The sequence below is a fragment of the Pandoraea sputorum genome (assembly GCF_000814845.2).
GTDB classification, from domain to species: domain Bacteria; phylum Pseudomonadota; class Gammaproteobacteria; order Burkholderiales; family Burkholderiaceae; genus Pandoraea; species Pandoraea sputorum.
Window position 1 is genome coordinate 1,092,947 of sequence record NZ_CP010431.2, and the last position, 57,671, is coordinate 1,150,617.

Annotated in this window: 37 protein-coding genes, 2 tRNA genes, 3 rRNA genes and 1 pseudogene (2 of these 43 running past the window's edge); 29 read left to right on the plus strand and 14 right to left on the minus strand. The window is 62.7% G+C overall.

What is annotated here, in order from left to right; all coding sequences use genetic code 11:
• Nucleotides 1–142: the 3' portion of an anti-sigma factor gene (locus NA29_RS05015; protein WP_052252534.1), read on the plus strand. It extends 554 nt beyond the left edge of the window; 142 of the gene's 696 nt are visible here — the last part of the coding sequence; the start codon falls outside the window, past its left edge; the stop codon is at nt 140–142.
• 621 nt (nt 143–763) lie between these two features.
• On the opposite strand, the gene NA29_RS05020 is transcribed toward NA29_RS05015, so the two are convergent.
• Nucleotides 764–1,063 (minus strand): DUF3955 domain-containing protein, encoded by a 300-nt coding sequence (locus tag NA29_RS05020; RefSeq protein ID WP_084103457.1) that lies wholly within the window; start codon nt 1,061–1,063, stop codon nt 764–766.
• A 223-nt stretch (nt 1,064–1,286) separates the two neighbouring features.
• Between NA29_RS05020 and uraH the strand changes: the two genes are divergently transcribed.
• Both uraH and NA29_RS05030 read left to right on the plus strand, forming a co-directional pair.
• On the plus strand, nt 1,287–1,697 hold the full coding sequence (gene uraH / locus NA29_RS05025; protein ID WP_039396381.1) for a hydroxyisourate hydrolase: 411 nt from the start codon (nt 1,287–1,289) through the stop codon (nt 1,695–1,697).
• A 356-nt stretch (nt 1,698–2,053) separates the two neighbouring features.
• Nucleotides 2,054–2,590 carry a hypothetical protein gene (locus NA29_RS05030; protein ID WP_197701869.1) on the plus strand — a complete coding sequence of 179 codons (537 nt, stop codon included), beginning with the start codon at nt 2,054–2,056 and terminating at the stop codon, nt 2,588–2,590.
• A gap of 33 nt (nt 2,591–2,623) precedes the next feature.
• On the opposite strand, the gene NA29_RS05035 is transcribed toward NA29_RS05030, so the two are convergent.
• From NA29_RS05035 to NA29_RS05050, 4 genes are all read right to left on the minus strand, one after another.
• On the minus strand, nt 2,624–4,264 hold the full coding sequence (locus NA29_RS05035) for a gamma-glutamyltransferase family protein (protein ID WP_039396384.1): 1,641 nt from the start codon (nt 4,262–4,264) through the stop codon (nt 2,624–2,626).
• On the minus strand, nt 4,261–6,894 hold the full coding sequence (locus NA29_RS05040; RefSeq protein WP_084103459.1) for a branched-chain amino acid ABC transporter ATP-binding protein/permease: 2,634 nt from the start codon (nt 6,892–6,894) through the stop codon (nt 4,261–4,263). Before NA29_RS05040 ends, NA29_RS05035 begins: the two co-directional genes overlap by 4 nt.
• Nucleotides 6,891–7,769: a branched-chain amino acid ABC transporter permease gene (locus NA29_RS05045; protein ID WP_039396387.1), complete on the minus strand. Its 879-nt coding sequence runs from the start codon at nt 7,767–7,769 to the stop codon at nt 6,891–6,893. The genes NA29_RS05040 and NA29_RS05045 overlap by 4 nt, the downstream gene beginning before the upstream one ends.
• An 83-nt stretch (nt 7,770–7,852) precedes the next feature.
• Nucleotides 7,853–9,004, minus strand: a complete 1,152-nt coding sequence (locus NA29_RS05050; RefSeq protein ID WP_052253196.1) for an ABC transporter substrate-binding protein — start codon at nt 9,002–9,004, stop codon at nt 7,853–7,855.
• A gap of 546 nt (nt 9,005–9,550) precedes the next feature.
• Here NA29_RS05050 and NA29_RS05055 point away from each other — a divergent pair.
• The 7 genes from NA29_RS05055 to NA29_RS05085 all read left to right on the plus strand — a co-directional run bounded on the left by NA29_RS05055 (nt 9,551) and on the right by NA29_RS05085 (nt 16,660).
• On the plus strand, nt 9,551–10,528 hold the full coding sequence (locus NA29_RS05055; protein WP_052252535.1) for a polysaccharide deacetylase family protein: 978 nt from the start codon (nt 9,551–9,553) through the stop codon (nt 10,526–10,528).
• Between the two features lie 85 nt (nt 10,529–10,613).
• Complete coding sequence (locus NA29_RS05060; RefSeq protein ID WP_174555898.1) at nt 10,614–11,525, plus strand: GntR family transcriptional regulator; 912 nt, start codon at nt 10,614–10,616, stop codon at nt 11,523–11,525.
• Nucleotides 11,526–11,534: 9 nt separating this feature from the next.
• Entirely contained in the window at nt 11,535–12,170 is a 636-nt protein-coding gene (locus NA29_RS05065; protein WP_039396391.1) for a flavin reductase family protein, read from the plus strand.
• A 204-nt stretch (nt 12,171–12,374) separates the two neighbouring features.
• Nucleotides 12,375–13,808, plus strand: coding sequence for an MFS transporter (locus tag NA29_RS05070; RefSeq protein ID WP_039396394.1), 1,434 nt, complete (start codon nt 12,375–12,377; stop codon nt 13,806–13,808).
• A 58-nt stretch (nt 13,809–13,866) separates the two neighbouring features.
• Nucleotides 13,867–15,066 carry a CaiB/BaiF CoA transferase family protein gene (locus NA29_RS05075; RefSeq protein ID WP_039396396.1) on the plus strand — a complete coding sequence of 400 codons (1,200 nt, stop codon included), beginning with the start codon at nt 13,867–13,869 and terminating at the stop codon, nt 15,064–15,066.
• A 2-nt stretch (nt 15,067–15,068) separates the two neighbouring features.
• Nucleotides 15,069–15,905 (plus strand): citryl-CoA lyase, encoded by an 837-nt coding sequence (locus NA29_RS05080; RefSeq protein WP_174555899.1) that lies wholly within the window; start codon nt 15,069–15,071, stop codon nt 15,903–15,905.
• A gap of 170 nt (nt 15,906–16,075) precedes the next feature.
• A complete protein-coding gene (locus tag NA29_RS05085; RefSeq protein ID WP_039396402.1) occupies nt 16,076–16,660 on the plus strand; it encodes a hypothetical protein in 585 nt (194 codons plus the stop codon).
• A gap of 36 nt (nt 16,661–16,696) precedes the next feature.
• Here the strand turns inward: NA29_RS05085 and NA29_RS26220 are convergent, their stop codons facing one another.
• Nucleotides 16,697–16,921, minus strand: a complete 225-nt coding sequence (locus NA29_RS26220) for an IclR family transcriptional regulator (RefSeq protein WP_257125716.1) — start codon at nt 16,919–16,921, stop codon at nt 16,697–16,699.
• Entirely contained in the window at nt 16,846–17,442 is a 597-nt protein-coding gene (locus NA29_RS05090; protein ID WP_257125717.1) for an IclR family transcriptional regulator, read from the minus strand. Before NA29_RS05090 ends, NA29_RS26220 begins: the two co-directional genes overlap by 76 nt.
• A gap of 233 nt (nt 17,443–17,675) precedes the next feature.
• Between NA29_RS05090 and NA29_RS05095 the strand changes: the two genes are divergently transcribed.
• The gene (locus NA29_RS05095) at nt 17,676–18,848 is read left to right on the plus strand and encodes an AAA family ATPase (RefSeq protein WP_039402406.1); all 1,173 of its coding nucleotides are present in this window, start codon (nt 17,676–17,678) and stop codon (nt 18,846–18,848) included.
• A 108-nt stretch (nt 18,849–18,956) separates the two neighbouring features.
• On the plus strand, nt 18,957–19,574 hold the full coding sequence (locus NA29_RS05100; protein ID WP_039396410.1) for a hypothetical protein: 618 nt from the start codon (nt 18,957–18,959) through the stop codon (nt 19,572–19,574).
• 37 nt (nt 19,575–19,611) lie between these two features.
• Here the strand turns inward: NA29_RS05100 and NA29_RS05105 are convergent, their stop codons facing one another.
• The 3 genes from NA29_RS05105 to NA29_RS05115 form a co-directional block, all read right to left on the minus strand.
• Nucleotides 19,612–19,896, minus strand: a complete 285-nt coding sequence (locus NA29_RS05105; protein WP_039396413.1) for a XapX domain-containing protein — start codon at nt 19,894–19,896, stop codon at nt 19,612–19,614.
• Nucleotides 19,893–20,306 (minus strand): DoxX family protein, encoded by a 414-nt coding sequence (locus NA29_RS05110; protein WP_052252536.1) that lies wholly within the window; start codon nt 20,304–20,306, stop codon nt 19,893–19,895. Before NA29_RS05110 ends, NA29_RS05105 begins: the two co-directional genes overlap by 4 nt.
• A 116-nt stretch (nt 20,307–20,422) precedes the next feature.
• Nucleotides 20,423–22,276, minus strand: a complete 1,854-nt coding sequence (locus tag NA29_RS05115) for an amidohydrolase (protein WP_039402408.1) — start codon at nt 22,274–22,276, stop codon at nt 20,423–20,425.
• 293 nt (nt 22,277–22,569) lie between these two features.
• Here NA29_RS05115 and NA29_RS05120 point away from each other — a divergent pair, with 293 nt between their 5' ends.
• Nucleotides 22,570–23,250 (plus strand): response regulator transcription factor, encoded by a 681-nt coding sequence (locus NA29_RS05120; protein WP_052252537.1) that lies wholly within the window; start codon nt 22,570–22,572, stop codon nt 23,248–23,250.
• A gap of 77 nt (nt 23,251–23,327) precedes the next feature.
• On the opposite strand, the gene NA29_RS05125 is transcribed toward NA29_RS05120, so the two are convergent.
• On the minus strand, nt 23,328–23,714 hold the full coding sequence (locus tag NA29_RS05125) for a hypothetical protein (protein ID WP_095178411.1): 387 nt from the start codon (nt 23,712–23,714) through the stop codon (nt 23,328–23,330).
• A gap of 335 nt (nt 23,715–24,049) precedes the next feature.
• Between NA29_RS05125 and NA29_RS05130 the strand changes: the two genes are divergently transcribed.
• The 16 genes from NA29_RS05130 (at nt 24,050) to rrf (ending at nt 54,510) form a co-directional block, all read left to right on the plus strand.
• The gene (locus NA29_RS05130; protein ID WP_039396419.1) at nt 24,050–25,735 is read left to right on the plus strand and encodes a ShlB/FhaC/HecB family hemolysin secretion/activation protein; all 1,686 of its coding nucleotides are present in this window, start codon (nt 24,050–24,052) and stop codon (nt 25,733–25,735) included.
• 88 nt (nt 25,736–25,823) lie between these two features.
• Nucleotides 25,824–27,596 (plus strand): DUF2341 domain-containing protein, encoded by a 1,773-nt coding sequence (locus NA29_RS05135; protein ID WP_039396421.1) that lies wholly within the window; start codon nt 25,824–25,826, stop codon nt 27,594–27,596.
• Between the two features lie 12 nt (nt 27,597–27,608).
• A complete protein-coding gene (locus NA29_RS05140) occupies nt 27,609–28,019 on the plus strand; it encodes an ExbD/TolR family protein (protein ID WP_039396424.1) in 411 nt (136 codons plus the stop codon).
• Between the two features lie 10 nt (nt 28,020–28,029).
• The gene (locus NA29_RS05145; RefSeq protein WP_072633205.1) at nt 28,030–28,770 is read left to right on the plus strand and encodes an energy transducer TonB family protein; all 741 of its coding nucleotides are present in this window, start codon (nt 28,030–28,032) and stop codon (nt 28,768–28,770) included.
• A gap of 80 nt (nt 28,771–28,850) precedes the next feature.
• Complete coding sequence (locus NA29_RS05150; RefSeq protein WP_084104163.1) at nt 28,851–30,659, plus strand: putative porin; 1,809 nt, start codon at nt 28,851–28,853, stop codon at nt 30,657–30,659.
• Nucleotides 30,660–30,668: 9 nt separating this feature from the next.
• The gene (locus NA29_RS05155; RefSeq protein WP_052252538.1) at nt 30,669–31,493 is read left to right on the plus strand and encodes a hypothetical protein; all 825 of its coding nucleotides are present in this window, start codon (nt 30,669–30,671) and stop codon (nt 31,491–31,493) included.
• Nucleotides 31,494–31,511: 18 nt separating this feature from the next.
• Nucleotides 31,512–32,111, plus strand: a complete 600-nt coding sequence (locus NA29_RS05160) for a YbjN domain-containing protein (protein WP_052252539.1) — start codon at nt 31,512–31,514, stop codon at nt 32,109–32,111.
• A gap of 233 nt (nt 32,112–32,344) precedes the next feature.
• A complete protein-coding gene (locus NA29_RS05165; protein ID WP_052252540.1) occupies nt 32,345–33,046 on the plus strand; it encodes an STN domain-containing protein in 702 nt (233 codons plus the stop codon).
• Nucleotides 33,047–33,562: an RNA polymerase sigma factor gene (locus tag NA29_RS05170; RefSeq protein WP_039396430.1), complete on the plus strand. Its 516-nt coding sequence runs from the start codon at nt 33,047–33,049 to the stop codon at nt 33,560–33,562.
• 76 nt (nt 33,563–33,638) lie between these two features.
• Nucleotides 33,639–34,694, plus strand: coding sequence for a FecR family protein (locus tag NA29_RS05175; RefSeq protein ID WP_052252541.1), 1,056 nt, complete (start codon nt 33,639–33,641; stop codon nt 34,692–34,694).
• A 268-nt stretch (nt 34,695–34,962) separates the two neighbouring features.
• A complete protein-coding gene (locus NA29_RS05180; RefSeq protein WP_167370885.1) occupies nt 34,963–48,651 on the plus strand; it encodes a filamentous hemagglutinin family protein in 13,689 nt (4,562 codons plus the stop codon).
• Between the two features lie 642 nt (nt 48,652–49,293).
• Nucleotides 49,294–50,825: ribosomal RNA gene (locus tag NA29_RS05185) — 16S ribosomal RNA — on the plus strand.
• 64 nt (nt 50,826–50,889) lie between these two features.
• Nucleotides 50,890–50,966 (plus strand) — tRNA-Ile (locus NA29_RS05190).
• Between the two features lie 51 nt (nt 50,967–51,017).
• Nucleotides 51,018–51,093, plus strand: a tRNA-Ala gene (locus NA29_RS05195).
• A gap of 298 nt (nt 51,094–51,391) precedes the next feature.
• Nucleotides 51,392–54,268, plus strand: a 23S ribosomal RNA gene (locus NA29_RS05200).
• A gap of 129 nt (nt 54,269–54,397) precedes the next feature.
• A 5S ribosomal RNA gene (gene rrf / locus NA29_RS05205) occupies nt 54,398–54,510 on the plus strand.
• Together the 16S, 23S and 5S rRNA genes with 2 tRNA genes alongside form the textbook arrangement of a ribosomal RNA operon.
• A gap of 476 nt (nt 54,511–54,986) precedes the next feature.
• Here rrf and NA29_RS26550 read toward each other — a convergent pair.
• The 3 genes and pseudogenes from NA29_RS26550 to NA29_RS05225 form a co-directional block, all read right to left on the minus strand.
• Nucleotides 54,987–55,277, minus strand: coding sequence for a GNAT family N-acetyltransferase (locus NA29_RS26550; RefSeq protein ID WP_167370916.1), 291 nt, complete (start codon nt 55,275–55,277; stop codon nt 54,987–54,989).
• A gap of 301 nt (nt 55,278–55,578) precedes the next feature.
• Nucleotides 55,579–56,178 carry a peroxidase-related enzyme gene (locus NA29_RS05215; protein ID WP_039396433.1) on the minus strand — a complete coding sequence of 200 codons (600 nt, stop codon included), beginning with the start codon at nt 56,176–56,178 and terminating at the stop codon, nt 55,579–55,581.
• Nucleotides 56,175–57,671 (minus strand): annotated as a pseudogene (locus NA29_RS05225) (acyl-CoA thioester hydrolase/BAAT C-terminal domain-containing protein) (it continues 371 nt past the right edge of the window). Before NA29_RS05225 ends, NA29_RS05215 begins: the two are co-directional and overlap by 4 nt.

The window sequence follows — 57,671 nt, forward strand, 5'->3', positions numbered from 1 at the left end:
GTCCGTTGAGGTCTCCGTCGAAAGTCTGCCACAGCTCCAACCGAATCAATTGTTTGAAATTACGCTGGAGCCACCACAAGGCTCACCCATCGGCCGACCCACCGGACCAATACTGTCGATCGGTCGTGCGGTGGCAACTTAATATAGTTCGCTCCCGAGGCATGACACATGCTAATGGGGAGTGTTCAACCCATTGTCCATCGCACTTTATGCTGCGGTGTTTTCCTCAGTGGTATTCACTCACGTTCTGACACAGACGTTCTTCGCTATGCGGCTAATGTGGATGCTTCAACGACGTGCCGATACTGAGCAGTCCCGCTCGTCATATCGCGCGCGGTTATTGCGACGGCCTATCGTCGCATTAACGCACGGATCGACTTCACGTGTGAAGGGCTCATGATTACGCTGGGGATCGAGCAGACATTTATTTAGAATTGCTCCCGGTTGAACTGTTTGAGCGGCCACTTTGCGTGTTGGTAATTGTCTACTGCGGGTCGGTTTGCACCGATCGCAACGGGCAGAAGTCAGCCAGATGTAGGGGTCATCAGATACCTCTTCATGGCGAGCATTTTCGCCTAAATTAATGCCCGGATCGATTAGATCACTACAGGTGGCGTTCCTCGACGCCAAACGGAGCCTGCATGATTCTGGTTGCTCCTGCGTCTACCACTAACGGAAACCGCTGACGACTACGACGCGCAGCTTCCCTGGAACAGACCAGTCGGCTTACGTCGAGCGATCTACTGATCGCAGAACAGCCCCTTCATTTGGTGCCCCGCAATTGGCGGCGATATAGCGTCATGGCTCCGCGTACCAAGCTACCGATTACGCCGATCACGACCATCAGCAATCCCACCGGTACCAATGCGAATGGCTCATGCAAAAAGCCTCCCGCATCGACTTCTGATCCGATGACAGCGAACGCGATCCAACATGCGAATCCGGCGAAGATGAAGCATGCACAGATCGTCCAATATCGACGGTGATCAACATCTCTTACCGCCGCGACGATCGCCGCAATGAGGGCAGTCGCTGAAACAAGAAGTAGTGCGAACTGAATCATAGGTTCACTGGCTTGGCCTCGACACGGCGCATTCTACATACGTTGCGGGACGTGATTCACGGATCACTTGTTCCGTAGTTCTGCTTTGGCAAATGCACCCAAACATTTGGGGAATTTCCTCTCTTTTGGCGAGTTGATAGGACGTACGATTAGTGACGCGCACATCAACCCGTCAGCTGGTCTACAGCTGTATACGTAGTTTTTGACCATGAAGAGATAACGTATGTTGAAAAAATGCATTTTCGTTGTTCTTGCTTTTTGTCTGCTGCCAGTCCGCGTAGCCATGGCGGACGTTAATCCGATTAGCGTGCATATCCTTGATCAGCAAACCGGAAAGCCGCCTGTTGGAGTGGTTGTTGAGCTTGAGCGGATGAATGGAGGCGCGTGGAAGAAAATTGCGTCGGGCGAAACGGATGCGCAGGGGCGAATCAGATCTCTTTTCCCGAAAGGCGAGCGTTTCACAAAAGGTGAATATCGCGTTATTTTCAAAACAGGGGAATACTTTGGGAAGCTGAAGCAGGACACGTTTTTCCCTGAAATTCCGGTGATGTTCCGTGTCGTAGATGCAACTCAGCACTACCACATTCCATTGCTTCTAAGTCAATTCGGTTATGCGACCTATCGAGGCAACTGAATTAGTATTGCGCTTCGGCGTGTGCGTAGCATTTAAGATCTTCCCGCCAGCTTAGGCGGGAGAGGGAGGGTACGATGCCCCGTGCAGGATAATGTGCGCCCTGCATGTCAGTTTTTTTTGAGCGTCTGGATCATGCTGGCTCTCGGACTATTCACGCGTGCCGTTGCGTCGCCCGTTGTCCGGCGGAGGGTGGGGTTAGCTACGAACTCGGACCGACCCGGCCTTGTAAGACGGCGCGAAACGAGCCGGTGAGCGAATGAAGTACATCCGCTAGGCTCGGACGCTCAGTGACTGGACGTCGACTAAACTGCACGACATCCGTAGCCGTCCAACCTGACGCACACGAAAGTCCCTGCATGCCCCTGACAACTTTGCCACGCGGCTCCCACGGCGGGCTACGCGTTAGCCCCCGATGGCCCGCGCGCTACGTTCGTGTGGATGCCGCTGTTCTGAAAGCCCTTCAGCATATTCAAACGCAATTGCCTGAAGACATCACGCTGATCCTGACGCGAGGCTACGAAGCGCGCGCGTCCCGACTCGGCTTCGCGAGGACGTGGTTCCGCAAGTTCGGCATCGGCGTGTTCCGTCGGCTTTACCCCAATCGGCAACACGAAATCCCCGATATTTTTGGCAGCAACGGTCACGATATCGACGGCACACACGTCGACGTCTCGTTCTGCGCAAGCGGACGTCGCATCCGTATGCTCCCGCTTGGCGTCTTTACTCCCTCAAGCTGGCAGCAGCGCCGGGTCGAACGTCACGCGTCGTCCCTGAACTGCATCCTCACGTTGCTAAAGCAATACGGATTTCAGATCCACCGCAATGCGACGGAGCGCTTGCAGATTCATTGCGACTTCCGACCCGACCAAAGAGTCCAGAGCACTAGTCCTTGATCACCCGGAAGTTCCCAACGAACCCGATGTCACCTAAACCGCCAACGCCGCGCCATCGCTGCGAGGGTCATGTGCGCCCGTCGCAACACCGTCCTGCGCAATCGCAATGACGCCTGCCTGTCCGGCCAGCGGGCTGTGGGCAGGTAAGGGCGCCACTGAATGTCCGCGCTCGCTGAGGCTGTCGAATACCGCTTGCCCGGCATCGCGCTCGAGTTTGAGATTGTCCCGACTGTCGGAGAACGTACGTCCGAGCAGAAAGCGCGGATGAGATAGCGCCTCTTGCGGGGACATCCCGAAGTCGATCAGTCGGGTCAGCAATGCGCTAAGCGTTTGCGGTTGTCCGTCGGCTCCCTGAGTGCCGTACAACAACCGTGCGCGTCCGTCTTTCAGATACATGCCCGGATTGAGCGTGTGAAACGGTCGCTTGCCCGGCATGAGCGCATTCGGATGCGCGCTCCCAATGGGACGAAACGCTGCGCCCCGGTTGTGCCAAAGCACGCCGGTATCGCCCGCCACGACACCGCTTCCCCAGTCGAAATAGATGGTTTGCAGAACGCTCACGGCCCGTCCTGCCGCGTCGGTCGCGGCGAAATACACCGTGTCGCCCTCGCGAAACCGATGCGGCCATTCGAGCGCCGTACGATCGTCGATTCTCGAGGCAGCGGACCGAAGATGGTCGTCCGACAGCATGGCCGCGACGGGAACGTCGACGAACGCCGGATCCGCGACGTAACGGTCGCGATCGAGGAACGCCTGTTTCACGGCTTCGACCAGCCGGTGGTAATACGTCGCGCTGCCATGCTCGCAGTCTTTCAGACCGACGCGTTCGAGAATGCCCATGATCTGGAGCGTCGTGACGCCCTGCGTGGGCGGTGGCATCGTCGCGAGCACGCCGTCTGCATACGGCATCGTCAGCGCAGGCGACACATGCACACGCGTGGCGGCAAGATCGTCGCGCGTGAGCGGTGCGCCTGCCGCCTGCAAACCGCGCGCCATGCGCTCCGCCAGCTCGCCCTCATAGAATTCGCGCGGGCCGCCGTCAGCCAGCCGACGCAATGTCGCTGCCAGCGCCGGTTGGCGAAATGTCTCGCCGACGGCCGGGGCGCGACCGCCGGGCAGAAACGCCTGTCCGAAGCCTCGCCACGTCGACGCGTCGTGCATCTCGTCGGCGCGATAGTTGTACCAGAAGTCCTGAGAGCGACTCGTCGGGAATCCCGCGTCGGCGGCCGCGATCGCCGGTGCGAGCAACGATGCCCACGACAATTGCCCGCCCCACGTGTCACGGCTGATGCGGAACGCCGCTTCCCATGCTGCAACCGTAGCCGCTGAGGTCAATGCGGCGCACGGCCCGCGCACGGGAATTGCCTCGCCACCGAGACATCGTGACGGCAGATGCTGTGCCGCTTGCCCAATGCCGGAGATGGCAAGCGGCGCAGTGCCGCCCTCGGACGCACCGTCGGCGACAAGCCAGAAACCGTCGCCGCCGAGGCCGGTGAAGTGAGGCATCGTCACGCACAGCATCGCGGCCATGGCGATGCCCGCTTCGATGGCGTTTCCGCCTTGTTGCAACACGTCGCGGCCTGCAGCACTCGCAAGCGTGTGCGGGCTGGTCACCAGTCCACGACGCCCACTCGCGGCACCGGGCGACGCGCAAACCGTCATGTCACGCATCATGCTGCCGCCCCTGCGCCATGCTCTCCCCCGAGATACGCTGCCGCGAGACGCGCGTCATCTGCCAGTTCACTCGCCGCTGCGCTGACCGTCACACGTCCCTCTTCGAGCACATAGCCACGGTCGGCAATCGACAGTGCCATGGCCGCCATCTGATCGACGAGCAACATCGAGAGCGATTCGCGGCGCAGCGCATCGAGCGACGCAAACAACGACGCAATCACCTTCGGGGCCAGACCGAGCGAAGGCTCGTCGAGCAACAAGACGCGCGGCGACGACATTAGCGCACGCGCAATCGCCAGCATTTGCTGCTCGCCACCGGAGAGCAGGCCCGCGCGTTGATGCTGGCGCTCTTGCAGTCGCGGGTAGCGAGCAAACATCTGTGCGATGCGTGCGTCGAGCGTGGCTTTCGGCAAACGTCCGCACGGGAAAGCGCCGAGACGCAGGTTGTCGAGGACCGACAACTCCGGGAACACCTGACGCCCCTCAGGCACGAGCACCACGCCCAGCGCCGCGATCTGCGCGGCATCCAGACGTGACAGATCACGTCCATTGAAGGTGATGCCGCCCTTGACCGGACGGTGCAGCCCCGCGAGTGCGCGCATCAGCGTCGACTTGCCTGCGCCGTTGGCACCGAGCAGGGCGACGAGTTCACCTTCGCGCACCTGAATCGACACGTCGTGCAACACCGGCGCCGCACCGTAATCCGCCGTTAACTTGCCGACCCCGAGGATTTCCGGTGTCACTGCCTTTTCGCGCGCTGCCTGGGCCGGGGCCGTGGCAGCGTCGGTTGTGTCGGTTGTGTCGGTTGTGTCCGGGACCGACGCCCCCAGATAGGCCTCACGCACCCGCTCGTCATGACGAATCGCGGCGGGTGAGCCCTGTGCAAGGAAGCGCCCCGCGTCAATCACGACAATGCCGTCCGATACGCCCATCACCAGCGACATATCGTGCTCCACGAGTCCAACGGTGACGCCGCTGTCGGCAATGCGACGCAACAGCTTGCCCAACTGCGCCTTGTCCTGCGTCGAGAGCCCGGCCGCAGGCTCATCGAGCAGCAGCACAGACGGATGTGTCGCCAAGGCCCGCGCGATTTCGACCAGACGCCGGTCGACGTGCGCGAGATCGGCGGCCATCAGATCGACATCCCCCAGATAGCCGCACGCACGCAGCAACGTCAGGGCCTCCCGGCGCGGTGTCTCGCCGCGCATCCGGGCGCTGCCGAGCAGTGCGCCGAGACGTCCGGCACTGCGTGCGAGCGTGACGTTATCGAGCACGCTCATGCCGCCGAACAGTTGCGACGTCTGATACGTGCGCGCCACCCCACGCCGCGCGCTGTCGCAAGCGCCGCGCGCCGCCAGTGCGTGACCACCCAGCGCACGCGTGCCGGACAGCGGCCGGTAAAAGCCGGAAAGCATATTGAGGACGGTCGACTTGCCCGCGCCGTTGGGCCCGATCAGGCTGGTCACCCGCCCCGCAGGCAATGTGAACGAAAGATCGGCGACGGCCTTGACGCCGCCAAAGGTCATCGTCAGCCCCTGCGCCATCAGTTCCTTTCGTTGCGATGCTTCAAGCACCGGCAGAGCCAGCGTCGATGTCGCCGCGAGGTCCGTGCTGTCCGACACGACACGTCTGCGCGACATCCACCATTGCCCGAGCACCCCAATGACGCCATTGGGTGCGCCCCAAAGCACGACCAGCAGCAATACGCCGAAGCACAACAGACGCATGTTCTCCAGACTCGCCAGAAACTCCGGCAGCAAGCCTACGATCACGGCCCCGACGAGCGGTCCTGCAATCGTGCCCGCCCCGCCGATCATCACGACGAGCACGAAGAGAATCGATTGCAGAAACGAAAACATGCCCGGTGTGACCATGCCTTGCAACGGTGCAAAGAGTCCGCCCGCAAGTCCGGCGAGCGCGGCAGAAAACGCAAACGCCACTGCCTTCACAACCAGTGGGTCGACACCGATCGATGCGGCCGCCGTCTCGCTGTCGCGCACCGCGCGCATGGCAGCGCCCCAGGTGCCACGTGAAATGCGAACGTAGACGACGAGTGCGACCGCCAGCACCGCCAGCGCGGCCACGGCCACCACCCGTTCGCTGCCCGCTATGCCGAATGCGCCCGGCGGCGTCACGCCCATCAGTCCGTTCTGGCCGCCGGTCAATGTGCGCCATTCCACTGCGCCATGCTCGACGATGAACCCGAACGCAATCGTCACCATCGCGAGTCCGGGCCCGCGCACGCGCAGCGCCGGTAACGCCAGCAAGGCGCCGGTGAGTGCCGCGATGACGCCACCCGCCAGCCACGCTGGCCAGAACGGCCAGCCCGCCTGTGTCGTCAGAATCGCCACGGCGTAGGCGCCAATCGCATAGAAGCCGACATGGCCGAACGACACCTGTCCGGTCAAACCCAGCAAAAGGTTCAGGCCCACGCCGCAGATGGCCAGCAGCGCCACGCCCGCGATCACCACCACGAAATAGCCGTTCACCACACACGCCGCACCGGCCATCGACAGGAGCGCGACGGCGATTACGCCGCCCAATGCCAGATCGTCGCGCGAACGCGGTGACTTTGTCGTTGCGCGGGCGCTGTCGGCATTCGATGCCATTTTCAACACGGAATCGCTCATACCTTACGTACCTCCGCTCGACCGAACATGCCGTCCGGACGCATTGCCAGCAACACGATGACCAGACCGAACGTGATGATTTGTGTATAGCCGGATCCGAGCGTCGCCGTGATCATCGCCTCGGCAACGCCGAACAGCAGACCGGCAATCATCACGCCCCACGCGCTGGACAATCCACCCAGAATCGCGACAGCGAAGGCCTTGAGACCGAAGACCGTGCCCATGTCCGCCTGAACGTTGAACAGCGGCGCAATGAGTACGCCTGCAATCCCGGCGAGCAGTGTCGACACAGCGAAGGCCCCGGCGATGGTGCGCCGGATCGGAATCCCCATGAGGCGCGCCGCATCCCGGTTCTGTACAACGGCCAGCATGGCGATACCCCAGCGCGAGCGTCGCAATACGTAATGCAGCACACCGGCGAGCGCGAGACCGACGACCGGGATCAACAGTTGCAACGGATACACGCCAAGCCCGGCGCCGCCGATCTGCAACGCGCTTTGCGCGAGCGGCGAGGGCAGGCTGCGCGGCTCCGTGCCGAACGTCAGCATGACGAGGTTATCGAGCACGATGCCGAGCGCCACCGTCGCCATGAGCCAAGCGCTCGAGCCGCGCCGCACGAACGGCTGCACCGCAAGCCGCTCGACCACCAGACCGTAGATGGCGCACAGCGCGAGCGCAGCAGCGACGGCGAGCGGCATCGGCCAGCCGAGCGTCTGCGAAAAGGTGTACGCCAGTACGGCGCCGAGCATCATTGAGCTGCCCTGCGCGAAGTTGACCGTCGCGCTCACCGCGAAAGTCAGATGAAAGCCTAGCGCCATGAGACCGTACATACTGCCGAGCCCCAGGCCGGCGACGAGCGCCGAGATCCATTGCATGAGATGTCCTCCGGGACGCTGCCGCGGCAGCGCCCGTTCGTTGACGCCGTCGTGTCTACGACGACGCAGGCATTACTTAAGAATTACTTCGCCGCGACCTTTGCTCCCGCTGCGGTCACCGGCACGATGCGGTTGTCGATGAATTGCGCCCACACGTAGTCTTGCGCAGAGAGCGCGTCGTGCTGCTGCTCGCTGAACGGCTTGACGTAGGTCTTGATGAGGCCCTCGTAACGGTCGATCTTGTAGAAGCCTGCGCGGATCGCATCGCCGTTGGTCGAGCCAGCGCGGTCGATGGCGAGCGCCGTGAGACGCATCGCGTCGTAGGCATTGGCAACGCCCACCGCCGGCGTGATGTCATCCGGCCCCTTGATGTCGGGGTACTTCGCCTTGAGCGCAGCCACCACCCGCGCACTCACCGGCGACGTCGCACCGAAGAAGCTGTACGTCTGCACGAAGTGCACGGTTTTGGCGTTGGGACCGGCGAGTTCGGTGAAGCGTCCGCCTGCCGGACCCCAGTGAGAGACGATGGGCACCTTCCAGCCCATACGGTCGAGCGACTTCACCACCTGCGCTGACGGCCCGACGTTGCCGACCATGAGCAGTGTGTCTGCACCGGCAGCCTTCAGGCGTCCCAATTGCGGTGTGACGTCCACGTCGTTGGCTTCGAATTTCTCGACCGCCGCAGGCTTCATGCCCTTTGCCGAGAGCGCTGCGACGATGCCTTTCTCGTTCGATTCACCCCACGGGTTGTTCACGAGAATGAGGCCGAGCTTCTTCGCACCGAAGGTCTGCTGCGCGTAGTTCACCATCGCGCCGTCGACGATCTCGTCGACCGCCGAGACGCGGAACACGTAGTTAGGATTCGCACCGTTGCGGGTAATCGGCGTGCCTGCCGCCCACGGTCCCATGAACGGCACCTTTTCCTGGTTGGCGATCGGGACGATGGCCATCGAGACCGGCGTATCCAGCCCACCGAAGAGCACCGCCACCTTGTCCTTGTAAATGAGTTCGCGCGCGGCGAGCACGCCCTTGGCCGGGTTGCCCTCGTCATCGCGACGCACCAGTTCGAGTTTGCGACCGCCGAGTACGCCGCCGCTCGCGTTGATCTCGTCGATGGCGATGGTCATGCCACGCGTCAACGCGTCACCCGCTCGCGCCGACTGGCCTGAGAGGGCGGTGACGAGACCGATCTTGATCGTTTCCGCTGCGTAACCCGAAACGCTGGCAAAGGTCATACCCGCGGCCGCCAGGGCGAGCGCGCCGGTGCGCAGCCAACGGCGGCGGGCGGGGGCGGCAAGCGATGCCGGGCACCCGGTGAGAGTGGTGAGGGCGGAGCAGGGGGTGTGGCGACGTGCAGAGGCAGACATGAGCAATCTCCGTAAGAACACATAAGACACATCTGAAGCGATTCGAAGACGAGGAGCGCTCTGGCATCGGGCACGCCTCACAATGTTTCCGCCGTACGCAAGAGGCGTGCCACCACGTCGACATTTCGTGGCAATCGCCTTGCACGATATGCGCGGCAATGTGTTGACGATCTGGCATTGAAATTGCGAACGATTCTGTGTGGTGTTCGTTGACGACGCGTTTTGCGCCAACTCGGAACGCGCGCGCACTGCAGCAGTGCGCGGATGTTTCAAGACGGCTCATGACGCGGGTGCATGTCCGGCCGTGTGGTTGCCCGATGCCGGACAAGCGATTCGAATAACGAACGATTCGACGATGAATGAACGGCTTTGGTCGCTGAGCCTGCGAAGCCGTACCGTAATGACGACATACCGATGACTTCTGCTCTGACGCTTCCGGAACGTGACGATCTGGCGAACGACGACACGCGCTTCGGCGCATTGCGTTCTCACGACCGCTTCGACTATCTGCCGATCACGGCGCGCGATACGTATCGATGGCCCAATGGCGCGCGCCTGGCCGTCTATCTGGGTTTCAATCTGGAGCACTTCGCCTTCGGGGAGGGAATGGGCGCAAATCTCGGCCCCGTCTCGCCGCAGCCGGACGTGCTCAATTTCAGCTGGCGCGAATACGGCAATCGGGTCGGCGCCTGGCGTTGCCTGGACTTGTTCGACGATCTGTCGATGCCCGCAGGTGTCGTGCTCAATACGTCGCTGCTCGATCATTGCCCTGCGCTCGTGCACGCCTGTGTCGCTCGCGGCGACGAGCTGATCGGACACGGCCACACGAACGCGCAACGTCAGAGCGACTTCGAGCCCGCGCACGAGCACGATCTACTCATGCACTGCCGGTCGCGTCTGACGCAGGCGACGGGATGTGCTCCCACGGGATGGCTCTCGCCGTGGATCTCGGAGACGCATCACACGCCGGATTTGCTCGCTCGTACCGGCTACCGCTATACCTTGAACTGGTGCCACGACGACCGTCCGGTGCGCATGCGAACCGCCCATGGAACGCTCTGGTCGGTGCCCTATCCTCAGGAGGTCAACGACATTCCGATGATCGTCGGTCGTCAGATGGACGGCGTGGCATTCGCCGACATGATTGCCGACAACTTCGACGAGATGTACGCGCAGGCGGAACACCCGACTCGCGCTCAGCCGCTGGTCATGGGGATCGCGTTGCATCCGTATCTCGTCGGGCAGCCCTACCGGTTGCGGCACCTGCGTCGCGTGCTCACACCGATCGTGCAAGCGGCACAGCGCGGTGAGATATGGCTCACGCGCCCGGGCGATATCGCCGCACACGTCGCCTCTGTTAGTCTGACGCGGCCCGATGCCGTGATGGGGTGAGGGCATCATGACGCTCAAGCCTTACTGTCCCGATTGCACGGATTGCACAGATTTTCCGACGTCGACCTTACTGCCTTCAACTGCTATGCCTGCCAACAAGCCTGCGCCGCGTGCGCGCCGCCATCCTGCCAGTGCTGCCACAGACACCGCAGCGACCGGGCTCGCCGGATCCCGGCCGCTCTCGCTCCACTCCCTGGACTCATCGCCGGACGACGATGCGCTCGAGCAGAGCGCCGAGACGCGCGTCGAGACGCACATCTACCGGACCATCGTCGATGGCGTGCTTGCGCACCGCCTGACGCCCGGCACCAAGCTCCCCGAGCCCGAGCTTTGTCAGCTCTTCGACGTGGGACGGGCGGTCGTGCGCAGAGTGCTGGAACGTCTGGCGCATGACGGCATCGTTACGCTGCGTCCCAACAAGGGGGCGGTGATCGCCGAGCCAACGCCGGAAGAGACGCGCGAGATCTTCGAAGCGCGACGCGCGCTGGAGCGCGCACTCGTCGAGTTGGCGGTGGCAAAGGTGACCGATGAGGATCTGGCCATGCTGCGTCGGCAACTCGATGCCGAGCATGCGGCCATGCACCGCTTCGATCAGCCGTCGTGGGCACGGCTGGCGAGTGACTTCCATCTGCGCGTGGCGGCGCTCGCAGGCAATGCAGTGCTCCTGCGCTATCTGGGTGAGTTGATCTCGCGCTGCTCGCTCATCGTGGGGTTGTACGAACCGCCGGGCTACGCGCCGTGCGAGCACGACGAACACACGGCCATCGTGGCGTGCATCGAGCGACGCGATGCCGCAGGTGCCATCGACCGTATGCAATCGCATCTGGAGGAACTGGAGCGACGCATCGAGACCACCCGAATGCGCGGACAGAAGAGTCTCGCCTCGCTGCTCGGCTTGCCGGAAACCGGCGCTGCGCCGCGCGACGCCGCCACACCGTCCGCCAAATCGACGAAATCAACCAAATCCACCAAATCCACCACTCGCCAGCGCGCCTGAGACCATCGCATGGAAATCGACTTCCGGGAAATTACGGCCTATCAACGCTACAAGTTGATGGCCAGCCTGATCGTGCCGCGGCCCATTGCGCTCGTCACGACGCTCAACGAAGGCGGCGTCGTCAATGCCGCGCCGTTTTCGATGTTCAACATGCTGGGAGAAGAGCCGCCGATCGTCATGCTCTCGATCAACCGGCGCGACGACGATTCTCTCAAGGACACCGCAACGAATATTCTGCGCACGCGCGAATATGTCGTGCACCTGACGGACGAAGCGATGGCCGCGCGCATGCACGCGTGCGGCGAGCGTTTGCCGCCGACACAAAGTGAACTCGTACATGCGGGGCTCACCCCCGTGGCGAGCAGCCTCGTCGCCCCACCGCGCATCGCCGAAGCCCCGGTCGCGTTCGAATGCACGCTATGGGAAACACTCGAGACACCGAGCCGCCACATCTTCATCGGACGCGTTGAACGCATGCACGCGCGCGACGAACTGATCGACACGCAGGCGTGGCGTGTGCGTCTGCAAAACTACTTCCCAGTCGGCCGCTTCGGCGCGAGCTTTTACGTCGATACGCGCAATCGATTCTCGCTCGAATGCCAGGACGGTCAGCCGACCGCCACCACAGCGGTGGACGAGATGTAAGGACGTGGCGGCCATCGGCCAGGTCCACAGGTCTGAACTTGCGGCGGGCTTAAGCGCTCGCCGCACCCGCTTTATCTCCGCGTAAACCCCGATACCCGCCCGCTATACCGAGGCATACCCTTCGACTTCTCATAAAACAGAACGTCATTCTGTCTGACAGAACTTCGCGGAATGACCTGCAATGCAATCCAAAGGAGGATTGAGATGTCGAGTTTGCCTGTCGGCGCGGTGCACGAGTCGCCCGCCGCCCACTCAGGGCCGTCCGACGCAAGTCGGCAGATCAACGCGCGCATCGATCGGTTGCCCGCCACACGCTCCGTCTGGATGCTGATCCTGCTGCTCGCGCTGGGCGGCTGGTTCGAGTTCTACGATCTCTTCTTCACCGCGTACGTGGGCCCCGGCCTCGTCAAGAGCGGGTTGTACTCCACGACGACGGCGTCGTTCTTTGGCGTGTCGGGCCTCGGCGCGTTTGTGGCGGCGTCCTTCGCGGGGCTGTTCATCGGCACGTTCTTTCTGACGGGGCTGGCCGACCGCTACGGCCGTCGCACGATCTTCACCGTCTCGCTGCTCTGGTACTCCATCGCCACGCTCATCATGGCGTTCCAGACCACCGCGCCGATGATCAACCTGTGGCGCTTGATTGCGGGGATCGGGGTCGGCGTCGAGCTGGTCACCATTGATACGTATGTGAGCGAACTCGCGCCGAAGCATCTGCGCGGCCGGGCCTTCGCCTTCATGCACCTGATTCAGTACCTTGCAGTGCCCGCGGTGGCATTGCTGTCGTGGTGGCTGGTGCCGCAACAAGTTTTCGGGATGGACGGCTGGCGCACGGTGGTCATCATCGGTTCGCTGGGCGCGCTGATCGTCTGGGCGATCCGTCGCCGTGTGCCGGAGAGCCCGCGCTGGCTCGCGCAGCAAGGCCGCACGGCCGAGGCCGAAGCGATTCTCTCGGCGCTCGAAGCGCGCGTGCAACGCGAGTCCGGCCGCCCATTGCCGCCGCCGGTGCTGAGCGTGGAGCCTGCGGCGACCAAGGCGAAGTTCCGCGAAATCTGGCAGAAGCCGTATCGCCGTCGCGCCATCACGTTGCTGGTCTTCAACCTGTTTCAGGCGATCGGTTTCTACGGCTTCGCGTCGTGGGTGCCCACGTTGCTCGTGTCCAAAGGCATCACGATCACGCACAGCCTGATGTACTCGTTCGTCATTGCGATCTCGAACCCGTTCGGTCCGCTCATCGGCATGGCGATTGCCGATCGCATCGAGCGAAAGACGCTGGTCGTGCTCTCGGCGCTGGGCATCGCAATCTTCGGTTCGCTGTTCGCGGTGCAGACGTCGCCCGCCATGTTGATGATTCTCGGCGTGGCGATCACGCTGTGCGGCACGCTGCTGTCGGTGGGCTATCACGCCTATCAGACCGAGCTGTTCCCCACGCGCATTCGTGCCCGGGCCGTCGGCTTCGTGTACTCGATGTCGCGTCTGTCGGCCATGTTCTCCGGTTTCATGATTGCCTTTGCCCTGCGTCATTTCGACGTGACCGGTGTGTTCGCGCTGATCACGTTTGCGATGGTCATGGTGATGGCGTCCATCGGCCTGTTCGGGCCGCGTACCAACCAGCGCACGCTGGACGAAATCTCGCATTGATGTGCACTGATCCGATGCATCTCGCTTCAACTGAAACACGCATTCCTGGGGGCCAACAATGGCATTGCCGCTAGCCGGGGTGAAAGTCCTCGATCTCTCCAACGTCCTCGCGGGACCATTCTGCGCATATCAACTGGCGCTCATGGGGGCGGACGTGACCAAGGTCGAAAACCCCGAAGGGGGCGATCTGGCTCGTCGACTCGGGGCAGACAAAGCGGCGGCTGCACGTCAGATGGGCGCGTCGTTCGTGGCGGTGAACGCGGGCAAGCGCTCGCTCACGCTGAACCTGAAAGATCCACGCGGCAAGGCCATCCTGAAAGCGCTGGTGGCGTCGAGCGACGTGCTCGTCGAGAACTTCCGTCCGGGCGTGATGACGCGTCTCGGTCTGGATTTCGACGTGCTGCGCGAAATCAATCCGCGTCTCGTCTACTGCGCAATCTCGGGCTTCGGCGCGGACGGCGAGTTGTCGTCGCGTCCTGCCTACGATCAGATCATTCAGGGGATTTCGGGCGTGATGAGCGTGACAGGCGACGCGCAGAGCGCGCCGTTGCGCGTCGGCTATCCGGTGTCCGACACCGTCGGCGGTCTGACGGCCGCGTTCGCCATCTGTGCGGCGCTGCTCGATGCGCGCACGACAGGTCAGGGCCGCATGCTCGACGTCTCGATGCTCGAAGCCACGCTCGCGACGATGGGCTGGGTCGTCTCGAACTACCTCAACGCGGGTGTCGCACCTGCGCCGATGGGCAACGAGAACTTCACCGCCGCGCCGTCCGGCACGTTCCGCACCGGCGACGGTCTGCTTAACATTGCGGCGAACGAGACGCGTCAGTTCGTGAGTCTGTGCGCGTTGATCGGCCGCCCGGACATCGCCGTTGATCCACGCTTTGCGCAACGCGACACGCGCAAGCAGAATCGCCACGCCCTCAAAGCGGAAATCGAAGCGGCGCTCGCACACGACAGCGCGGCTAACTGGGAGACGAAATTCGTTGCGAGCGGTGTTCCGGCCGGGCGAGTTCTCTCGGTGCCGGACGTTCTCGCACATCCGCATCTCGCTTCGCGCGAATTCGTGCGCGAACTGGATGTGCCGGGCGAAGCGCAGCCGCAGCGCGTGACGCGCGCGGGCTTCCGTCTCTCGGGCGGCGATGCCGCGCCAGGCGCACCCGCACCGTCGCTCGGCGCGGATACGCTGAGCCTGCTGAGCGATCTGGGCTATGACCCGGCCTCCATCGACCAACTGCGCGCCGACGGCGTGATCTGACCATGAACCCGACACTCGATGCTGCGGCGCTGTGCGCCGATTACTGGAGCACGTCGATCATCGATATCCACCCGGGATCGATCAACGTGCGTGGCTATCCGATTCAGGCGCTGATCGGCCATGTGAGCTTTCCGCAGATGATCTGGCTGATGCTGCGCGGCGAGTTGCCTACCGATGCGCAGGCACGATTGCTGGAGGCGGCGCTCGTCGCGTCGGTGGATCACGGACCGCACGCACCGTCGATTGCGATCTCGCGCATCGCGACGAGCTGCGGATTGCCGCTCAACGGCGCGATGGCCTCGGCCATCAATGCGCTGGACGACGTGCATGGCGGCGCTGGACAGCAGGCCGTCGAGCTGTATCAGGACATCGCGCAGCGGCTGGCGGATTCGACCGCCGAAGTCCCCGATCTCGCCGACGCGGTGGCTGAGGGCATCGCTGCGTTCAACGAAGCCCACGGGAAGTACCTTCCGGGTTTCGGTCATCGCTTCCATCCGGTCGATCCGCGTGCGACGCGATTGCTCGCCATCGTCGACGATGCCGTAGCGCAAGGGGTGATCGACGGCCATTACGCGGCCATCGCACGCGGGATTGAGGCGCATCTGAAGGCACGCAAGCAAAAGCCGGTGCCGATGAACATCGACGGCATTACGGCCGTGATCTACGCCGAACTGGGGTTTGCGCCGGAGCTGGCGCGAGGGGTGTTCGTGTTGTCGCGTGCCGTGGGCATTCTGTCGCACGCGTGGGAGCAGCGCGGACGCGGCGAGCGCAACAAAGGCCCGTTGCCGCGTCAGTTGCCGTATCGCTATACCGGTCACCCCGAACGCGAACTGCCCTGAGTGCTGTACCGACGCTGATCCTGCAGAGACGGACACGCTGATGAATCCCAATCGCGCACCCCATCTTCTTCCCAAGAGGGTGCGAGAAACGAAAGCGTGTCGTTCGTTTCGAAAGTGTCGACGTACTCCCCGTACCAGAATGAACTCCCCAGCTTTGATGGAGAACCATCATGGAAGTGAGTCTGACGGGTGTGAATTCCGGTACTACGACCCAGGCGCTGACTGAGAGTCAAGGGACTGACGGCAGGGCTAAGGTGGCCCACGCCGTCGGAAGTGATCTGAGAACTGTGAGCCAGATGCTCACGCCGGAGGCTCTGGCGTGCACTGAGATCGTTCGCTTCTGGCAGGTTGCCGACGCGCTGAACGAAAAATTCGGCCCGCGGGCGCTTGCCGCAAGTTTGAAGGCGGATGCGACGTTCCTTGCGCGATTTCAGCAGGCGATCGTTTCGCGCGACGGCGCGTTAGGTGTATTCGTCGAAGACCTGATGGGGACTGCGTCCAGGCCCAGGCGTCAAACGGTCGTCGACGCGATGGTTCAGTCGTTCGACTTCATCCCGGATACTGCCCGGGTCGATGCCGTTGAAGCGCTGCTCAATTACAAGGTCGACGAGAAGGGCGGCAGCGTCGCTACCGACGGCGTAGGTGTCATCGCACTGCGCGGATTTTGCGATGAGATTTTCGAAAAAATTCCGCTTACGGGCAGGACGTACGTGAAGGATCTCTTCGACAAGTACGAAATCGAGCTTGATGTATGACAGAACCTCGCGAGAGCGATGACTCGCCTGAGCGTTTCAGCCCTCTCGTCGTTTCCACGCAGCACGCAGCGCCCGTGAGTCACCGCCGAGTCCGTCGGTGGCGCGCGCGGCGCAGGAAAACAGATCCGTCAGGTGCCGGTCGATGAACGCGCGGTCGATGCGCGAGCTGGGCCCGGCCAGCGTCACTACGCCGCGCAGCGTCTGACGCACACCGAACACCGGCATCGACACCCCCGCCGTATCGCGCTCGCGATCGCCCATCGAAACGCTGTAACCCACCTCGCGAATGCGGTCGTAGACGTCGCCCTTCTCGCCGCCGAAGGCCAGCAACGCCAATCCCCCGAGCCGTGTTCGAGCGGCAGCACATCGCCCTCGCGCACGTGGAATCGCACGGCATGTGTTGAATCGACGCGGTGCAGACACACACGCACGGCGTCGTCCCTCACGTAGAACGACACACTCTCGCCGCTCACATCGGCCAATTCGCGCATCAGCGGCAGCAGAATGTCGCCGAGGTTCAGGCTGCGCTGATACAGCGCGCCGAGCATGAACGTGGCCGGGCCGAGCTGATAGCGGCCGTCGTCGAGCCGCATGAGCATGCGGTGCTGGATGAGCGCGCCCGCCAGACGCAGTAGCGTGCTCTTGTAGAGACCGGTGCGGGCAGCCAGTTCGGCCAGCGTGAGGGCGCTGTCGTCGGGTTTGAACGCGAACAGAATGGCGCAGGCGCGGTCGATGACGGCAACGCCGGAGCTGTCTTTCGGTTCAGGGGTAACGTCTGACATCGGGGCAGGCGAGGTGTCGCAGTGAGAGGTCGAAACGGTGAGTTTATGTCATGTGGGCGCGGCTGTGCGTCCCGGCTGTGCGTCTCCTGAGCCGCGGGCCGCCCGCGAAAGCTGTGCGCGCCGGATTCAGGGAACGGCAGCCGCGCGACGTGCTCGAAGGGATAATCTGCGAACTTCACCGTCCTTGCTTCCCGTACTCTTTCGCTGCATTTGCCCACGTTCTCCCGCTTGCCATGCTTACCGCCCTCGCTATCGACAACTACCGCTCCATCCAGTCGCTCGTGATGCCGCTCACCCGGCTCAACGTCATCAGCGGGGCGAATGGCAGCGGGAAGTCCAATCTTTATCGCGCGCTGCGCTTGCTGGCCGGCACGGCTAGCGACGGCATCATCGGCCCCATCGCCCGCGAGGGCGGACTCGGCTCCGTGCTATGGGCAGGGCCGGAGACCATCAGTGCGCGCATGCGTCGTGGCGAAGTGCCGATTCAGGGCGGCCCGCGTCAGAAGCGGGAGCGCCTGCGTCTGGGCTTCAGCAGCGACACCTTCGGCTATGCCATCTGCATGGGGATGGGCGGCGCTGGCGGCGTTTCCATGTTCAGTGCCGATCCGGAGTTCAAGCATGAGAGCATCTGGGCCGGTGAGTTTCTACGTCCGGCCACTGCGCTCGTGGACCGACAGGGGAGTGTGGTGCGACGCAAGGCGGGGCGCGAGTGGGACATCCTCACCAGCAGTCTGCCTCGCTTCGAGAGCCTCTTTTCTCACATTGCCAACGACAACACTTGCCCCGAGGTGTTCACAGTACGTGAGCGCATTCGCAACTGGCGCTTCTACGATCACTTCCGCACCGACGCAGATGCTCCCGCTCGGTGGCCCCAGATCGGTACGCGCACGATGGCGCTGCATCACGACGGCCGGGATCTCGCCGCCGCATGGCAGACGATTCGCGAGATCGGCGACCACGAGGCGCTGGCGCAGACGGTGGCGGACGCATTCCCCGGCGCGAGCGTCACGATCGACGGCACGGGCCGTGGCGGGCTAATGCTGGAGTTCAATCAGCACGGTTTGCTGCGACCGTTGAGCGCCGCAGAACTGTCCGACGGGACGCTGCGGTTTTTGCTGTTGAGCGCCGCTTTGCTCACGCCGCGTCCGCCTGAACTGATGGTGCTGAACGAACCTGAGGCGAGTCTGCACCCCGACCTCATGCCCGCGTTGGGACGTCTGATCCGTCGCGCATCGCAGCGCAGTCAGGTGTGGGTCGTGTCGCACTCGCCGCGTCTGGCGGCGGCGCTGGAAGAGGACCCCGAATGCAATTCGATCCGCCTGGAGAAGTCCTTCTCGGCGACGACGATTCTCGGCCAGCACGCGCTCGAGCGTCCCGCATGGCGATGGGCGGATAACGGTAAGTGACACTTCGTCAGGCACTTTCCCTGAACTGGTAGCTGAGCGTTGCTATCGCAAAGTTCGTCGACAAGGCGCTGTCAGGATGCGGTCTTCATTCACCGATGGAGATCGAACATGACACTCTTTCAAGCGATGATGGGTCATGCCGCGTCGACGCCCTTGCAGCCGATGACCTCGCAGCCCACGCCGCCGCTCCTGTCGAATCCGCGCGACCGGTTTTCTGTGGATATCCGAACGGTCCACCTCCGACACGCCGGGAGCTGCCACATCGCCAGGGCGGCAGCGGCGACACAGGCTCACCCTGGCGGCGCACATCGAAGACTGCCGATCCTGTCTGCCAGACATCTCTCGCCATTCGGAGCGTCGGAGCCTGCGGCCGACTTCGCATTCTTTCGTGAGCCCTTAAAGCGAAATCCCGCGCTGATCGGAAAGTGGGGGGCGGCAGCGCAGGCAGGCAGTCAGTCCGAAGCGTGGTCGCAATTCCTGGGCGATGTGAGTGACCGGTTCTTCAAAGGCAGCCGGAAGCAGCGAGTGATGGACGCGTTAGTGCTCAGCCTCGACATCCTGCCCGCGAATCGCCGTGCCGACGCATTGGCTTGCCTGTTGGAGGACGGCAGTGAAGGGCTTGCGGCGGCAGAGGAGTTCTGGAAGTACGTCGGGATGGAAAGGATCCCCGATGCCGACAAACCTCGCGTCGCCGAGCTTCTGCGCAAGCACGACGTGGGCCTTTAAACGGCAGGCGGTAAATCGCGGGCTGTGACACCGCGACTTAGACCGGCGGTGGTGTATCGGACGCGGAGCCTTCCTTGGCCGTCTTCGCCACCGGCCCCGGCAGCCCCGTGATCTTCGGCACGCATTCGCGATGGAACCACACGAGGTTGACCGGCTCGCCTGCGAGCAGACGCTTGACCGGCGGTACGACCTGCTCGCCGATCAGCATGCCGAGCAGGCCGATGAGCGCCACCGCGGGCGGTGCCGGTGAACGAACGCCCAGACCGCCGTAGATAATGCCGACGAGAATGCCCACGGCAAGCGAAACGAGATAGAGCTTCATGATTGACTCCGCGCGGCGCGCGTTCTGAGGTCGTACCACGCCACGGCAATAAAGCCGCCGACGAGTCCGAGGTGTTCGAAGAAACTATTGGCGAGCATCGTGCGGGCGTCCGGCGGGGCGGACCAGAAGCGATTGGCCAGGAACGTGGCGGCCAGCGTAAATGCCGCCAGCGCCAACGCACCCAGCCATCGCCCCTTGCCCGTCAGGATCATCAGCGACGCGCCGATTTCCAGCACGATGACTGCAACCGCCATCGGCGCCGCCGGGGACAGCCCGAAGTGCTGCATCTCGGCGATGGCGCCGGAGAAGTCCAGTGCCTTGTCGATGCCGCCTTGCAGATAGGCGCTGCACAGCAGCAACAGCGCAAGCCAGTAAGCCCAGCCCGGCAGCAAAGACGTCTCGCGTGCCATTGACGAGGAAGGATCGGACGACGGCAGCATCGTAGTCATGACGGACCTCAACAGTGAGTGGAGGACAAAAGCGGACAGTAGCGGGCAGTAGAGGACAGTAGGCGAAAGAAGCGAAATCAGAACGCCCAGCACGAACAGCCGAGCGCGCCCCAGAACCCGCTCTCATCCGACGCGGGCACGTTCGACGACCAAGCTTTCGCGTGCGCATGACCGTGCACGCCGCACGACGTCGCACACGCGCAACTCACGCTCAAGTTAAGCACATTAGGCTGTCGCGGCTGATACCCCACGCCGTGTCGCGCGGGCGACCAGTCGGGCATCGCCGGCGGTAGTGCCGGTGCATAGCTACCGAAGTCGCCGTCACCATAAACGACCTTGCCGCCCAGCATCGTGAGTACCGACGTGATGTCCTGAATCTCGTCTTCCGGCACGCTGAAGTAGTCCTCCGAGAGTACGGCCAGATCGGCGAGCTGCCCGACCTTGATCTGCCCCTTCTTGCCGACTTCGGACGAGAACCATGTGTTCGCTTCCGTCCACAGACGCAGCGCTTCGTCGCGGTCGAGCAGACTGCCCGGCGCCGCCATGCGCAGCCCGCCAACGGTCTTGCCCGTCACAAGCCAGTACAGCGAGACCCACGGGTTGTACGACGCGACGCGCGTCGCGTCCGTACCCGCCCCGACCTTCACGCCGCGCTCGAGCATGCGACGCACCGGCGGTGTCGCCTCGGCAGCCTTCGCACCGTAGCGCTCCACGAAGTACTCGCCCTGATACGCCATGCGGTGCTGTACGGCAATGCCGCCGCCGAGTGCCGCAATGCGGTCGATGTTGCGGTCGCTGATCGTCTCGGCGTGATCGAAGAACCAATGCAAGCCGTCGAACGGGATGTCCTTCGCGACCTTCTCGTAGACGTCGAGTGCGCGCGAGATCGTCTCGTCGTACGTGGCGTGCAGACGCCACGGCCAGCGGTTCTCCGCGAGCAATCGCACCACCGGTTCGAGATCGCTTTCCATCGACGGTGCCATTTCCGGCCGTTCGACGCGAAAGTCCTCGAAGTCGGCTGCCGTGTACACGAGCATTTCGCCAGCGCCATTGTGACGATAAAGATCGTCGCCTTGCCCCGGGCTGACCTGCTTGACCCACTGGCTGAAGTCGGCGAGCTCGGCCTTCGGCTTCTGCGTGAACAGGTTGTACGCGAGGCGCACCGTCAACTGCCCTTCGCGGTGCAGTTCTTCGATGATGCTGTAGTCCTCGGGGTAATTCTGGAAGCCGCCGCCTGCGTCGATAACGCCTGTCACGCCAAGCCGGTTCACCTCGCGCATGAAATGGCGCGTCGAGTTCTTTTGGTACTCCGGCGGAAGCTTCGGCCCCTTGGCGAGCGTCGCGTAAAGAATGGTGGCGTTCGGCTTGGCGAGCAGCAGGCCGGTCGGATTGCCCGACGCGTCACGCACGATTTCGCCACCCGGCGGATTCGGCGTGTCCTTCGTGTAGCCGACGGTGCGCAGCGCCGCAGCGTTCAGGATCGCGCGGTCGTACAAATGCAGGATGAACACCGGCGTGTCGGGCGCGACGGCGTTGAGCTCGTCGATGGTCGGCAAGCGCTTCTCTGCGAACTGATGTTCGGTGAAGCCACCGACGACGCGCACCCATTGCGGCGCGGGCGTGCGCTCGACCTGCGCCTTGAGCATGCGCATGGCGTCCGCGAGCGAACGCACACCGTCCCAGCGAAGCTCCATGTTGTAGTTCAGGCCACCGCGAATGATATGCATGTGGCTATCGATCAGCCCCGGAATCACACGTCGGCCCTTGAGGTCGATCACCTGCGTGGCGTTGTCGGCCAGACGCATGATGTCCTCGCGTGTGCCTACGGCGGTGAACGTGCCGCCAGTGAGCGCGACGGCGTCCGCCTGCGGGTTCGCACGGTCGAGCGTGGTGAACTTGCCATTGACCAGAATGAGGTCGGGATTTGACATGGGAGGCTCCGGTGGGAAGTCGGCGGACGTTTGCTGCCGCTCGTGGACGCCACCGGCACGGCCCGGAAGGCCGCCGAAGTGCCACGAACGACGGTCCATGAGCGTATGCCGACTCCCGTCGCCTCACTATCGTCTTTTCGTATTAGCGCCCGAACCCCGCGTCGGGCGGGGCACTGGCACAGACGACCCGCCATCAAATCGAAAAACCGCATGCACGTTCGTGCTTTTTTGAGGTTTTGAACGTCGCATGACTGACGTATACTCAGACTCACTGAATCAATACATCGACCTGCATGAACGCGCTTCCGGACAGCGACATCGCGACCGTCTATGTTGTGGCCCACGACCTGGCGGAGATCGACTCGCTAAGTGGACAACTGATCGACGCCGGTCTGCGTGTGCACGGGTTTAGCAGCGCGGCATCGTTTCTCGCCAGCGAGCGCAGTGCCGGACCGGCGTGTGTTTTGCTGGACGCCGATCTCGACGCGCCCGGCGGCGGCCTCGTGCTTCAGGACGCCCTCACCGACTTGCAGGACCCGATTCCCGTGGTGCTCATCACGGACCGCGCCGACGTGACGACCAGCGTGCGCGGCATGAAAGCGGGCGCGGTCGATTACCTGACCCAGCCGATGCCGGAGGGCGTGTTGCTGAGCGCCGTGGGCGCGGCACTGGCGCTCGACCGGCAGCGTCTCGGACGTGAGCGGGCGAGCACCGACGTGATCGAGCGCGCACAACGACTCTCGCAACGGGAGCGCGAAGTCATGGCGCTCGTGGCGGCAGGGCGGATGAACAAGCACATTGCCGACGAACTCGGCATCAGCGAAGTCACGGTCAAGATCCATCGCGGAAATGCGATGCGCAAGATGGAAGCCCGCTCGTTTGCCGATCTGGTCATCATGGCGCACAAACTGGGCATGACGTCGCCCGCGCTGTATCACGGCGGGATCGGACGGCACCGGCGAGAGCTGGCCTGACGTTCACCGACATCCACCGACAATGCGCCACCCACATCGGGTGGCGCTTTTTTGTGTCTGCGCAGCGGCTCATCGGCTCAGCGGCCGGGCGCCACGATGGGCGCTGACGGTGGCGGCGCGCTCGGGCGCTGCGGCGTGGCCGAGTTGCCGAAGTTGTTTCCCATGCGCTGAGACGTCGCGCTCCAGTTGAACTGTCCGCCGATCTGATTGCCCGGTTTGTTGGCGATTTCTTCCGACGCCAGTCCTGGCGCGCGGCCCGATCCCGGCACCGAGGCCGGCTGCAACTGATTCGTCAGACAGTCGTAGGACGGCGAACGCTGTCCGTTCACCTCGACATCCACGCAGCCCGCCCGAGATCCCGCTGCGGTGCCACCGACGCGCGGGGCATCATCAGCCGCTGCGGCGAGCTGCGACGCCGCGCTCAGCAACACCGTTGCTGCGACTGTCGCGGCGAGTTTGCCCATCCGATCTCTCATCTGACCCCCAACGTCTGTGCCACTGCGCTGCCTCGTCATCGCACGTCTCCGCGTCAAAAATATTAGTCATCCGTCAGGACTCCGACCGAACAAGCATACGTCAGCCTGCGCGTTTTCCGAGAAAGATGAATTTCTCGTGACAAACGTTAGTTGCCGGTCGGCTCGCCCGTCTAGGTATCCGTATTCGAGAGAAATGTCGACACGGATTGCGTGCGGCCGGGCGAGCCCTGAGGCGTCAGGAAAGCGTCTTGGGTAAGCGCCAGGCCACCGGGGGCACTGCATCGGGCAGGGCCGCGTCGACCTAACAAGTCAGAGTCTTCTATATGCGTTTGATGAAAACGAACCGGCCGTGGCTGCGCTGGGCGGCAGTGTGCGCAGCCACGTTGGGGGGAACTGTTCATGGCGTTGCGATTGCTCAGCAAACCGAAGCAGCACAGCCGGATCCATCGCCTGCGGTAGCGCCGCAGGCAGGCGCACCGGCAGCAGACGGCGCGAAGGAGAAATCCGCCGACGCGCAAAAGCAAGTGAACATCAACGAGTACATCGTGCGCGGTAACACCGTGCTCGACATCCGCACCATCGAGAAGGCTGTCACGCCTTATCTCGGGCCTAACCGCACGCTTGCCGACATCGAAGCCGCGCGCGACGCATTGCTCGCTGCCTATCAGGCCAGGGGCTATCAGTCGGTGTACGTCGACCTGCCTGAGCAGCAGGTCACGGGCGGCATCGTCTATCTCAAGGTGAGCGAGACCAAGCTGGGACGTCTGCGCGTGGTCGGCTCGGAATATCACTCGCCGCGCGAAGTGCGCGAGCGTGTGCCGTCGCTGGCCGAGGGCAAGGTGCCTGACTTCAACGCCGCGCAGGCGGAACTCACGGCGCTGAACCGCACCGGCGAGCAGCAGGTCGTGCCGCTGGTGAAGCAGGGCGCAATGCCCGGCACGATGGACGTCGACCTCAAGGTGGAAGACACCAACCCGTGGCGCGCCAGCTTCAGCCTGAACAACGACCGCAGCGCCGACACGAAGCCGCTGCGCATGCTCGCCTCGCTCGGCTACGACAACTTGTGGCAAATGGGCCACCGTGTGTCGATGAGCTTCTTCGGCGCTCCGCAGGATTTCAAGCAGAGCAAGGTCTGGTCGGGTTCGTACGTCGCGCCGCTGGGCTCGTCGCCCTGGTCGCTCGAACTCAACGGCTATCAGTCGGACAGCAATGTCGCCACGACCGGCGGCACCACGGTACTCGGCAAGGGCCATGCGATCGGCCTGAAGACCACGTACACGGTGCCGGACACGGGCAGCTGGTATCACGCGTTCAGCCTGGGCGTGGACTTCAAGGACAACACGGAAACCACGCGCTTCGGTACTGCGGGCGACGTAGTGCCGCTCAAATACGCCCCCATCACGCTGGGTTACAGCGGTTTCTATCAGAACGAGAGCTTTCAAGCCGGTCTGAACACGTCGATCACGACCGGCATGTCGAGCTTCCTCGGCTATGGCAGCAGCCCGGCGCAGTTCGACGCGAAGCGCTACAAGGCGTCGCCGAGCTTCACGGTGCTGCGCGCCGATGCGAACGGCACGTACACGATGGGCGGCGGATGGCAGCTGGCCGCACGCGTGGCCACGCAGATGACCGACTCGCCGCTGGTCTCAAACGAACAGATCGCCGGTGGCGGCATGAACTCGGTGCGCGGTTACCTCTCGGCGGAAGCCACGGGCGATTACGGCGTGGTCGGCTCGATCGAATGGCGTACGCCGCCGATCCCGTTGCTCGCCCCGGTCGTCTCGAACTGGCGCGCGTACGCGTTCTTCGACGGTGCGCGTCTGGGCTTGCGCGATGCGCTGCCGGAGCAGACCTCGACGTATTCGCTGGCGTCGCTCGGTGTGGGCACGTCGCTGCGCCTCACGTCCCACGTGACGGGCCGCTTCGATGCCGCGTGGCCGCTGACGAACGGCCCGCGTACCGAACGCTACCAACCGCGCTTCAACTTCAGCGTGACGGCGACTTACTGATCGACGAAATCAACCCAACGACATTTACGACCTGATGCCTGGTGCGCTCACTCGAAGCGTCAGGCGGCATACACGGAGAACTACAGCCATGCGACGCATTCTTCCATTCCTGCTTGCGCTGATCGGCACGCTGATGCCGGTGCTCGCGCACGCCTGGTGGCAACCGGATTGGGCGTACCGCAAGCCGATCACCATCGACGCCGGCCCGCAAGGCGGCAACATCACGGGCGACGCCGGTCGTGTGCCGATGCTGCTGCGCCTGCACACCGGTAACTTCAGCTTCGAAGGCGTGAACGAGACCGGCGCGGACCTGCGCTTCGTCGCTGCCGACGACAAGACCGTGCTCAATCATCAGATCGAGCAATTCGATCCGGTGCTGGGCATCGCCCTCGTTTGGGTGGACGTGCCCGCGGTGACCGCTGCCAACAAGCAGCAAATCTGGATGTACTACGGCAACCGCAAGGCCCCGGCGGCCGGTAACGGTCAGCGCGTGTTCGACCCGGATTACACGGCGGTCTATCACTTCGGCGAGCCGAACGTGCCCGCCCGCGACACGACCGCTTACGGCAACAACAGTCAGAACCCGGTCGTCACGCTCGACGGCGCGATCATCGGTCGCGGCATCCAGGCGGGCGCTTCGCCGCTCGTACTGCCTGCGTCGCCGTCGCTGTCCGTCGCGGCTGGCAGCAACTTCTCGTTCTCGGCATGGGTGCGTCCGGAAAAACTCGGCGCGAACGAAGGGATTTACACGCGTCGCGATGGCGGCAGCGATCTGCTCGTGGGTGTCGATCAGGGCGTGCCGTTCGTGCAGGTGGGAGGGCAGCGTAGCCAGCCGGGCCAGCCGATTCAGGCCGGTCAGTGGTCGCACCTCGCGGTGACGAGCGACGGCAAGACGGTGACGCTGTACGTTGCCGGTCACGCGGCCGGTTCGGTCGCCGCAGCGCTGCCCGCGCTGAATTCGCCGACGATCATCGGTGGCGACGCCGATGGCGTGGCGGGTGGTCTGGCCCGCTTCTCGGGGGCCGTGGACGAAGTGCGTCTGTCGAAGGTGGCGCGTCCTGCTGCACTGATTCAGACGGACGCTGTCTCGCAAGGTGCCGAATCGCGTCTGATCGCCTTCGGTCCGGACGAACAGCAAGCGGGCAAGAGCCACTTCGCGTTCATCCTCGCGGCCATGCCGGTCGACGCCTGGGTGGTCGTCGTCTTGCTCGGCCTGATGGCGCTGGTGTCGTGGGTCATCATGATCACGAAGAGCCGCAGCTACAGCGCAAAGACGCGCGCCAACACCGTGTTCATGGAGCACTTTCGCCAGGCGTCGGGCGCGCCGCTCGATCAGATCGCGCGCACCCACCGCGTGCCTGAGGACGTGCGCGAACAATCGCCGCTGTGGCGCCTGTACGAAGTTGCGCTCGACGAACTGCACCGCCGCCACGAGCTCGGCTACGACACGAGCGCTGTCTCCGACGCGACCATCAGCGCCATTCGCGCGTCGATGGACGGCGTGATGGTGCGTGAAGTCGAAACGATGAGCAAGCGCATGAACTGGCTCTCGACCTCGATCGAAGGCGCGCCGTACGTGGGTCTGTTCGGTACCGTGATCGGGATCATGCTGGTGTTCGTCGTGGCGGCCATGGCCGGTGCGGTGGACATCAACTCGGTGGCCCCGGGCATGGCCGCAGCACTGCTGTGTACGGCGGCCGGTCTCGGCGTCGCTATCCCTGCACTGTTCGGCTACAACTGGCTGGTCTCGCGCTCGGACGCGCTGGCGGCCGACATGGCGGTATTCGTCGACGAGTTCACGACGCGCCTCGCGGAAGAGCAGGGCGAAGGCCGCCGTCAACCCGTGCTGCAGCGCGCGTGACGGGGACGAATCATGGCTAACGCAACGCGATTCGCTGCGAAGAAGCGCGCGGGTGGCATCAACATCACGCCGTTCGTCGACGTGCTGCTGGTGGTGCTGGTGATCTTCATTCTCACGAGTAACGCCAGCATTCCCGGCATCAAGGTCGATCTGCCGAAGGCGAGCTCTTCGGTGGCGCTGGAGAAGCCGAAGACCAAGGCCATCACGGTCGACAACTCGGGGCAGGTGTTTCTCGATGCCTATCCCGTGACGCTCAACGAGCTTGAGGATCGCTTGCGCACGGAAAAGGCAGTCACGCCCGACTTCCCTGTGATCGTGCGCGGCGACGCGCAGGTGCAGTACGCCAAGGTCGTGGAAGTGCTCGACCTGTTGCGTCGCATCGATCTCAATCAGGTCGGCCTCGTGACCGGCAAGCCGCAGTAAGGAGCGCAGCGTGAAACCTCGCGATTTCGCGTCTCGCCCCCCGCGCGGCCCGCTCCCCTCGGTTAAGTCGACGACTTCCAGCCCGGCGCTCGCGCTTTTGCGGCGTCGGGGCGGGCTGATCGTCGGTGCCGTCGTGGTCATCGGTCTGGCGGCGCTCTTCTGGCACCTGCTCACCGACAAGGCCAGCATGCGCCGCGAGGTCAACAGCCCGCCGATGCTCATGCTGCCTCCGCCGCCACCCCCGCCGCCGCCGCAGGAGAAGCCGCCTGAGCCAACGCCGGAGAAGGTCAAGCCGGAGGTCGTCGAGCCCAAGCCCGCCGATCCGGTCGAGCCGCCCAAGGACGACACGCCGCCCAGCCCGACCAAGGATCTGGGCGACGCCGTGACGATCAATGGCGACGCGCAGGCTGGCACCGATGCCTTCGGCATTGGCGCAGGCAGCGGCGGCGGCATGACCGGCGGTGGCGGTGGTCTGGGCAGCCGTTCGTACAGCGCCTGGCTCGCCAGCTCGTTGCAACAGGCGTTCGGTCGCGATCAGCGCACCCGCACGCTCGCGTTCGACGACGTTCGCATCGATCTCTGGCTCGACGCCGACGGTCGTGCAACGCGTGTGCAACTGGTGCGCGGCACGGGCAGTTCGACCATCGACGAAGCGGTGCTCGCCATGCTGCGCGACTTCCGTGCGGAAGAGAAGCCGCCTGCGTCGTTGCGCTATCCGCTGGCCATGAGCATTCGGGGACGTCGCCCATGACCGACATCACAAGCCACACCGTGCAAGCGGCCGACCGGGCTGAAGCAGACCATCCTTTTTACGCAAAAGTCACACACAAAATGAAAGCACTGGAACGTATGACTGACGGGGGCGCGCGCCGAGGGGCACCCCGTCGCGCCGCCGGTACGGCGGGCGCCGTCGCACTGGCGCTCGCCCTGCTGGGCACCGCGGGACTCGCGCAGGCGCAAGCCCAGGCCGCACCGCAAGACACCGCAATGGTCAAGCTCATTCGCGGCCTGATCAAGAGCGGCGCGATCGACAAGGCCACCGGCGAAGCGCTGCTCGCGCAGGCCGAGACCGAAGCGTATGCGGCGTCGCAAGCGGCGCAGAAGTCCGCCGCAGCCGCCCCGGCGGGCGCTGCCGTGGCAGGTGCCGTAGCCGGTGCCGGTTTTGCCGCCGAGCCTGGCGACGTGCGCATTCCGTACATCTCCCAGACCACGCGCGACCAGATTCGCGACGAGGTGAAGAACGAAGTCATGGCGCAAGCCAAGTCCGAAGGCTGGGCCGCCCCGAACGAAACGCCGGAGTGGACCAAGCGCATTCACATCGAGGGCGACTTCCGTCTGCGTAACGAATCGCGCTTCTACTCCAGCAGCAACACGAACACGCAGATCGACTGGGCGCAGATCAACAAGGGCAATGGCTTCGACGTCAACTCGAACACCAACCTCGCGCTCCCGCCGCTGCTCAACACCACGCAGAACCGCACCAATCAGTTCCGTGCGCGCGCACGCTTCGGCATCTTCGCCGACGTGTCCGAGCAGGTGAAGGCCGGTGTGCGTCTGGCGAGCAGCAACGACGACAGCCCGGTCTCCACCAACAGCACGCTGGGCGGTGGTCTGAACAAGAAGAGCGTCTGGCTCGATCAGATGTGGATGTCGTACCAGCCGTTCACATGGATGAAGGTGACAGGCGGTCGCTTCGCACCCCCGTACGTCACGAGCGACATGCTGTTCTCGAGCGACCTGAACATCGACGGCATCGCCGCACAGTTCAACAAGGCGCTGCCGACGAACCCGAACGTCGAACTGTTCGGCTCGCTGGGCTTCATCCCGCTGGAATACTCGGGCGACAACTCGCCGTCGAACAGCCAGAGCAAGATGTCGAGTCAGACGAAGTGGATGCTCGGCACGCAGTTCGGCGCGAACTGGAAGCTCGACTCGAAGAACAGCTTCCGTGGCACGGTCGGCTACTTCGACTTCCGCAACATTACGGGGCAGCTGTCGTCGCCGTGTGCGCTGTACGCGGGTCAGACGAGCTGCGATTCGGACTGGTCGCGCCCGGCGTTCATGCAAAAGGGCAACACGCTCATGCTGCTGCGTAACATCGCGCTCAATCCGCTCGATCCGGCCAACACCGCGCAGCCGCAGTACGTCGGCTACGCCTCGAAGTTCCAGTTGCTCGATCTGTCGGCGCGCTGGGATACGGTGCTCGCAGGTCGCTACCCGCTGCGCTTCGACGTGAATTACATCCGCAACCTGGCCTACAACGAGGGCGAGATGTGGGCGCGCTCGAACGGCGGCATCGTGAACAACTTCGCGGCGGGCTCAGCCACGCGCGCGAACTTCAAGAGCGGTCCGAACGCGTACATGTTCCAGGCGACCTTCGGTAAGCCGGTCATGGCTGCGCGCGGCGACTGGAACGTGCTGTTCGGCTACAAGCGTATCGAGCCGGATGCTGTGCCCGATGCATACAACGATTCGACGTTCCACGGTGGCGGTACGAACGCGAAGGGGTACTACCTGGGCGGTTCGTACGCATTCGACAAGAACGCCTGGATCACGGGCCGCTGGTTGTCGACGAAGGAAGTCTACGGTCAGCCGTTGTCGATCGACACGCTGCAAATCGAAGTCAACGCGCGATTCTAAGGAGGTGTCATGAGCCAACAGCCCCCGCGCGCGGTGTCGCGTCTGACCTCGGGCGCCAAGGTCACGGCAGCGGCGATGCTGCTCGCCGTGAGCTCGGCCGCGCTGGCGCAGACGCCGCAGGGCGCGCCGACGATGGAAGAGCGTCTGCGCACGCAACTGCGCACGACGACCGAGCAGCTTCAGCAGGCGAAGAACGAACTCGCGGCGCTCAAGGCCGGTGGTGCTACCGCTGGTGCATCGGGTAGTGCGGCTAGTGCAGGTAATGCGGGCAAGGCCAGCAAGGATTCGCCCGAAGCACTGCGCAAGCAACTGGACGACGCGCAGCAGCAGTTGACGGCGGAGCGTCAGTCGCGTGAGCGTCTGGCGCAGGACGCCCGCGCCTCGCAGTCGGAGGTGAAGACGATTGCCGACAAGGCCAACACGCAGATCTCGCAGTATCGCAACGCGTACGACGAACTGCTCAGGCTCGCGCGTCAGGCCGATGCACAGCGCAAGCAGCTTGCCGAGGAGACTGCCGCACAACGGGCCGCGCTCAAGCTTGCGCAAGAGAAAAACGATCGTCTGTATGCCGTCGGTCAGGAAATCCTGACGGCCTACGAGACGATGGATGTGGCGACGATTGTGGCGGCACGCCAGCCGTTCGCAGCGCAGGCACGCGTGAAGTACGAGCAGATCGCCCAGCAGTACGGGGACAAGCTCTACGAGGGCAAGTTCGACGAACAGCAGGCGATGGCTGCCGCGTCGGCCAAACCGGCACCGCAAGCAGAGCAGGCAGCACAGCCCGCCCCGTCGGCTCCGGCTGACGCAGTATCAGATATCAAAAACGGACGTTGAGGACCGAGGACTACTGGCATGAACGAAGAGAACACGATGCAACAAGACAACCACGACGCAGCACAAGCGGCCGTGCCGGCGACGTCAAGCGAGTCGTCACCGCTGGACGTCATCACCTTCATGACGTCGGCACAGGTGGCCGACGCGATTCGTGCCGCCGGTTGCGCCGTCTCGGTTCAGCAAGACGATCTGGTGACGCGTCTGCACAGCGCCAGCCACGGCATCGGTTACCAGGTGCACTGGGGCAATCAGGCTGGCGTCGATCAGTATCTGGATCTCACGCTGAGCTGCCCGCTGCGCATTCAGGGCGGCGATCTGCCTGAAGGACTCATCAACGAATGGCATCGCTCGCGCCGCTTCGCGCGCGTGGCCGCGCACGGCGAATTCCTCGTGTTGGAGATGGACGTGTTCGTCGCGGGCGGCGTCACGTCGGAATTCCTGCGCTTCTCGATGCGTCTGTGGGTCGAAATGATGGGACAGTTTTTCCTGCATTTGCGCAACTTTACGCAGCAGGTGGCCGGTCAGACCGCCGCGCCGCGTGACGACCTGGCAACGCCGGGCGACGCCCTCGCCGGTGTCGATGCCGCAGAGCCGCAGGCACCGATGACGCTCAACTGAAGCGTCGCCGCGCGGCGCATCAAGCGCGTTTTCCTCTCGAGCCTGGGGACCTTCCCGCGCGGCAGAATCACGTCCAGCAGACGACTGGTTGGCCCGTAGCGCGCTTACTACCCCGTGGGCGCGTTACGGGTTTTTTTCTTTGAGAAGGCGATCCTGCGCATTGTCAAAGCATCGTCACAATCGCACACGAGAATTGTCAGGAATTCTTACAAATCATTAGTGGATCAACGGGGATGCGTAAATCGCCCGCCGGGGTGAGTTGGCTGGCTGGCGTATTAGCGCTCGGGTGGCTCGCGTGTCTGCTGTTCGGTCCGGCCGCCATTGCCCGGACGGATGCGCGTGAAGCGCAGTCGTTCGATATCCCGGAGCTCCCCTTGAAGGACGCGCTCGCCCGCTTCGACACGCTCACGCGTATGTCTGTCTTTTACCCGTCGTCGCTGGTGGAAGGCCGTCGTTCGCATGCCGTGTCCGGTATCCGCGCCCCGCATGAGGCGCTTGACGAGATGCTCTCCGGCACCGGTGTGACGGCGGAGCGCACGGCGGAGGACGCATTCGTGCTGGCGCCGGTGAATTCGCCGGTCTCGCACGATTCGTCGCGTGGTGAGGCGAACGTTGCCGGGAGCTACCTTGCAACGTTGCAAAGCGTTGTGCTGCGCGCACTCTGTGCACAGCCGTCGCTTTCGCCCGGCGACAATCGTCTGGCCATGACGGTGCAGGTCGGTGCGAATGCGCGGGTCAGCCGGGTGCGTCTGCTCGATACCACGGGCGATGCCCGTCGGGACACGACCATCGTGCAACGGTTGCAGGGACTCGACGTCGGCAGGGCGCCATCGGATACGACGCGCCCGTTCGTCATCCTGCTGTTGCCCACTGGGTGCCGCACAGGGCATGTTGCGTGCGTGCAATCGCCGTGTCAGGCGATGACGGAGCATTAGATGGTCGACACGCCGCGCGCCTTCCTGCGTGACCTGCTCGCGCAGCGTTACGAAGATCTCAAACGCAAACTGACCTGGCGGCTGGGTTCGGCCGAACTGGCGAGCGACGCCCTGCACGATACATGGGTGCATCTCGACGACCGTGCCGACCGCCAGAGCGACGTGAAGAGTCCGGGCGCCTATCTCATGCGCATCGCCATGAATATGGCGTTCGACCGTGTACAGCGCGAGCGTCGTTACATGAGCGACGACGAAATCGATGCGCTCATGACCGAGTTCGTCGATCCGACACCGGGGCCTGCACAGACCATCGAAGCGCGCGACGATATCGCGACGCTCGAACGTCTGCTGGCCGATCTGCCGCCGCGCCGCCGCGCGATCTTCATTGCGGTGCGCGTCCATGAAATGTCGAACGAAGATGTGGCGCGCCGCTTCGGCGTGTCGCCGCGTCTCGTCGGTCTTGAGCTCAAGCGTGCGCACGAATACTGCGTGGCGCATATGCCGAGGTCCGAATGAACCGGGGATTGCCGATGGCGCGGGGCAAAACCGTCTCAGCAAAGGAGACCTTCCGTCTCATGCGAGAGGTGACGCCATGATGTCCCGACCCGATACCCCGTTGCCGCACAAGCGGCGTCTCGATGCCACCGAGCGGCAGGCGATGAGCTGGGTGCGACGCATGGCGTCCGGCGAGATGACGCACGCCGACGGCGACGCGCTGCGCGAGTGGGCGCGGCGCGATCCGAAGCACGCGCAGGCGCTGGCAAACGCACAGCGTCAGTGGAAGCAACTCACGCAGGCGGCGCAGCAATCGGCGGCTGCCGATGCGGCGGTTGCTGCGTGCCCGGCCCCGTCGCGCAAAGCAAAGACGAAAACGAAGGCAAAGACCGGGCGAGAGACCGGACGCGGCTTCGACCCGCGTCGCCGCTGGGTGCTTGCGGGCACGGCAGGCGCATTTGCGACGGCCGCGGGTGTAGCCGTCATCGGCGCGCCGCTTGGGCTGCTGCCCAGTGCTGCATCCATACACGCCGACTACAGCACGGGAACCGGCGAGCAGCGCACCGTCGCGCTGGCAGGCGATGTCTCCGTTGAAATGAATACGCGTACGAGCGTGGCGCTTCGTACTGGGGGCGCTGCGTCCGGCACGCCGGGCATCGACCTGTTGAGCGGCGAAGCCGCTGTAGACACCACGCTGGCGTCGCGCCCGTTCGAAATCGTGGCGGGCGCGGGACGCACGGTTGCGCACCACGCGCGTGTCGAAGTGCGCAACGTGGCCGACAAGGTCTGCGTGACCTGCATCGAGGGCGCGGCGGACGTGGTGCACACGGCCGGGCGTGTCACATTGCGTGCGCGTCAGCAACTTGTCTATGACGCGCGCAGTCTGCAATCGCTGGTCAATGTCGACGCCAACGCCATGCCCGAATGGCGCGACGGCTATCTGCGCTTTGCCGAGGTGCCGTTGGGTGATGTGATCGACGAGATCAACCGTTACCGTCCGGGGAAAGTCGTACTTCTGAACGACAAGATCGCCGCGCGTCCGGTGACCGGACGCTTTGCGATCCGCTCACTCGATGTGGCGCTCGGCCAGATCGAACATTCACTCAGTCTGTCGGTGCGCACGCTGCCCGGTGGCATCGTGTTGCTCGGCTAATTGACGCGGATCCCCTCGGTCGATGCAGTCTCCGAACGCCCCAATCCGGGTGTTCGCCGTGACGGTTCGGTCATGTCACGAAAGATTCAAATAAATCCTTGCCGATTGGCCTGCGTCGAAGGGTCTTAGTCCCGAGAGCGTCAAGCGTTCCTTTCGCATTCCTATGCATAGAACGTTTGGACGAAAACCTGCCAGAGGCTGTTCGCTGGCGTTGTCGCGAGACACCGCCCCACAGCCGCACCAGACGACAGACGGGATTGAAACCATCATGCGTAAGCGCGTAGCTTCTTCTTCGCCCTCCGTGCCCTCCTTACCACTGCGCGTGCTGCGGATCCGCCCGCTTGCGCAGGCAGTCGCGGTGTTCGCTGCGAGTAGCGCCATGATCGGCGCGGCCCACGCGCAACAGGCGTTCAGCAATGCATGGTTCGCCGCACGCGGCGCTGCGCAGAGCACGGCGGCGCAAACGGGACGCTTACCCAACGGCATGCCCGTCTCGTCACTGCAAAACCCGGGCGAGCAGCAGCAACGCGCCAATCAGGCGTTGCAGAACTCCATCGCCAATCTCGCGACCGCAGCGCAAGGCATCGCCGCGATGCAGGCCGCGCAGACGGCGGCGCGTCAGGCCGCTGCCGCGTCTCCCGAAACGATTCCCGATGGGCTTGCTGAAGGTGGCCTGAAGGTCGACACGAACAGTCTCACTGCGGGCTGGATCAATGCGAAGAAGGACATCGCGCAATCGCGCGACACCGCAGGCAACACCAACGTCAAGATCGAGCAGACGGGCGAGAAGGCCATTCTGAACTGGGAGACGTTCAACGTCGGGCGTCGTACGACGGTGGAGTTCGCGCAGCAGCCGGGCTGGGCGGTGCTCAACCGCGTGAACGATCCGAATGCGCGCCCCAGCCAGATTCAAGGGCAGATCAAGGCGGATGGCACGGTCGTGATCGTCAACCGCAACGGCATTCAGTTCACGGGCACGGCGCAGGTCGATACGCGCAATCTGGTGGCCGCCGCCGTGGGCATGACGAACGATCAGTTCAATCGCGGCATCTACGGTACGGCGCTCGCAGGTGTGACGGTGCCGACATTCGCCAATGACCTGAACGTCACCGGCTCGGGGTTCTCGCACACCGGGGCGACGGCCAATGTGGTCGTCGATGCGGGGGCGCGCATCAACACGCGCAAGCCGCAATCGGTGACGGAAGGCGGCGGCTACGTGCTGCTGCTGGGTCGCGAAGCGCATAACCGGGGCACGATCGTCACGCCCTCGGGCCAGACCGTGATCGCAGGCGGTGACGCGTTCGTCATCCGTCGCGGTATGGGCACGGACGGCAATCCCAACTCCAGCACACGTGGCAACGAAGTCACGCCGAGCCTCCTCGCGGGATCGACGGCCGGACGCGTGAGCAATAGCGGTTTGATCCTGTCGACGCTGGGCGACATCACGCTCACCGGCCGTCAGGTCGATCAAAGCGGCGTACTGGTGTCGAGCACCTCCGTCAACACGCGCGGCACGATTCATCTGACGGCGAGCGGCGACACGAATGCGCAAGTGAAGTTTGCGCCGGGCGCGGTGAGCGCGATCCTGCTCGACACCGCAGGCGACACGGCCCTCGATGTGCAACGCTCGTCGCTACTTGCCGACACGGCCAAGGTCGCTGAATCGGGGCTGTACAACCGTCGCGACCAGTCGCTCGTGCAGGTCGTCTCGTCGGGCGACGTGCTTTTCGACAGCGACTCGCTCACGCTCGCCACCGGCGGGCAGATCAACGTGGCGGCGACGCGTCGCATGGTCGCGACAGCGCGTGCCAAGCTCGACGTGTCGGGCGCCGTCGGCGTGCAAGTGGCGATGGCGTCGAACAACGTCGAAGTGAACGTGCAGGGCAACGAGCAACGCGACGCGCCGACCAACCGTGACTCGGCGCTGCTCAACAATCAGACGCTCTTCATCGACCGTCGCTATCTGGTGCGCGTGCCTGCGGGTACGCAAGGTTTCACGACCGACCGCTGGTACACGGCGGGCGGTCTGCTCGAAGTCAGTGGCTATCTGAACACCGCACAACACGGCGTCGGCGAATGGGCCGCGCAGGGCGGGACCGTGCAACTGGGCGGCGCAGAGGTCGTCACGCGTGCTGGCTCGCTGATCAATCTCGCAGGCGGCACGCTCGACGTGCAGACGGGCATGATTCGCCAGAGCTGGCTGCGCGGCGACGACGGGCAACTCTATCGTGCCGACAATGCGCCGGGCGATTTGCGCTATCTGGGTGTGTATCGTGGTTTCGAAGTCGCGCATACCCGATGGGGTAAAGGTAGAACGGAGTCGTACGCCACGCCGTTCATTGCACCGGGCGAGCGCCTGGAGAACGGCTATACGGTCGGACGCGATGCGGGGCGTCTGGTCGTCTCCAGTCTGTCGGCTGTGCTTGAGGGCGATGTCGATACGTCCGTCTATCAGGGACCGCGCCAGACGCAGGCCGCCGACCGGGGACTCTACGACGGTTACCTGCAATCGCAACTGGCTGCACCGCGCGCCGGACAGTTCATCGTTGGACGGATCACGCCCTATTACGACGACGTGGCGCTCGCCTTGCGCGACAGTCCGTCGGCGCTCGTTCGCACCATCGACGTGGGGTCCGTGCAGGCGCTGGCGGCCGACAGCGCACTCGACGCAGCGATCGATCCGAAGCGCGCAGGCAAGATTTCGCTAGATGCCGACTGGATCAATCGTCAGAACTTCGGTGCCGTGAAGCTGATGGCGACCGAACGGCTGACGCTGGACGGCGACCTTCGTGTTGCCGATGGCGGCGACGTCGGCCTGCATGCCACGCGCGTGGAACTCAACGCTAACGTGACCGCACGCGGCGGGGTAATCGCCGCAGGCAATATCCTCAATCAGATGCTCACGAGTACCGCCAACGGTGTCTGGACCGACATGCCGGTTGCCGACACTGCCATTGTCGGCGGTGAGCAGTACGTCAAGGTGGCGGGCGGCGCGACGCTCGACGCACGCGGCCTGTGGCGCCGCGCGGATGACGGCGAGGCGGGCATTCACGGCCTGCCGTATGTCAACGGCGGCAATGTGCAGCTCTCCAGCTCGGGCGACGTGAGGTTGCTGCCGGGGAGTGTCGTCGATGTGTCGTCGGGCGCGGCGTTGTTGTCGAACGGCACGGTGCGTGGTGGCAAGGGCGGCAGCGTCTCGCTGCTGGCCAGCCAGTACGACCTCGACGGCAAGCGGCATGGTGAGGTGCAGGTCGACGGCACGTTGCGCGCCTATGGTGTGAACGGCGGCGGCACGCTCAAGCTCGACACGGGCAATGGCGTGGTCATCGGCAGTGTCGGGCTTCAGACTGCGGGTTGGCTTGCCCCCGGCGAGTCCGTGCCGTTTAACGTCATGCTGCTCGAGGACTACACAATCAAGGCTGGCACGGTCGCGCCGGTCGATTACAAGCAGACGATCTCACGCGTGATGCCCGGGCAGACACTCACCACTGCGCCGGCAATCACCGCCGACGCGCCGGTGACGCTCGCTGCCGACTGGACCGTGCCTGCGGGGGCGTCGGGTACCTTTTTCGCTTACGCGCCGAGTGGCCGGTCCTACAGTTCGGGGCAGGTCGTGCCTGCGGGCACCGTTATCGTTCGCTCATTCGGCACCGTCGCGCCGGGCTATGTGCTCCCGGGGAACGTCTTTCCTGAGGGCATCCCCGTTGTGCCTTACAACGTTGTTGCCAAGGCAGGTACGCCGCTTCCGTTCGACGTGACATTGGCCAAGGGGGATGTCGTCCCCGTCGGGCTGACCGTGACGCAGAAGGTGCGGGTGGCGTCGCCTACGGTCTTGAGTGCAGATATCTTCTCCACCGGTTTCTCGCGCTATGACGTCACCGGCCAGCTTGGCGTGTCTGTGGCCGACAATGCGCATCTGAACGTGGTGATGCCGGTGTTGTACGCGGACAAGCAGGCCGCGCAGGCCGCCGCGAGCGGCAGCGATCCGTCTCGCGTGTTGCGCACGTATCTCCCGCCAGTCTGGCAGAGCGACGCTGCTAAGGGCACCGTCACACAACGCGGCGGCGCGGATCTCGCGCTTAACGCCGGGACGGTCTACAAGCGTGCGCCGCTGGTCGTGGGCGAAGGTGCGCGCATCGACGTCGATCCGGGGCGCAGCATCGCGCTGACGGGTAACGATCAGATCACCCTGCTCGGCGGCTTGTACGCGGCCTCGGGCAATGTCAGCCTGTTGCGCGGCGCGTTCGGCACGGGCAATGAAGTCGATCGTCCCGACGGCGCATTCACGGCGCGCTCGATCTGGCTCGGCAGCCATTCCGTGATCGATGTGGCGGCCCAACCGTTCGTGGCGCAGGACGCATCCGGCGCGTACAACGGCCGGGTGGCCGCTGGCGGCACGATCCAGATCGGCGCGAAGTACACGCATGGAGCGACCAAGGTCGACGCCGCAGACGCTTTCGTCATCGTGCGCCCCGGTGCGAAGCTCGATGCGTCGGGCGCGTCGGCAGACGTCGACGTACCGGGTCAGGGCCGCACGCATGTGACGAGCAACGGCGGCGTGATTTCGCTGGCCTCGGCGCGGGGCCTGTATCTCGACGGTGAGATGATCGCCGCGTCGGGCGGCGCGGGCGCTGCGGGCGGCACGCTGAATCTGGTACTTGAGACGCTCGCCTACGCCCCTGTCGACCGCCTCACGCTCAAGGGCGCTGGCGTGGAAGACGCGGTTCGCGTCGCCCACGAGATGGTCGTTGCACAAACGCAGGGTCCGGGCACGCTGTCGGACACGCTGACGGCGGGCGCAGTCGGTGGCGGGCTCGCGATGGGAACTGCGCGTATCGGCGTAGACCGCGTCAAGGCCGGTGGCTTCGACAATCTCGCGCTGCTCGCCAACGGCATGATCGATTTTGACGGCAGCGTCGACCTGTCGCTGGGACAAAGCGTGCGTCTGACGGCCAATTCCTTCGGTCTGGCAGCGAACGCGGCCCTCGGGAGCGTGGTGAAGATCGCCGCGCCGTATGTGCAACTGGCCGGGGCTACGCGTACGCAGGGCGAAAACGAGATCATGCCCAATGCGGTTGTGGGCTCGAAGAATCAGGGGCAGGGTGGCGGTGCGCTCGGACTTCCGGCGCAGGACCGCAACGCAAAGTTCGAGGTCGATGCATCGATCATCGATCTGTCCGGTCCGATGCAATTCGGCACGGCAGGGACCATTGAGACGAACACGGCACCGATCGAAGTCCGGCGACTCGCATTTGGCGATGTCGCGCTGCGCAGCCGTGGCGACCTGCGGCTTCTCGACAAGACGACGTTCTACGTTCCGGGCGATCTGACGCTTGCCGCCGCTCAGATCTATCCCGTCTCGGAAGCCACTGCGACCATCGTCGTGGGACAGCGCACTTATGTGAACGAGCAGTGGTTGACGAACGAAATCCGATTCGACCCTGAGCGCAAGTTGACCATCGAGCGCGTGGGCAACGCGCTGCCTGCACAACCCTATTCGCTCTTTGGCAATCTGACGATCGCTGCGCCACAAATCTTGCAGGGCGGGGTGTTGCGCGCTCCGATGGGCACCATTACGTTCGGCACCACCAGCAACCTCCAGACCATCGGTTTGCTGCGTCTGCTGCCGGGCAGTGTCACGTCGGTGAGTGCCGCAGGGCTGACGATGCCCTTGGGTGGCTCGCTCGACGGCCTGAGCTATCTCAATGCCGGTGCCGATGCGAAATATGCGCTGGCAGGTGCAGGACCGACGATTGCTGTGTATGCGCACTCGGTGGGCGTGGACGATGGCGCGGTCATCGATCTGTCGGGCGGCGGCGAGATTCGCGGGGCGGCGTTCCTTAGCGGACGTGGCGGCTCAGTCGATGCGCGCCTCTCGCCGCTCATGCAGGTGGTGCAGACGGGCAACAAGGCCAGCTTCACGCTGCCGTCCCTGTCGTCCAATCCGGTCTACGCCATCGTTCCTGGTGCACAGTCGGCCTACGCGCCTATCGTTGGCGACAACGGCGCGGGCGCACCGCTCATCGGTCAGCAGATCACCATCGGCAACGGCGTGCCGGGTCTGCCTGCCGGAACTTACACGCTGTTGCCGTCGACGTTCGCACTGCTACCCGGCGCGTATCGCGTGGAGTTGCAGCCGGGGACGACAGCGCCGACGGGTCTCGCGCCGCTCTCGATGCGCAACGGTTCGCTCGCGCTATCGGCGCAGTTGAGCGTGAACGACACCGGCATTCGCAGCGCCACGCCTACGCGGGCTGTGCTCACGTCCGCAGACACGTTGCGTAAGTACTCGCAGTACAACGAGATGAGCTACGCCGATTTCGCGCGGGCCGCGTCTGCCCGCGACGGTGTCCCCCGCTCGCTGATCGAGGCGGATGCAAAGCGTCTCGACTTCTATTTCCTGCCGCGCAGCTATTTGGGGGCAATCGATGGACTTCCCTCACTGCGCTTCGAAGGCCGCGCCGACGTCACGCACGGCAAGGACGGTTACGGTGCCAGCGTTCTCGTCGGCTCGCCGTCCGGCGGTAGCTTCGAAATTCTCGGCGCGAATGCCAGACCCACGGTGGGCGATAACGGGTTGGTGTCGCTCTATGCCAAAGACTTGAACGCAATCGGTGCGGCGCGACTTGCGATCGGCGCGCTGCCTGAAGTGCTCAAGGGCACGGGGGGCTCGCTGGAGGCCGCCACGGCAACGTTCGATCTCATCGGTCGCGGCAGCGTGTACGACGTCGTGCTGCGCGGCGACGCTGTGTTGCGGGCGGGCGAGGTGTTCATCGTCACGCGGGCGCCTACGCGCGGCATCACCATTGAGCAGGGCAGCGGCATCAACACGCTCGGCTATGGCATGCAGATGTGGGATGCGTCGACCGGCTTTACCTACGCCCCGGGCAAGGCCGGTGTACTGGCTGTGTCCAACGGTCGCCTTGCGATGCTCGCGCCGACCCCGACGACGACTGCCGACTCGTTTGGTTCGGGCTACATCGATCTGGGGGTCTGCACGGCAGGCGCTGCATGCTCGGGCGAGTCGTTACTGCTGTCCGAGGGCTCCATCGCCGTAGCAACGGATAAGCGTTTCACGATCACCGATGCCGTGCGCTACGGCACGCGTCAACTGTCGCTCTCGGTCGGGCGGGTGAACGTGGGCGAGCAGGCTTCGCTCGACGCGCTGGCGGCGTCCGGGAAGCTTGCGCAGGGGCTGACCCTCAATCAACCGGTGCTGTCGCGCCTGCTGCGCGGCGACACTGTGTACGGCGCACCGGCGCTGCAAAGCCTGTCGCTCATCGCCCGCGATTCGATCAATTTTTACGATTCCGTCGAACTGTCCACCATCGACGCGACGACCGGCAAGTCGAGCATCGACACGCTCGTGCTCGGCACGCCCGCGATCTTCGGCTACGGATCGAGCGATGCGCTGGCGCGCATTCGCACCGATCGGCTGGTGTGGACCGGCTCGAAGGACCCGGCGAGCAGTGTGGTCGCTGGCGGCGCGGGGACCGGCAGCGGTCGGTTTGCGATCGATGCGCGGGAGATCGAGTTCGGTTTTGGGCCCGCCACGCAGCCCGACGTCAACAACGCCATGAATCGTCTGGCGGTCGGGTTCTCGACGGTCGAGCTCAAGGCGAGCGAACGTGTTACCGCCAATCAGAAGGGCAGCCTGTCCGTCTATCGCTCGCAAGACGGCTGGAACGACCGGACGCACGCCTATGACTACCGCGGCGGCGATATCGTCATCGATACGCCGATACTCACGGGTGCGGCGGGCTCGGTCAATCGCTTCAATGCGGGCGGCAACATCACGGTCGCCAATGCAAGCGCCCGGGCGAAGTCGGCGGTTGGTAACGACCAACTGGTGGCCGCGCTCGGCGCGGAAGTCGGGCTGAAGTCCGGCGGCGCGACGCACATCGACACTAACGTCGTGCTGCCGAGCGGCCGCCTGCGCGTGGACGCGGCCGGTGACGTCACGCTCGGCGATGGCGCACAACTCGATCTCGCAGGACGCAAGCTCCAGTTCTTCGACGCGACGAAATACAGCTGGGGCGGCGACGTGTTGCTGTCCAGCGAGCAAGGCGGCGTGCGTCAGGCAGGCGGCTCGGTCATCGATCTGTCCGCCGTAGAGAACCGCGCGGGCAAGCTGTCCGTGACGGCCGTAGGCCCGACCGGCGGGGAGGTCTCGCTCGCAGGCAAGTTGCTCGGCAGCGCAACGGGCGTGTACGACGCCGGTGGCACGCTGGTCCCGTTCAGCGCGGGCGGCATTGATGTTCGTGCGCAGCGCATCGATGGCTTTACGGCATTGAACTCGCGTCTGAGCGAAGGTGGCGTGTTCGGCAGCCGCAGCTTCCAGATCAAGCAAGGCGATCTCGTCGTCGGCGACGAACTCAAGGCACGCGAAATTACGCTCTCGGTCGACGGTGGACGGCTCGATATCGCCGGACGGGTGGATGCGAGCGGCAAGCAGGTGGGGAGCATCCGGTTGTCGGCGCGCGACGGTGTGAACATCGGCGGTAATGCAACGCTCGACGCACACAGCACCACGCTTCGACTGGATAGCTACGGTCAGCCTATCGAGGCGTCGAACCGTGCCGTTGTCGAAATCAACGGCGGTGACGGGCGGGTCGTGCTGGCCGATGGCGCGCGTATCGACGTACGCGCAGGGACGAACGGCGCGGCGCTCAATGTCGGCACCGTCGAGATCAGCGCCAGGCGGCTGGGGGCGAACGGGGCGGGCAATGCGACGGGTAACGACATTGCCATCGATGCAGGCGGCAACGTTGTGATCGATGGTGCCCGTTCGATTACCGTGAACGGCATGCAGCGCGATGCCAATGCGCGTCCGGGGACCGACGTTTCGGTCGACGGCCGCCCGTATCAGATCATCGATCAGGCATATCTCGACACGCTGCACGGACAGAACGAGACGTTCATGTCCAATGCGCTGGCCAACGGCGCACTGCTCGCGCGACTCGCGGGTCTGCGTCGCCATACGGACGCCTTCCATCTGCGACCGGGCGTCGAAATCGTGAGCGCTACGCCAGAGGGCGATCTGCACATCGATGGCGACATCGACATGTCTCGCTATCGCTACGCGAGCCTGAATCCGAACACGCAGAAGACCGGCGTGTACGGCAGCGGCGAAGCCGGGGCGCTGACCATTCGTGCGGGTGGCAATCTCGAAGTGTTCGGCAGCGTGAACGACGGCTTCGACACGAGCAAGCTGACTGCGACGTCTTCGGACAACAAGGGCTGGGTGCTTACCAGTGGCAAGGCTGGCTGGGGCGGCGACGCCGTGGTGCCCGTCGGCGGTCTTGTCACGCTCGCAGCAGGGACGACGTTCCCGGCGCAGCGACAACTCAACTACGACATCTCGATCGAAGCCAGCACGCTGCCGGGCGGCACACGTTTGCCGGGGCAGGCGACATTGACGGCCGATCTGACCTTCCCCGCAGGCACGGTGCTGGGCGGTGCGGTGCGCGATGCCTCCGGCAACGTGGTGTACGCGGCGGGTTCGGTGCTCACGTCGAGCGTGACGCTCACTCGTGACATGAAGCTGGACGCTGGCGTGCTGTTGCCAGGTGACGCGTCGGTGGCCGCCATGGTGTGGCCCGCAGGAAAGGTCCTGCCCACGACCTTCGTGCTGGCCAGCGATCTGGCGATGAAGAAGGGCGCGATTATTCCGGCAGAAGCCTCGGTCAAGCTGCCGAACGGTGTGACGTTCGTCAACGTGCGCCCCGCTGATGCCGACGGGATTCAGGGACAACTGCTTGCGCTCGCGCCGATGCTGCAACCGGGATCGGCCTCGTGGTCGATGCGGCTGGTCGCGGGCGCGGACACGACAGCCGCCGATCCGCGAGCGTTGCGCGCGTCCGCCACGAACGGCCATCTGGTGCTCTCGGATACGCATTACGGGATGGGGGAAAAATCGGTGCAGATCCCGGGCACAGGAACACCCGGTGTGTATCGTTGGGGAAGTGATGCAGGGTGGTACTTCGGCACGAATCCGGGGGATCCCATCACTGCGCAGGAGCTTGCGGACTACGGTATCCACTCCGACGCCGATGCGGACTTCTGGAACACTATCGGCGACATGATTCAGATCGTCACACCGGGAATTCCTGCGCAATACGAGATGAAAGCCAGCCCGGCGCGTGAGCCGATTTTCAGCGTGGTGCGCACCGGCACGGGTGATCTCGACATGCTCGCTGGCGGAAACTTCACCATGAATTCGCCGTACGGCGTTTATACGGCGGGCACGCAATCGCGAGATGTAGCGGCCGCTTATAACCTGGCCCGTGCCACGTTGAAGAACGCGGCGGTGCTGGGACCGGACGGCGGCGAGTTCGAAAAATTCGTCGACGGCAAGGCGCAAAGCCTTTATTCGGCCTGGTATCCGGAGCACGGCGGCAATCTCTTCGTGCGTGCGCAGGGCGACATTCGTGGCGATACGATCGGCACGTCCGATAGCTACATTCGCCCGAATGCGACGGGGTTCGGCAACCCGCGTCAGGTCGTCGATTCCGGTAACGTCGGTGGCTGGCTGTGGCGGCAGGGCTCTGGTTCGGCGATTGCGACGGGGGGTGTGCCGACCGCATGGTGGGTGAATTTCGGCACCTATACGGTGGGCAAACAGAGCGGTTCCGCCGAGTTCGAAACGGCACCGTTCCTGCAAGGCTTCACCGGGCTTGGAACGCTCGGCGGTGGCAACGTCGTGCTTGAGGCGGGCGGCGACGCGGGCATGCTCGAATCGCGGATGGGACCGGGGAATAGCGAAGGCCCACGTGCGCTGGCGCGAAGCGAGGGCCTGAACGTCTCTGTGGCCAGTACCGGTCGTGTCTCGGCCGATGGCTCGCAGATCGTACTCACCGGTGGGGGCGATCTTGACGTGCGTATCGGCGGCGGCCTGAATCCGGTGCGCGAAGTTCGCGCCATCGCACAGACCAACAGCCCGATTACCGATCTGTCCACGTGGCGTATCGGCAATCTCGCACTGAACGGAACGTTCACCAACCTGCGGGGCGCGACACGTGTTGAGGCCGGAGCGCTGGGTGGGTTCGACGCCATCTTTGGCGGCACCGACATGAGCGAGTCGCGCGCACGCGATCCTTATGTCGCCGAACGTGGCATCGGGACCGGTGGACCGTCGCTCGTGCTGGGCGACTCAACGGCCCGAATCGACACGCGTGGCGATCTGGTGATCGGCGGTTACGGCGATGCCACGCGCACGCAGCAACGAAACAACGGGACTCCGTTCTCCGTGAACGGCACTTCGTACTCCGGCGAGGGCATCAGTTGGTTCACGCTCTGGACGCCGTCGACCGCCATCGATCTGTTCAGCGCTGGCGGGAATCTGGTGCCGATCACGGCGTTGGGGGATCGTAGTCGTGCGGGCATGAACTATTCGTCGACCGACGGGCGCTTCGTGTTGCCCGCCACGTTGCGTGCTGTGGCAGCCAGCGGGAGTATCTTCAACGGCTACTCGGCGACGGGCATTCTTGGCGAAGATTCCTTGCCGTCCCGTGGCGACACACCGGTATTGCTGGCGCCGGAGCCGGTCAGTTCCCTGTTCAAGGTCACTGCCGACGGCGGCGCGCTGGAGATGATTGCGGGCAAGTCGTTGTATGGTTCGGGCTACGCGCTCAGCCGCTCGGCGGCGGATCCGACAGCCTTGCCCACTGCACAGAATCCTGCGTTCGCGGGCGGAGTGCTCGCCACCTGGTTCGGTCGTAAGTTCCTGACCAACGTCCGACAAGACGCATTGGCGCCGGATTTCATGCTGTTCGCCTATAGCCAGGATTCGCTCACTCGTTTCCCCATGTTCAGCCTGACACCGGCGACCGTTTCGGGGTACGACTTCAGCGGCATTGCGCCCGCACGCTTCTACGCGCTGACCGGCGACATCGTCGGCCTTCAGACCGGGGGCATCAACTATCGCGGAACCGTCTTGCCGCAACCCGGTACGGAGCCGAACTGGTACGAAGGCAACGGGGCGGTCGCCATCCGGGCGGGCAGAGACATCGTCAACTCGGGCACGCCGCTCGGGACGTTCCTCTCGACTAACGGCAATTTCGCTGGCTGGTACACCATTCCGGACTTCCAGGATCCGGTGAACAATCCGGGCAGACCGCAACCGAGAGGCAGTGCAACGACACGGGGCAACCTGATCGTTCAGAACTCGCCGGAAGATATTTCCGTCGTTTCGGCCGGACGCGATATCCGATATAGCTCGTTCTACGTGGCCGGTCCGGGCTTGCTCGAAGTGACGGCCGGACGCGACATTCTCCTGGCCGACAAGGCCGAGCTGCGCAGCCTCGGGGCGCTGACCAACGTCACTTCGGGCGACCGGAGCAGCGGTGCCGGGATTGCCGTGGCGGCGGGGGTCGGTCCGAAGGGGCTCGATGGCATCGACTTCAAGGCGTTCGCGGCTCGTTATCTCGATCCGGCGAATCTTGCCGAAGCGGGACGTCCGTTCGCCGATCAGCCAGGTAAGGCGGTCGTGGTGTATGGCGGTGAGATGACGTTGAGTGGCTGGCTGAAACAGGCGTTTGGCTATAGCGGGGATGCGAGCGGTGCCGAGGCCTATCTCGTCAACAAGCAAGCCGAACTTGATGCTGCGAGCAAAGCTGCGGGGAGTGCCGGGGCTGTTGCCAGGCGCGATCTGCGAAACGAGTACGCTCAGCAAAGCAATCTGTATCTCGTGAACTGGCTGACCCGGCGTTTTGGCGATGCGACGGTGCGCTTCGGTCAGGGTGTGCATTTCGATGCGGCGTCGATGGATGCGCGTCAGTTCTTCGACGCGCTTGCACCGGAGCAGCAGCGTGCCTATTTGCGCGATGTCTATTTCGCCGAGTTGCGCGCGTCCGGCCGGGAGTACAACGACGCGAGCGGTCCGCGCGTGGGCAGCTATCTGCGCGGTAGGGAAGCCATTGCGACCTTGTTCCCGACGACCGACGCCTCGGGCGCGGCACGGCAGTACGACGGCGATCTGACGATGTACAGTAGCGCGGCGTATTTCCTCCAGAACATGAATCGTGTGTCGACGACGCGTCCGCAGGCGGGGGTGAAGTACTTGACGCAGGCGCAGTGGATCGCCCGTGGGAGCCCATCGACGGGTGTGCCGCACTACGAAGTGCAGGATGCCGGGATTCATACGGACTTCGGTGGCGGCGTGAGCGTTCTTGCGCCGGGTGGGCGAACGCTCGTCGGTGTGGATGGCGGGTTCGTGCCGGAAGAGGGCTCGGGGATTCTGACGCAGGGCAGGGGCAACGTCGAACTGTATTCGCTCGACAGCGTTCTGCTGGGGCAGAGCCGTATCTTCACGACGTTCGGCGGCCACATCCTGGCGTGGTCGGCGCAAGGCGATATCAACGCCGGTCGCGGCTCGAAGTCCACCGTCGTCTATACGCCGCAACGCCGGGTGTATGACGGACTCGGAATTGTTTCGCTTTCGCCGACCACGCCGAACACGGGAGCTGGCATTGCGACGCTGGCGCCGATCCCCGAGGTGCCGCCGGGCGACATCGACCTGATCGCGCCGTTGGGAACCGTAGACGCGGGCGAGGCCGGGATTCGGGTGTCGGGTAACGTGAACGTTGCGGCATTGCGTGTGATGAATGCCGAGAACATTCAGGTGCAGGGCAAGTCGGTGGGCATCCCAACGGTCGCTGCCGTCAATGTCGGTGCACTCACGAATGCGAGCGCGACGGCGGCGCAAGCGGCGTCGGCCGCTCAGGAGGCGATGGCTCGCGATCGGGCGGCATCGAGGCAGAACCAGTCGTCCATTTTTAGCGTGCGCATGCTGGACGCCGGGGCGCAGACCGACAGCACGGGCAAGCCGCGTGCGGATACCGGCAAGATGTTCCGCTACGATCCTGCGTCGCCTGTGCAGGTGGTTGGCCAGATGAATCTGTCCGAGTCCCAGTTACAGGCGCTGACCCCGACGGAACGGAAGAACCTGATGCGTTGATCGTTCCTGATATGGAGAGGGACCGACCGCTCTATATATAGGGAGGAGCGCGGACGGTCCTCGAAGAGTGCCCCGCAAGCCCGTGCAACGGGCTTGCGGGGCACTCTTCGTTTGGGCGGTGGATGGCGTGGACACGCAAGATTCTTGCGATCTTAAAAATAATTTCACAAAGGGCTTGCGCTCACCCACGAACGTCATTAATATCTCGTCTCTCGCAACGACAGCGACGCAGCGAAAGCAGCGACGAAGTTGAAGCGACGGGCCGCAAAGCCCGGTGGTTAGTGGTTTTGAAGCTTGCGAGTCGCTACGGCGACGAACGAAGAAAGCGAAAAAAACTGTTGACGACGACGAGAAGCTGCGACATAATCTCACTTCTCTGCTGCTGATGCAGCGACGCAGAAAACGAAGCGACGGCGCGGTAATTAAGCGACGAAGCCAAGTCAGATGCGATTGATCTTTAAAAATTAAACAACCGATAAGTGTGGGCACTCGATGAATAGTGCGTCTGCTTCGGCAGATAAGCTTTAAATTTATTGAGGCTCACATAGTAATAGGTAAGTTAAGTAATTAACTTGTCAGCATACTTTGAGAGCGACCGGTTCTAGTGATTTATCACGAAAAACCGAAAACAGTAACAGGTTTAAACTGAAGAGTTTGATCCTGGCTCAGATTGAACGCTGGCGGCATGCCTTACACATGCAAGTCGAACGGCAGCACGGGTGCTTGCACCTGGTGGCGAGTGGCGAACGGGTGAGTAATATATCGGAACGTACCTTGTAGTGGGGGATAGCTCGGCGAAAGCCGGATTAATACCGCATACGCTCTGAGGAGGAAAGCGGGGGACCTTCGGGCCTCGCGCTACAAGAGCGGCCGATATCAGATTAGCTAGTTGGTGGGGTAAAAGCTTACCAAGGCGACGATCTGTAGCTGGTCTGAGAGGACGACCAGCCACACTGGGACTGAGACACGGCCCAGACTCCTACGGGAGGCAGCAGTGGGGAATTTTGGACAATGGGCGAAAGCCTGATCCAGCAATGCCGCGTGTGTGAAGAAGGCCTTCGGGTTGTAAAGCACTTTTGTCCGGAAAGAAATCCTCTGGGTTAATACCTCGGGGGATGACGGTACCGGAAGAATAAGCACCGGCTAACTACGTGCCAGCAGCCGCGGTAATACGTAGGGTGCGAGCGTTAATCGGAATTACTGGGCGTAAAGCGTGCGCAGGCGGTTTTGTAAGACGGATGTGAAATCCCCGGGCTCAACCTGGGAACTGCATTCGTGACTGCAAGGCTAGAGTATGGCAGAGGGGGGTAGAATTCCACGTGTAGCAGTGAAATGCGTAGAGATGTGGAGGAATACCGATGGCGAAGGCAGCCCCCTGGGCCAATACTGACGCTCATGCACGAAAGCGTGGGGAGCAAACAGGATTAGATACCCTGGTAGTCCACGCCCTAAACGATGTCAACTAGTTGTTGGGGATTCATTTCCTTAGTAACGTAGCTAACGCGTGAAGTTGACCGCCTGGGGAGTACGGTCGCAAGATTAAAACTCAAAGGAATTGACGGGGACCCGCACAAGCGGTGGATGATGTGGATTAATTCGATGCAACGCGAAAAACCTTACCTACCCTTGACATGTACGGAAGTCTGCTGAGAGGCGGATGTGCTCGAAAGAGAACCGTAACACAGGTGCTGCATGGCTGTCGTCAGCTCGTGTCGTGAGATGTTGGGTTAAGTCCCGCAACGAGCGCAACCCTTGTCCTTAGTTGCTACGCAAGAGCACTCTAAGGAGACTGCCGGTGACAAACCGGAGGAAGGTGGGGATGACGTCAAGTCCTCATGGCCCTTATGGGTAGGGCTTCACACGTCATACAATGGTCGGTACAGAGGGCTGCCAAACCGCGAGGTGGAGCTAACCCCAGAAAACCGATCGTAGTCCGGATCGCAGTCTGCAACTCGACTGCGTGAAGCTGGAATCGCTAGTAATCGCGGATCAGCATGTCGCGGTGAATACGTTCCCGGGTCTTGTACACACCGCCCGTCACACCATGGGAGTGGGTTTTGCCAGAAGTAGGTAGCCTAACCGTAAGGAGGGCGCTTACCACGGCAGGATTCATGACTGGGGTGAAGTCGTAACAAGGTAGCCGTAGGGGAACCTGCGGCTGGATCACCTCCTTTCTAGAGCATGCACTGGAAGTTGAGTGTTCACGCTTATCGGTTGTTGACTGCGTAGATCTAAGTCGGGTCTATAGCTCAGTTGGTTAGAGCACCGTCTTGATAAGGCGGGGGTCGATGGTTCGAGTCCATCTAGACCCACCAAGCTTTTAACCACTGCGTGACAGACTCAAGTGGTGGTAAGTCGGCTTGATTGGGGGATTAGCTCAGCTGGGAGAGCACCTGCTTTGCAAGCAGGGGGTCGTCGGTTCGATCCCGTCATCCTCCACCAAAAACCTTAGATCACATCGATGTCAGTCAAAAGCGCTTTACGTCTGTAGTAAATCCCCTGTGATGAATTACAAGCTAAGTGAGTGCTTTTGAATGACAGCAATGTCATGCAGTTTATGTTCTTTAACAATTTGGAAGAAGAAGTAGTACAACGGAAGCGCGTTAGAGATGGCGCGTGGAAATTGTACGGGTTGTGATTGTATCAACCAGTATTTAAGTGATCGAAAGATGACTTGGAATACGGCACAACGCTAATACTCAACCTATGAAGAATGTGTCGAAAGACGCACTCGTTATAGGGTCAAGCGAATAAGTGCATGTGGTGGATGCCTTGGCGATTACAGGCGATGAAGGACGCGATAGCCTGCGAAAAGTTGTGGGGAGCTGGCAAATAAGCATTGATCCACAAATGTCCGAATGGGGAAACCCGGCCTTTTAGGTCATCCTAGACTGAATACATAGGTCTAGCGAAGCGAACGCGGCGAACTGAAACATCTAAGTAGCTGCAGGAAAAGAAATCAACCGAGATTCCCAAAGTAGTGGCGAGCGAAATGGGACCAGCCTTCAAGATTTAGCACCGGTGTTATCAAAACGGAATGGAAAGTCCGGCCATAGTGGGTGATAGCCCCGTATGAGAAAACCCTGGTGTGGAACTAAGCTTGAGAAAAGTAGGGCGGGACACGTGAAATCCTGTCTGAAGATGGGGGGACCATCCTCCAAGGCTAAATACTCGTAATCGACCGATAGTGAACCAGTACCGTGAGGGAAAGGCGAAAAGAACCCCGGGAGGGGAGTGAAATAGATCCTGAAACCGCATGCATACAAACAGTCGGAGCCTCGTAAGGGGTGACGGCGTACCTTTTGTATAATGGGTCAGCGACTTACATTCAGTGGCGAGCTTAACCGAATAGGGAAGGCGTAGCGAAAGCGAGTCCGAATAGGGCGTTCAGTCGCTGGGTGTAGACCCGAAACCAAGTGATCTATCCATGGCCAGGTTGAAGGTGCGGTAACACGTACTGGAGGACCGAACCCACTAACGTTGAAAAGTTAGGGGATGAGCTGTGGATAGGGGTGAAAGGCTAAACAAACTTGGAAATAGCTGGTTCTCTCCGAAAACTATTTAGGTAGTGCCTCGTGTATCACCTTCGGGGTAGAGCACTGTCATGGTTGAGGGGTCCATTGCGGATTACCTCGCCATAGCAAACTCCGAATACCGAAGAGTGCAATCACGGGAGACAGACATCGGGTGCTAACGTCCGGTGTCAAGAGGGAAACAACCCAGACCGCCAGCTAAGGTCCCTAAATATTGCTAAGTGGGAAACGAAGTGGGAAGGCTAAAACAGTCAGGAGGTTGGCTTAGAAGCAGCCACCCTTTAAAGAAAGCGTAATAGCTCACTGATCGAGTCGTCCTGCGCGGAAGATGTAACGGGGCTAAGCAATATACCGAAGCTGCGGATGCGAGCTTGCTCGCATGGTAGGAGAGCGTTCTGTAAGCCTGTGAAGGTGTCTTGTAAAGGATGCTGGAGGTATCAGAAGTGCGAATGCTGACATGAGTAGCGATAAAGGGGGTGAAAGGCCCCCTCGCCGTAAGCCCAAGGTTTCCTACGCAACGTTCATCGGCGTAGGGTGAGTCGGCCCCTAAGGCGAGGCAGAGATGCGTAGCTGATGGGAAGCAGGTTAATATTCCTGCACCGTCGTATGATGCGATGGGGGGACGGATCGCGGAAGGTTGTCCGGGTGTTGGAAGTCCCGGTCCCTGCAGTGGAGAAGGCGCTTAGGCAAATCCGGGCGCGTAATTCAAGGCTGTGGGGCGAGCGAACTTGTTCGCGAAGCAATTGGAAGTGGTTCCAAGAAAAGCCTCTAAGCTTCAGTCATACGAGACCGTACCGCAAACCGACACAGGTGGGCGAGATGAGTATTCTAAGGCGCTTGAGAGAACTCGGGAGAAGGAACTCGGCAAATTGGTACCGTAACTTCGGGATAAGGTACGCCCTTGTAGCTTGACTGGCCTGCGCCAGAAGGGTGAAGGGGTTGCAATAAACTGGTGGCTGCGACTGTTTAATAAAAACACAGCACTCTGCAAACACGAAAGTGGACGTATAGGGTGTGACGCCTGCCCGGTGCCGGAAGATTAAATGATGGGGTGCAAGCTCTTGATTGAAGTCCCGGTAAACGGCGGCCGTAACTATAACGGTCCTAAGGTAGCGAAATTCCTTGTCGGGTAAGTTCCGACCTGCACGAATGGCGTAACGATGGCCACACTGTCTCCTCCCGAGACTCAGCGAAGTTGAAGTGTTTGTGATGATGCAATCTACCCGCGGCTAGACGGAAAGACCCCATGAACCTTTACTGTAGCTTTGCATTGGACTTTGAACCGGTCTGTGTAGGATAGGTGGGAGGCTTTGAAGCAGGAACGCTAGTTTCTGTGGAGCCGTCCTTGAAATACCACCCTGGCTTGTTTGAGGTTCTAACCTAGGTCCGTAATCCGGATCGGGGACAGTGCATGGTAGGCAGTTTGACTGGGGCGGTCTCCTCCCAAAGTATAACGGAGGAGTACGAAGGTACGCTAGGTACGGTCGGAAATCGTGCTGATAGTGCAATGGCAAAAGCGTGCTTAACTGCGAGACTGACAAGTCGAGCAGGTGCGAAAGCAGGTCATAGTGATCCGGTGGTTCTGTATGGAAGGGCCATCGCTCAACGGATAAAAGGTACTCTGGGGATAACAGGCTGATACCGCCCAAGAGTTCATATCGACGGCGGTGTTTGGCACCTCGATGTCGGCTCATCTCATCCTGGGGCTGTAGCCGGTCCCAAGGGTATGGCTGTTCGCCATTTAAAGAGGTACGTGAGCTGGGTTTAAAACGTCGTGAGACAGTTTGGTCCCTATCTGCCGTGGGCGTTGGAAGTTTGAAGGGGGCTGCTCCTAGTACGAGAGGACCGGAGTGGACGAACCTCTGGTGTACCGGTTGTCACGCCAGTGGCATCGCCGGGTAGCTATGTTCGGAAGAGATAACCGCTGAAAGCATCTAAGCGGGAAACTCGCCTTAAGATGAGACTTCCCTAGGAACTCGATTCCTTTGAAGGGTCGTTCAAGACCAGGACGTTGATAGGTCAGGTGTGGAAGCGCAGTAATGCGTTAAGCTAACTGATACTAATTGCCCGTAAGGCTTGATCCTATAACCAGTGTGTTTTTCCTGGTGTGAGTATCGCTGTGCCGATACACTCACAACCCACAATATTTGTTGTACTACGCTTCTTCCGAATTGGTTTTGTTGACCTCAGGTCAGCAGAACATACAAGTTAAGCCTGATGACCATAGCGAGTTGGAACCACCCCTTCCCATCCCGAACAGGACCGTGAAACGACTCCACGCCGATGATAGTGCGGATACCCGTGTGAAAGTAGGTAATCGTCAGGCTCCCCTTAAAAACCCCTTGCTACAGCAGTAGCAAGGGGTTTTTGCTTTGTAGCGCTCGCTTTGTAGCACTCGCTTTGAGCGCACTCGGGCATCCACCGCTCTTAATCTATCCCACTCGTGTATTGCGAGTGCGGCAACGCTTCTTGAAGAAAACGACGCGTTCGGTTTTCGTCAAGCCAGGTCAGGGGATTTGTCGCAGCCGTTGACGTAATCGCGTCGCATGGACGCCTCGGCAAATCTTATGGCGTCTGCGTCAGGCGACACGGCGACGACCCCTAAGTAACGCTCTGATTGCGACAGCAAATCTTCGGTCTCTTGCTGATGCTCCCCTGGCTCGCTTGAGGAATGGTGCGCGGTTCCCCTCCATCGATCTCTGCCCTCTCTCCATCAACCGTTCGGAGGCGTCGCTATCGTCCGGCCAAGCACGCCGGGTTCATCGGAGTGAGTTGAACAACTCATCCAGCCTTTGGGCAGCGTTAGTCCTGCGCAAATTCCTCACATCCCTGCAAGACACCGCACTGCTCGATCGACGTACACAAGGCGCGCGCGACACCCATACGTCGCGACAAAGGGCTAACGTAAATGCTTTCGAGAAAGTGACATGCCCCCTGCAAACAGGGCCAGCCGAAGTCTAGTAAAGTTCGTTTTCGGAGAAGAAGACGAACATGAAGAAGCGACTTACGGAATAGCAAATCTTCGGTCTCTTGCTGCTGTTCCGCCTGGCTCGCTTGAGGCCAATGCACTTTCCTTAGCGCACCCCAGGACATTAGTTCGTCGGGGCGATCGGTTTGACGTGAAAGTGCAGACGCTTCATCGCTGAGTTCTTGTTTAAGTCCAGACACCTTAGCCCACACCGACCGCTCACATTCTTACGGCCAAAAGAAAACGCGCTGCCCATCGGACAGCGCGTTTTGTATTTCTGCCGCAGATTACCCACGCTATATCAGACCGCCGCCACCACCTCCGGGAACACCGGTTCGCCCAGATTCAGCATTAGACGGTTGGCCCACGCGAAGATGGCAATGGAGTGGTTTTGTCCTTCTGCCGCGGATGTTACCCACCGCTATATCAGACCGCCGCCACTGTCTCCGGGAACACCGGTTCGCCGAGATTCAGCATCAGACGGTTGGCCCACGCGAAGATGGCAATGGAGTGGATCAGGTCCAGGATCTCCGCATCGGTCAGGCCGACGTCGCGCAACGCCTGCAATTGTGCCGGGCGCACATCGCCAGGCGTCTCCGTCAGCGCAATCGAGAACTGCGCAATCGCCTTTTCACGATCCGTCGTCCCCGCAGTGCGCGGTTCGTCAAACACTTCGCGAATGACGTCGTTACGTTTCGCCAACTGCTCGAATCGCTGCGCATGCACCGATGCACAATACACGCATCCATTGATCCGCGAGACGACGGTCGTCGACAGCTCGCGCTCAGCGCGTGGCATACCGCCCGGCGCGTACATGATGGCGTTAAACGCCGCAGAACGTTGACGAAGGATCTCGGGTTGATGCACGAGGAAGAGGTAATAATCCGACGTCTTCGCTTTCGGATGACTCTCTTCCAGCACCGCTACCTGCTCCGGCGTCGCCTTGTCGAGTTCGACCACATCAAGCCAGGCGTCCCAGTCGAGCGACTCGTTGGTAAATCCATGCGAACGGATGATTTCGCTCATGCCGTCACCTCCTGCGGAGCCAGTTGTTTGAGTGCTTGCAGTCCTGCTACCAGACGCGTCTGATACGACAGGAACGCAATCAGCTGTGCCAATGCAACGACGGCCGGTGTCGTCAATCCCGCTGCCGGCAGCTTGTGCAGTGCTTCCTTATCCCCCGCCACCGGGTTCTCGATCAGCGTGCGCGTGAATGTCAGAATCGCGTGCAGACGCGCATCCGTCACATCGTCGGGCGACCCGGATTCTGCGGCCTTCAACTGCGCTGCATCGACATCATGCTTGCTCAACTCGACGCGATAGTGCGCAGCGAGCGCCGGCGAGGGCGTCAGGCGACTCGCGTACAGCCCGACGAGCAAGCGCTCCACGAGCGAGAGGCCTTCGAGCGCCGGATCGAACAGCCCGTCGTAGCTGCCCTGCGTGGCGACGGCCACCTTATCGCGCGCATGACGCAGCGTATGCGTCGCCGTCCCCTGCGTCAGTCCCGCGACGCGGTCGACGAGATCGTTGGCGATGTCGTATTGAGTGTTGACGGTCATGATTGTCCTTGTGAATGAGCGCGCTCGGCCACAGCCTGCGCGAGGAACGCCTGCACCGCAGCCCACGAACGCTCGTCGGCGATCGCGTTGGCCTCCGGCTCGCCGCCGCCGGTGCTGATCTTGCCTGAGACGGGATGGGCGTAGACGAGCTGCGTGGTCGGTACAAACGGGAACACGATGGCGTGCCCTGCCCGGTCGAAGTCGAGATGCTCGACGACGTGCGGATGCGCATGCGCTGCAAGCCGCTGCGTCACCATTCGCGAATAGAGACTCGACGGCCACGAACCATCGTCCTGCGCTGAGAGCAACATCACCGGTCCGAGAATTTTCTCGACGGGGATGCGTGCACGCTCGACGGCATCCGCATCGTCAAGCGCCGTCAGCATGGCCTTGGCGTGACGATGAGGCGGTGGGCCTTCGTCGAAGGGCGCCCAGGACGCCGTCCGGTTGTTTTCCCAGATGTGCGGCAACGGCTTGCCGTCGAGCAGCCAGGTCGGACCTTCGCGACCGATGGCCGGATCGCAAGCATTCTGCGCGCTGTGGATCAGCGCACTCGGTACGTAGCCGATCACCGCAGAGACGGCCTCAGGGAAGGTCGCACCAAGCAGTAGCACCAACTCGCCACCCCGCGATTGCCCCGAGAGGGCGACGAAGTCATGGGCCGGGCGTACCGTCCGGCGCAACCAGTCCATGCCCTGCTTGAAGTATTCGAGCGGCGTATTGGAGATGTAGTCGGGCAGCCCCGGTCCCTTGAAGTAGCCGAGGGCGAATGCCGCGTAACCATGCGACGCATACAACGCGGCGCGCGGCTCGTTGATCCCGCCACCGGACCCGTTGAGGATCATGACGGCGGGATGCGGCCCTTCACCCGGCGGCAGATACAGCGTGCCGACGAGTCCGTCTTCACGCACATCGCGTCGCGTCACGCCTTCGGCGGCGAGTCGTTGCGTGAACGACACC

Bases quoted from the DNA above. Each gene is read 5' to 3' on its own strand.
- NA29_RS05080 (WP_174555899.1), top strand. From the start codon at position 15,069: ATGAACCCGACACTCGATGCTGCGGCGCTGTGCGCCGATTACTGGAGC.
- NA29_RS05105 (WP_039396413.1), bottom strand. From the start codon at position 19,896: ATGAAGCTCTATCTCGTTTCGCTTGCCGTGGGCATTCTCGTCGGCATT.
- NA29_RS05170 (WP_039396430.1), top strand. From the start codon at position 33,047: ATGGTCGACACGCCGCGCGCCTTCCTGCGTGACCTGCTCGCGCAGCGT.
- NA29_RS05040 (WP_084103459.1), bottom strand. From the start codon at position 6,894: ATGAGCGATTCCGTGTTGAAAATGGCATCGAATGCCGACAGCGCCCGC.
- NA29_RS05050 (WP_052253196.1), bottom strand. From the start codon at position 9,004: ATGACCTTTGCCAGCGTTTCGGGTTACGCAGCGGAAACGATCAAGATC.
- NA29_RS05070 (WP_039396394.1), top strand. From the start codon at position 12,375: ATGTCGAGTTTGCCTGTCGGCGCGGTGCACGAGTCGCCCGCCGCCCAC.
- NA29_RS26220 (WP_257125716.1), bottom strand. From the start codon at position 16,921: ATGGGCGATCGCGAGCGCGATACGGCGGGGGTGTCGATGCCGGTGTTC.
- NA29_RS05090 (WP_257125717.1), bottom strand. From the start codon at position 17,442: ATGTCAGACGTTACCCCTGAACCGAAAGACAGCTCCGGCGTTGCCGTC.
- NA29_RS05030 (WP_197701869.1), top strand. From the start codon at position 2,054: ATGCCCCTGACAACTTTGCCACGCGGCTCCCACGGCGGGCTACGCGTT.
- NA29_RS05155 (WP_052252538.1), top strand. From the start codon at position 30,669: ATGAGCCAACAGCCCCCGCGCGCGGTGTCGCGTCTGACCTCGGGCGCC.
- NA29_RS05135 (WP_039396421.1), top strand. From the start codon at position 25,824: ATGCGACGCATTCTTCCATTCCTGCTTGCGCTGATCGGCACGCTGATG.
- NA29_RS05150 (WP_084104163.1), top strand. From the start codon at position 28,851: ATGAAAGCACTGGAACGTATGACTGACGGGGGCGCGCGCCGAGGGGCA.
- NA29_RS05125 (WP_095178411.1), bottom strand. From the start codon at position 23,714: ATGGGCAAACTCGCCGCGACAGTCGCAGCAACGGTGTTGCTGAGCGCG.
- NA29_RS05110 (WP_052252536.1), bottom strand. From the start codon at position 20,306: ATGGCACGCGAGACGTCTTTGCTGCCGGGCTGGGCTTACTGGCTTGCG.
- NA29_RS05020 (WP_084103457.1), bottom strand. From the start codon at position 1,063: ATGATTCAGTTCGCACTACTTCTTGTTTCAGCGACTGCCCTCATTGCG.
- NA29_RS05045 (WP_039396387.1), bottom strand. From the start codon at position 7,769: ATGCAATGGATCTCGGCGCTCGTCGCCGGCCTGGGGCTCGGCAGTATG.
- NA29_RS05215 (WP_039396433.1), bottom strand. From the start codon at position 56,178: ATGAGCGAAATCATCCGTTCGCATGGATTTACCAACGAGTCGCTCGAC.
- NA29_RS05100 (WP_039396410.1), top strand. From the start codon at position 18,957: ATGACACTCTTTCAAGCGATGATGGGTCATGCCGCGTCGACGCCCTTG.
- NA29_RS05165 (WP_052252540.1), top strand. From the start codon at position 32,345: ATGCGTAAATCGCCCGCCGGGGTGAGTTGGCTGGCTGGCGTATTAGCG.
- NA29_RS05140 (WP_039396424.1), top strand. From the start codon at position 27,609: ATGGCTAACGCAACGCGATTCGCTGCGAAGAAGCGCGCGGGTGGCATC.
- NA29_RS05180 (WP_167370885.1), top strand. From the start codon at position 34,963: ATGCGTAAGCGCGTAGCTTCTTCTTCGCCCTCCGTGCCCTCCTTACCA.
- NA29_RS05060 (WP_174555898.1), top strand. From the start codon at position 10,614: ATGCCTGCCAACAAGCCTGCGCCGCGTGCGCGCCGCCATCCTGCCAGT.
- NA29_RS05035 (WP_039396384.1), bottom strand. From the start codon at position 4,264: ATGATGCGTGACATGACGGTTTGCGCGTCGCCCGGTGCCGCGAGTGGG.
- NA29_RS26550 (WP_167370916.1), bottom strand. From the start codon at position 55,277: ATGTCCTGGGGTGCGCTAAGGAAAGTGCATTGGCCTCAAGCGAGCCAG.
- NA29_RS05175 (WP_052252541.1), top strand. From the start codon at position 33,639: ATGATGTCCCGACCCGATACCCCGTTGCCGCACAAGCGGCGTCTCGAT.
- NA29_RS05065 (WP_039396391.1), top strand. From the start codon at position 11,535: ATGGAAATCGACTTCCGGGAAATTACGGCCTATCAACGCTACAAGTTG.
- NA29_RS05130 (WP_039396419.1), top strand. From the start codon at position 24,050: ATGCGTTTGATGAAAACGAACCGGCCGTGGCTGCGCTGGGCGGCAGTG.
- NA29_RS05075 (WP_039396396.1), top strand. From the start codon at position 13,867: ATGGCATTGCCGCTAGCCGGGGTGAAAGTCCTCGATCTCTCCAACGTC.
- NA29_RS05160 (WP_052252539.1), top strand. From the start codon at position 31,512: ATGAACGAAGAGAACACGATGCAACAAGACAACCACGACGCAGCACAA.
- uraH (WP_039396381.1), top strand. From the start codon at position 1,287: ATGTTGAAAAAATGCATTTTCGTTGTTCTTGCTTTTTGTCTGCTGCCA.
- NA29_RS05115 (WP_039402408.1), bottom strand. From the start codon at position 22,276: ATGTCAAATCCCGACCTCATTCTGGTCAATGGCAAGTTCACCACGCTC.
- NA29_RS05095 (WP_039402406.1), top strand. From the start codon at position 17,676: ATGCTTACCGCCCTCGCTATCGACAACTACCGCTCCATCCAGTCGCTC.
- NA29_RS05085 (WP_039396402.1), top strand. From the start codon at position 16,076: ATGGAAGTGAGTCTGACGGGTGTGAATTCCGGTACTACGACCCAGGCG.
- NA29_RS05055 (WP_052252535.1), top strand. From the start codon at position 9,551: ATGACTTCTGCTCTGACGCTTCCGGAACGTGACGATCTGGCGAACGAC.
- NA29_RS05120 (WP_052252537.1), top strand. From the start codon at position 22,570: ATGAACGCGCTTCCGGACAGCGACATCGCGACCGTCTATGTTGTGGCC.